At 60.7% G+C, this 56,302-nt stretch carries 55 protein-coding genes (2 of these 55 running past the window's edge); 31 read left to right on the top strand and 24 right to left on the bottom strand.

The window, feature by feature from the left end:
* Together GTP58_RS00260 and GTP58_RS00265 are read right to left on the bottom strand one after the other, a co-directional pair.
* Positions 1 to 536: the 5' portion of a chemotaxis protein CheC gene (locus GTP58_RS00260; RefSeq protein WP_161075812.1), read on the bottom strand. Its footprint begins 91 nt before the window's first position; 536 of the gene's 627 nt are visible here — the first part of the coding sequence; its start codon is at positions 534 to 536; its stop codon lies beyond the left edge, outside the window.
* Positions 537 to 538: 2 nt separating this feature from the next.
* The gene (locus tag GTP58_RS00265) at positions 539 to 910 is read right to left on the bottom strand and encodes a response regulator (protein WP_161075813.1); all 372 of its coding nucleotides are present in this window, start codon (positions 908 to 910) and stop codon (positions 539 to 541) included.
* Between the two features lie 186 nt (positions 911 to 1,096).
* Here GTP58_RS00265 and rpiA point away from each other — a divergent pair, with 186 nt between their 5' ends.
* On the top strand, positions 1,097 to 1,774 hold the full coding sequence (gene rpiA, locus GTP58_RS00270; protein WP_072781291.1) for a ribose-5-phosphate isomerase RpiA: 678 nt from the start codon (positions 1,097 to 1,099) through the stop codon (positions 1,772 to 1,774).
* Positions 1,775 to 1,862: 88 nt separating this feature from the next.
* Here rpiA and GTP58_RS00275 read toward each other — a convergent pair whose 3' ends face one another.
* The gene (locus tag GTP58_RS00275) at positions 1,863 to 2,135 is read right to left on the bottom strand and encodes an oxidative damage protection protein (RefSeq protein WP_072781290.1); all 273 of its coding nucleotides are present in this window, start codon (positions 2,133 to 2,135) and stop codon (positions 1,863 to 1,865) included.
* A gap of 36 nt (positions 2,136 to 2,171) precedes the next feature.
* Positions 2,172 to 3,482, bottom strand: a complete 1,311-nt coding sequence (gene argA, locus GTP58_RS00280) for an amino-acid N-acetyltransferase (RefSeq protein ID WP_072781288.1) — start codon at positions 3,480 to 3,482, stop codon at positions 2,172 to 2,174.
* Between the two features lie 56 nt (positions 3,483 to 3,538).
* Between argA and hrpA the strand changes: the two genes are divergently transcribed.
* Both hrpA and GTP58_RS00290 read left to right on the top strand, forming a co-directional pair.
* On the top strand, positions 3,539 to 7,639 hold the full coding sequence (gene hrpA, locus GTP58_RS00285) for an ATP-dependent RNA helicase HrpA (RefSeq protein ID WP_161075814.1): 4,101 nt from the start codon (positions 3,539 to 3,541) through the stop codon (positions 7,637 to 7,639).
* A 66-nt stretch (positions 7,640 to 7,705) separates the two neighbouring features.
* Positions 7,706 to 8,836, top strand: coding sequence for a PHB depolymerase family esterase (locus tag GTP58_RS00290; protein WP_202413442.1), 1,131 nt, complete (start codon positions 7,706 to 7,708; stop codon positions 8,834 to 8,836).
* On the opposite strand, the gene GTP58_RS00295 is transcribed toward GTP58_RS00290, so the two are convergent.
* Positions 8,766 to 9,695, bottom strand: a complete 930-nt coding sequence (locus GTP58_RS00295) for a DMT family transporter (protein WP_161075815.1) — start codon at positions 9,693 to 9,695, stop codon at positions 8,766 to 8,768. The two genes, GTP58_RS00290 and GTP58_RS00295, sit on opposite strands and share 71 nt — an antisense overlap.
* Positions 9,692 to 10,669, bottom strand: a complete 978-nt coding sequence (locus GTP58_RS00300) for a TlpA disulfide reductase family protein (RefSeq protein WP_161075816.1) — start codon at positions 10,667 to 10,669, stop codon at positions 9,692 to 9,694. The genes GTP58_RS00295 and GTP58_RS00300 overlap by 4 nt, the downstream gene beginning before the upstream one ends.
* A 560-nt stretch (positions 10,670 to 11,229) precedes the next feature.
* On the opposite strand from GTP58_RS00300, the gene GTP58_RS00305 reads away from it, so the two are divergent.
* From GTP58_RS00305 to GTP58_RS00325, 5 genes are read left to right on the top strand one after another with little or no spacing between them, the layout of a single operon-like run.
* Complete coding sequence (locus GTP58_RS00305) at positions 11,230 to 11,565, top strand: hypothetical protein (RefSeq protein WP_161075817.1); 336 nt, start codon at positions 11,230 to 11,232, stop codon at positions 11,563 to 11,565.
* A 42-nt stretch (positions 11,566 to 11,607) separates the two neighbouring features.
* Entirely contained in the window at positions 11,608 to 12,303 is a 696-nt protein-coding gene (locus GTP58_RS00310; protein ID WP_161075818.1) for a hypothetical protein, read from the top strand.
* A gap of 2 nt (positions 12,304 to 12,305) precedes the next feature.
* Positions 12,306 to 12,533 carry a DUF4209 domain-containing protein gene (locus GTP58_RS31850; RefSeq protein WP_373924719.1) on the top strand — a complete coding sequence of 76 codons (228 nt, stop codon included), beginning with the start codon at positions 12,306 to 12,308 and terminating at the stop codon, positions 12,531 to 12,533.
* Between the two features lie 46 nt (positions 12,534 to 12,579).
* A complete protein-coding gene (locus GTP58_RS00320) occupies positions 12,580 to 13,416 on the top strand; it encodes a hypothetical protein (protein WP_161075820.1) in 837 nt (278 codons plus the stop codon).
* 42 nt (positions 13,417 to 13,458) lie between these two features.
* The gene (locus tag GTP58_RS00325; RefSeq protein ID WP_161075821.1) at positions 13,459 to 13,740 is read left to right on the top strand and encodes a hypothetical protein; all 282 of its coding nucleotides are present in this window, start codon (positions 13,459 to 13,461) and stop codon (positions 13,738 to 13,740) included.
* A 342-nt stretch (positions 13,741 to 14,082) separates the two neighbouring features.
* Here GTP58_RS00325 and GTP58_RS00330 read toward each other — a convergent pair whose 3' ends face one another.
* Entirely contained in the window at positions 14,083 to 15,339 is a 1,257-nt protein-coding gene (locus GTP58_RS00330) for a putative Na+/H+ antiporter (protein ID WP_161075822.1), read from the bottom strand.
* A 113-nt stretch (positions 15,340 to 15,452) separates the two neighbouring features.
* On the opposite strand from GTP58_RS00330, the gene imuA reads away from it, so the two are divergent.
* From imuA to GTP58_RS00350, 4 genes are all read left to right on the top strand, one after another.
* On the top strand, positions 15,453 to 16,148 hold the full coding sequence (gene imuA / locus GTP58_RS00335) for a translesion DNA synthesis-associated protein ImuA (RefSeq protein ID WP_072781279.1): 696 nt from the start codon (positions 15,453 to 15,455) through the stop codon (positions 16,146 to 16,148).
* Positions 16,075 to 17,553 (top strand): DNA polymerase Y family protein, encoded by a 1,479-nt coding sequence (locus GTP58_RS00340; protein WP_161075823.1) that lies wholly within the window; start codon positions 16,075 to 16,077, stop codon positions 17,551 to 17,553. The genes imuA and GTP58_RS00340 overlap by 74 nt, the downstream gene beginning before the upstream one ends.
* Before the next feature lie 232 nt (positions 17,554 to 17,785).
* A complete protein-coding gene (locus GTP58_RS00345) occupies positions 17,786 to 18,415 on the top strand; it encodes a hypothetical protein (protein WP_072781275.1) in 630 nt (209 codons plus the stop codon).
* Positions 18,416 to 18,463: 48 nt separating this feature from the next.
* Positions 18,464 to 18,949: an RES family NAD+ phosphorylase gene (locus tag GTP58_RS00350; protein ID WP_161075824.1), complete on the top strand. Its 486-nt coding sequence runs from the start codon at positions 18,464 to 18,466 to the stop codon at positions 18,947 to 18,949.
* Between the two features lie 35 nt (positions 18,950 to 18,984).
* Here GTP58_RS00350 and GTP58_RS00355 read toward each other — a convergent pair whose 3' ends face one another.
* Positions 18,985 to 19,176 carry a DUF1653 domain-containing protein gene (locus GTP58_RS00355; RefSeq protein ID WP_072781270.1) on the bottom strand — a complete coding sequence of 64 codons (192 nt, stop codon included), beginning with the start codon at positions 19,174 to 19,176 and terminating at the stop codon, positions 18,985 to 18,987.
* 13 nt (positions 19,177 to 19,189) lie between these two features.
* Between GTP58_RS00355 and GTP58_RS00360 the strand changes: the two genes are divergently transcribed.
* On the top strand, positions 19,190 to 19,948 hold the full coding sequence (locus tag GTP58_RS00360) for a S9 family peptidase (RefSeq protein WP_161075825.1): 759 nt from the start codon (positions 19,190 to 19,192) through the stop codon (positions 19,946 to 19,948).
* Here GTP58_RS00360 and GTP58_RS00365 read toward each other — a convergent pair.
* From GTP58_RS00365 to GTP58_RS00380, 4 genes are all read right to left on the bottom strand, one after another.
* A complete protein-coding gene (locus tag GTP58_RS00365) occupies positions 19,945 to 20,283 on the bottom strand; it encodes a hypothetical protein (protein ID WP_161075826.1) in 339 nt (112 codons plus the stop codon). The two genes, GTP58_RS00360 and GTP58_RS00365, sit on opposite strands and share 4 nt — an antisense overlap.
* Positions 20,284 to 20,297: 14 nt before the next feature.
* A complete protein-coding gene (locus GTP58_RS00370; protein ID WP_161075827.1) occupies positions 20,298 to 20,930 on the bottom strand; it encodes a glutathione S-transferase family protein in 633 nt (210 codons plus the stop codon).
* Between the two features lie 9 nt (positions 20,931 to 20,939).
* On the bottom strand, positions 20,940 to 21,824 hold the full coding sequence (locus GTP58_RS00375) for a sensor domain-containing diguanylate cyclase (RefSeq protein WP_229215385.1): 885 nt from the start codon (positions 21,822 to 21,824) through the stop codon (positions 20,940 to 20,942).
* Between the two features lie 84 nt (positions 21,825 to 21,908).
* Positions 21,909 to 23,783, bottom strand: a complete 1,875-nt coding sequence (locus GTP58_RS00380; RefSeq protein WP_161075829.1) for a M61 family metallopeptidase — start codon at positions 23,781 to 23,783, stop codon at positions 21,909 to 21,911.
* Between the two features lie 226 nt (positions 23,784 to 24,009).
* On the opposite strand from GTP58_RS00380, the gene GTP58_RS00385 reads away from it, so the two are divergent.
* From GTP58_RS00385 to coaD, 5 genes are all read left to right on the top strand, one after another.
* On the top strand, positions 24,010 to 24,465 hold the full coding sequence (locus GTP58_RS00385; protein ID WP_161075830.1) for an Hsp20 family protein: 456 nt from the start codon (positions 24,010 to 24,012) through the stop codon (positions 24,463 to 24,465).
* Positions 24,466 to 24,607: 142 nt separating this feature from the next.
* The gene (locus tag GTP58_RS00390; protein WP_161075831.1) at positions 24,608 to 26,101 is read left to right on the top strand and encodes a Do family serine endopeptidase; all 1,494 of its coding nucleotides are present in this window, start codon (positions 24,608 to 24,610) and stop codon (positions 26,099 to 26,101) included.
* A gap of 45 nt (positions 26,102 to 26,146) precedes the next feature.
* Positions 26,147 to 26,806: a response regulator transcription factor gene (locus tag GTP58_RS00395; protein WP_072781257.1), complete on the top strand. Its 660-nt coding sequence runs from the start codon at positions 26,147 to 26,149 to the stop codon at positions 26,804 to 26,806.
* Positions 26,807 to 26,814: 8 nt separating this feature from the next.
* Positions 26,815 to 28,191 (top strand): ATP-binding protein, encoded by a 1,377-nt coding sequence (locus GTP58_RS00400; protein ID WP_229215386.1) that lies wholly within the window; start codon positions 26,815 to 26,817, stop codon positions 28,189 to 28,191.
* Between the two features lie 32 nt (positions 28,192 to 28,223).
* A complete protein-coding gene (gene coaD / locus GTP58_RS00405; RefSeq protein WP_161075833.1) occupies positions 28,224 to 29,372 on the top strand; it encodes a pantetheine-phosphate adenylyltransferase in 1,149 nt (382 codons plus the stop codon).
* Positions 29,373 to 29,475: 103 nt separating this feature from the next.
* Here the strand turns inward: coaD and GTP58_RS00410 are convergent, their stop codons facing one another.
* The 5 genes from GTP58_RS00410 to GTP58_RS00430 all read right to left on the bottom strand — a co-directional run bounded on the left by GTP58_RS00410 (position 29,476) and on the right by GTP58_RS00430 (position 33,450).
* Positions 29,476 to 29,982: a hemerythrin domain-containing protein gene (locus tag GTP58_RS00410; RefSeq protein ID WP_072781251.1), complete on the bottom strand. Its 507-nt coding sequence runs from the start codon at positions 29,980 to 29,982 to the stop codon at positions 29,476 to 29,478.
* Between the two features lie 73 nt (positions 29,983 to 30,055).
* Positions 30,056 to 30,340, bottom strand: coding sequence for a type II toxin-antitoxin system RelE/ParE family toxin (locus tag GTP58_RS00415; RefSeq protein ID WP_161075834.1), 285 nt, complete (start codon positions 30,338 to 30,340; stop codon positions 30,056 to 30,058).
* A 2-nt stretch (positions 30,341 to 30,342) separates the two neighbouring features.
* Positions 30,343 to 30,525 (bottom strand): hypothetical protein, encoded by a 183-nt coding sequence (locus tag GTP58_RS00420; RefSeq protein WP_161075835.1) that lies wholly within the window; start codon positions 30,523 to 30,525, stop codon positions 30,343 to 30,345.
* Positions 30,526 to 30,586: 61 nt separating this feature from the next.
* On the bottom strand, positions 30,587 to 31,330 hold the full coding sequence (locus tag GTP58_RS00425) for a tetratricopeptide repeat protein (RefSeq protein WP_161075836.1): 744 nt from the start codon (positions 31,328 to 31,330) through the stop codon (positions 30,587 to 30,589).
* A 5-nt stretch (positions 31,331 to 31,335) separates the two neighbouring features.
* Complete coding sequence (locus tag GTP58_RS00430) at positions 31,336 to 33,450, bottom strand: bifunctional 2',3'-cyclic-nucleotide 2'-phosphodiesterase/3'-nucleotidase (protein ID WP_161075837.1); 2,115 nt, start codon at positions 33,448 to 33,450, stop codon at positions 31,336 to 31,338.
* Positions 33,451 to 33,712: 262 nt separating this feature from the next.
* Between GTP58_RS00430 and GTP58_RS00435 the strand changes: the two genes are divergently transcribed.
* Together GTP58_RS00435 and GTP58_RS00440 are read left to right on the top strand one after the other, a co-directional pair.
* Positions 33,713 to 34,585 carry a hypothetical protein gene (locus GTP58_RS00435; RefSeq protein WP_072781245.1) on the top strand — a complete coding sequence of 291 codons (873 nt, stop codon included), beginning with the start codon at positions 33,713 to 33,715 and terminating at the stop codon, positions 34,583 to 34,585.
* Positions 34,586 to 34,596: 11 nt separating this feature from the next.
* Entirely contained in the window at positions 34,597 to 35,964 is a 1,368-nt protein-coding gene (locus tag GTP58_RS00440; RefSeq protein WP_161075838.1) for a DUF4785 domain-containing protein, read from the top strand.
* Here the strand turns inward: GTP58_RS00440 and GTP58_RS00445 are convergent.
* The 5 genes from GTP58_RS00445 to GTP58_RS00465 form a co-directional block, all read right to left on the bottom strand.
* Positions 35,961 to 37,670, bottom strand: a complete 1,710-nt coding sequence (locus tag GTP58_RS00445) for a DUF3443 family protein (RefSeq protein WP_161075839.1) — start codon at positions 37,668 to 37,670, stop codon at positions 35,961 to 35,963. The genes GTP58_RS00440 and GTP58_RS00445 overlap by 4 nt on opposite strands.
* 10 nt (positions 37,671 to 37,680) lie before the next feature.
* Positions 37,681 to 38,142: a DUF2844 domain-containing protein gene (locus GTP58_RS00450; protein WP_072781240.1), complete on the bottom strand. Its 462-nt coding sequence runs from the start codon at positions 38,140 to 38,142 to the stop codon at positions 37,681 to 37,683.
* Positions 38,143 to 38,226: 84 nt separating this feature from the next.
* Positions 38,227 to 38,757: a GNAT family N-acetyltransferase gene (locus GTP58_RS00455; protein WP_202413444.1), complete on the bottom strand. Its 531-nt coding sequence runs from the start codon at positions 38,755 to 38,757 to the stop codon at positions 38,227 to 38,229.
* 2 nt (positions 38,758 to 38,759) lie between these two features.
* Entirely contained in the window at positions 38,760 to 41,150 is a 2,391-nt protein-coding gene (locus GTP58_RS00460) for a TonB-dependent receptor (protein ID WP_161075840.1), read from the bottom strand.
* Between the two features lie 132 nt (positions 41,151 to 41,282).
* Complete coding sequence (locus GTP58_RS00465) at positions 41,283 to 42,068, bottom strand: PhzF family phenazine biosynthesis protein (protein WP_161075841.1); 786 nt, start codon at positions 42,066 to 42,068, stop codon at positions 41,283 to 41,285.
* A gap of 90 nt (positions 42,069 to 42,158) precedes the next feature.
* Here GTP58_RS00465 and GTP58_RS00470 point away from each other — a divergent pair, with 90 nt between their 5' ends.
* The 6 genes from GTP58_RS00470 (at position 42,159) to GTP58_RS00495 (ending at position 50,439) form a co-directional block, all read left to right on the top strand.
* Positions 42,159 to 42,962 carry an alpha/beta fold hydrolase gene (locus GTP58_RS00470; protein ID WP_229215387.1) on the top strand — a complete coding sequence of 268 codons (804 nt, stop codon included), beginning with the start codon at positions 42,159 to 42,161 and terminating at the stop codon, positions 42,960 to 42,962.
* A gap of 316 nt (positions 42,963 to 43,278) precedes the next feature.
* Complete coding sequence (locus GTP58_RS00475; protein ID WP_161075843.1) at positions 43,279 to 44,295, top strand: NADP-dependent oxidoreductase; 1,017 nt, start codon at positions 43,279 to 43,281, stop codon at positions 44,293 to 44,295.
* 19 nt (positions 44,296 to 44,314) lie between these two features.
* Positions 44,315 to 45,277: an MBL fold metallo-hydrolase gene (locus tag GTP58_RS00480; RefSeq protein WP_202413445.1), complete on the top strand. Its 963-nt coding sequence runs from the start codon at positions 44,315 to 44,317 to the stop codon at positions 45,275 to 45,277.
* A 5-nt stretch (positions 45,278 to 45,282) separates the two neighbouring features.
* Positions 45,283 to 46,560: an NADH:flavin oxidoreductase/NADH oxidase family protein gene (locus GTP58_RS00485; RefSeq protein WP_161075844.1), complete on the top strand. Its 1,278-nt coding sequence runs from the start codon at positions 45,283 to 45,285 to the stop codon at positions 46,558 to 46,560.
* Positions 46,561 to 46,640: 80 nt separating this feature from the next.
* Positions 46,641 to 47,093 (top strand): helix-turn-helix domain-containing protein, encoded by a 453-nt coding sequence (locus GTP58_RS00490; protein ID WP_161075845.1) that lies wholly within the window; start codon positions 46,641 to 46,643, stop codon positions 47,091 to 47,093.
* Positions 47,094 to 47,271: 178 nt separating this feature from the next.
* Positions 47,272 to 50,439, top strand: coding sequence for an error-prone DNA polymerase (locus GTP58_RS00495; RefSeq protein ID WP_161075846.1), 3,168 nt, complete (start codon positions 47,272 to 47,274; stop codon positions 50,437 to 50,439).
* Here the strand turns inward: GTP58_RS00495 and GTP58_RS00500 are convergent.
* Complete coding sequence (locus GTP58_RS00500) at positions 50,436 to 50,612, bottom strand: hypothetical protein (protein ID WP_161075847.1); 177 nt, start codon at positions 50,610 to 50,612, stop codon at positions 50,436 to 50,438. The two genes, GTP58_RS00495 and GTP58_RS00500, sit on opposite strands and share 4 nt — an antisense overlap.
* A complete protein-coding gene (locus GTP58_RS00505; protein ID WP_072781230.1) occupies positions 50,612 to 51,037 on the bottom strand; it encodes a PRC-barrel domain-containing protein in 426 nt (141 codons plus the stop codon). The genes GTP58_RS00500 and GTP58_RS00505 overlap by 1 nt, the downstream gene beginning before the upstream one ends.
* A gap of 144 nt (positions 51,038 to 51,181) precedes the next feature.
* Between GTP58_RS00505 and GTP58_RS00510 the strand changes: the two genes are divergently transcribed.
* The 5 genes from GTP58_RS00510 to GTP58_RS00530 all read left to right on the top strand — a co-directional run.
* The gene (locus GTP58_RS00510; RefSeq protein ID WP_072781228.1) at positions 51,182 to 52,852 is read left to right on the top strand and encodes a CTP synthase; all 1,671 of its coding nucleotides are present in this window, start codon (positions 51,182 to 51,184) and stop codon (positions 52,850 to 52,852) included.
* Complete coding sequence (kdsA, locus tag GTP58_RS00515) at positions 52,849 to 53,703, top strand: 3-deoxy-8-phosphooctulonate synthase (RefSeq protein WP_072781227.1); 855 nt, start codon at positions 52,849 to 52,851, stop codon at positions 53,701 to 53,703. Before GTP58_RS00510 ends, kdsA begins: the two co-directional genes overlap by 4 nt.
* A 125-nt stretch (positions 53,704 to 53,828) precedes the next feature.
* Positions 53,829 to 55,112 carry a phosphopyruvate hydratase gene (gene eno / locus GTP58_RS00520; protein ID WP_161075848.1) on the top strand — a complete coding sequence of 428 codons (1,284 nt, stop codon included), beginning with the start codon at positions 53,829 to 53,831 and terminating at the stop codon, positions 55,110 to 55,112.
* Between the two features lie 52 nt (positions 55,113 to 55,164).
* Complete coding sequence (gene ftsB, locus GTP58_RS00525) at positions 55,165 to 55,494, top strand: cell division protein FtsB (protein ID WP_161075849.1); 330 nt, start codon at positions 55,165 to 55,167, stop codon at positions 55,492 to 55,494.
* A gap of 8 nt (positions 55,495 to 55,502) precedes the next feature.
* On the top strand, positions 55,503 to 56,302 hold the 5' portion of the coding sequence (locus GTP58_RS00530; RefSeq protein WP_161075850.1) for an amino acid ABC transporter substrate-binding protein. The gene runs 4 nt beyond the window's last position; the window shows 800 of its 804 coding nt (coding positions 1-800); the start codon lies at positions 55,503 to 55,505; its stop codon lies beyond the right edge, outside the window.

Raw genomic sequence — 56,302 nt, forward strand, 5'->3', positions numbered from 1 at the left:
CCATGGATCTGGTGCTTCTCCAGCAGGAAGTCGATGTGCAGCATTAGCACCACGGAGTTGAACTGGCTGCCGGTGGCGGTGAGGATTTCGTCGCTGGTGCCGATGTGGTACTGCGGCAGCGAGCCTTGCAGCTCGCGCTGGAAGATATTGGCCAGCGTGCCGACGCAGGAGTTGAGCATGATGTTGCCGATTTCGCACATGGCTTCCTGCTCCATCTCGGTCAGCTCCTTGAGCGGCACCGCTTCGCCCACCATCAGGCGGACGATTTCCAGGCTTTTATCTTCCGGGAACATGAGGATGGCTTCGGTGTCGAAGGCGCCCCGGTAACGCTGGCTGACGCCGCAGATGCGTTCCGCCACGCCGTCCGCCTGGCCCAGCAGCCGCGCCGCCTCGGTGCGCGGAATGAAGGAGATCGACGGCACCGACATCCGCACCGCCTCATTGACGATGGCGCTCATCGAGGATGCCGCCTGGCCGACGCCGATGTTGAAGATCTCGATCAGCGCATCATTTTCGAGTTCGGTCAGGTTGAACATGATTACACCGCTTCCAGCGTGGCCAGCAACTGCGCGATGCGCGCTTCGGTGATGGGCTTTTCGACAAAGCCGATGCCCATGGCGCTGGCGCGCTCGCGCGTGGCGGTTTGCACGTTGGCCGTCAGCAGCGAGATCGGTACGGCGGGGAATTCCTGGCGCAGCTGTTCGGCGGCGGCGATGCCGCCCATGCCGGGCATGTTGACGTCCATGAGGATCAGGTCCGGCGTGGTGTGGCGGGCTTTGACCAGCGACTCTTCACCGGTGCCGGCCTCCTCGACGATCCAGTCGGCGTGCAGGACGGCGATGTACTGCCGCGCCATCATGCGCGATACGCGGCTGTCATCGACAATCAGGACGGTTTTGGTAGTTGTCATGTCTTATCCCCCGCGATCATTTCGGCCTCTGTGTTGGACCATTCTCGCATATCCCATGGCATTACTGACCACAGGTGTTGCTTGCTTTGTACGCTAATTCAAGGGCATTGTCTGCACGCAACTTTTGGCGAAAAAGCGGGGTGGTAAAATAGCGCCATCCGATTTCCCCTCTCTTATGTATTTATCATGACCCAAGACGAACTGAAACAAGCCGTAGCCCGTGCCGCCATTGCCTATGTGGTGGAAAACGAGATTATCGGCGTGGGCACCGGCTCCACCGCCAACTTCTTTATTGACGAACTGGCCAAGATCAAGGACAAGATCAAAGGCACCGTGGCGTCGTCGGAAGCGACTGCGGCGCGCCTGCGCGGTCATGGCATCGACGTGCTGGACCTGAACGATGTGGCGGAAATCGCGGTGTATATCGACGGTGCTGATGAAATCGACAACTCCGGCGCCATGATCAAAGGCGGCGGCGCGGCGCTGACGCGCGAGAAGATTGTGGCCTCGGTGTCGAAGCAGTTTGTCTGCATCGCCGATGGTTCCAAGCTGGTGGACGTGATGGGCAAGTTCCCGCTGCCGGTGGAAGTGATCCCGATGGCGCGCGCGTCGGTGGCGCGTGAACTGGCCAAGCTGGGCGGCACGCCCAAGCTGCGTCTGAAAGCGGGCACGGACGAAGCGTTCGTGACCGACAACGGCGGCAATATCCTGGATGTGGCGGGTCTGTCGATTACCGATCCGAAGGCGCTGGAAGCGCGTATCAATCAGATCGTTGGCGTGATTGCGGTGGGCCTGTTCGCCGTGAGTGGCGCCAATGTGTGCCTGCTGGGCACTGCAGAAGGCGTGAAAACGCTGAAGTTCTAACCCGTACTGCCAGGTGGGGTCGGACCCTGCGGGTCCGACCCCTAAGCGGCAAAGCGTGCTTTGCTGCTAAAGGATGCGGGGTAAAAGCTTACTCGGTGGGTGGCACGTAGCCTTGCGCTGCATCGGCGCCATCGCCAAAGAAGTGTTTTTCCATCTGCGTCGCCAGGTATTTGCGGGCGCGCTGATCGGCCAGGTTCAGACGGTTTTCGTTGACCAGCATGGTCTGGTGCTTGAGCCATGCCGCCCAGGCTTCCTTCGAAACCTGTTCGTAGATCTTCTTACCCAGTTCACCCGGATACGGCGGGAAGTCCAAGCCCTCGGCTTCCTTGTTGAGTTTAATGCATTGAACGGTGCGGGCCATATGGGTTGCTCCTAAAACTGTATCTAAAAAGAGTGATTATAAGGTCTTAATCAAAACCTGGGATTTGCGCTGCCAGTTATACATGCGCTGGCGATCCTTGGGCAGCGCATCGACGGTGACCGGCGCGAAGCCGCGCTTGATGAACCAGTGCGCAGTACGGGTAGTCAGCACGAACAGCTTTTGCACGCCCATGGCGCGCGCGCGGTTCTCCATGTGCTTGAGGATGCGGTCGCCGTCGCCCTGGCCTTGCACTTCCGGGTTGACAGTCAGGCATGCCATTTCGGCCATTTTCTGTTCCGGGAACGGATACAGCGCGGCGCAACCGAAGATCACGCCATCGTGCTCGATGACTGAGAACATCTCGATTTCGCGCTCGATGAGTTCACGGCCGCGCTTGACCAGCGTGCCGTCGGCTTCCAGCGGTTCGATCAGCTTGATAATCCCGCCAACGTCCTCAATTGTGGCGGGACGCAGCGATTCCAGGTTCTCGTGCGAGATCATGGTGCCCACGCCATCGTGGGTGAACAGTTCCAGCAGCGCCGAGCCGTCCATGTCGAACGAGACGATGTGCGAACGCTCCACGCCGTTGTCGCAGGCCTTGATGCAGTGCTTGAGGTAGAACGCGGTGGCGTCGGGCAGGAAGCCGGCCTGCAGCACGGCTTCGGCCTGGTGCGAGGACAGTTCGCGGATTTCGGCGCCGGCGGCGTCGGTCATCAGCGGGGTCTCGGTGATGAAGATGAGCTTATCCGCATGCAGCGCGATGGCGGTGCTGCAGGCCACGTCTTCCATGGTCAGGTTGAACGCCTCGCCGGTGGGCGAGAAGCCCAGCGGCGACAGCAGCACCAGGCCGTCGGAGCCAAGGATGGAATGGATGGTTTCGGCGTCCACTTTACGGGTCACGCCAGTCAGCTCGAGGTCAACGCCATCGATCACGCCGAGCGGACGGGCGGTGATGAAGTTGCCGGAAATGATACGGATGGCCGCATTCGACATCGGCGTGTTCGGCAAGCCCTGGCTGAACGCGGCTTCGATGTCGAGGCGCAGTTCGCCGGCGGCTTCCTTGGCGCATTCCATGGCGGCGATGTCGGTGATGCGCAAGCCGTTATGGAAGCGGCCTTCGACGTTACGCAGAGCCAGTTGTTCCGCCACCTGTGGGCGCGAGCCGTAGATGACGGTGACGTTGATATCGAGCGCGTGCAGCAGCGAGAGGTCGTGCGCGAGCACCGGCAAAGCGCCGGCAGCTACCAGTTCACCTGGGAAGGCAACCACGAAGGTCTTGCCACGGAAGGCGTGGATGTACGGCGCGACGGAGCGCAGCCATTGGACGAATTGGGTAGGGTTTTCCATTAGCCGCATTATAATTCGGTGCGCGACGTCCGCGCCAAATACCTTTGTAAAAAACAATGTCAGAAGCCAGCAACAAGCCAAAAAGCCAGTCATCCAGCCCTAAACGTGCCGCTGCACCCCGAACCGAGGCGGGGTCTGACCCCGTACGGGGTCAGACCCTTGGGCCCGCAGTGCGGGGTGGCGGGCGCGGACCACGCACCTCGCCGGGCACCGAAAACCGCCGCGAGGCCAGGCCACGCCTGACGCCGGAGGAACTGGCGGCGCGCGAGGCCGAGCGCAATTTCCGCAACCCGCTGCCGCCGATCACCTTCCCGGAAGACCTGCCGGTATCGGGCCGACGTCACGAAATCGCCGAGGCGCTGCAAAACAACCAGGTCATCATCGTCTCCGGTGAAACCGGTTCCGGCAAGACCACGCAGCTGCCGAAGATCTGCCTGGAGCTGGGCCGCGGCCAGAAAGGCCTGATCGGCCACACCCAGCCGCGCCGTATCGCGGCGTCGTCGACCGCCAAGCGCATCGCCGTGGAACTGGGTTCGCCGCTGGGCGAACACGTGGGCTTCAAGGTCCGCTTTGCCGATACGTTGCAAAAGGGCGCCTCGGTCAAGCTCATGACCGACGGTATCCTGCTGACCGAAACGCAAAGTGATCCGCTGCTCAAAGGCTACGACACCATCATCATCGACGAAGCCCACGAGCGCAGCCTGAACATCGACTTCCTGCTCGGCTATCTGAAACAGCTGCTGCCGCGCCGCCCGGACCTGAAAATCATCATCACGTCCGCGACCATCGATGCCGACCGCTTCGCGCGCCACTTCGGCACGCCGGAAAAACCGGCACCGGTAATCGAAGTCTCCGGCCGCCTGTACAAAGTCGAAGTGCGCTATCGCCCGATCGATACCGATGTGCCGAATGCGGCGGTCGCCAACGCCGAAGGCAAGGGCGCGCGCAGCGCCGCCGCCCGCGAAAAGCGTGACCTGATGGATGCGGTGGTGGACGGCGTGGACGAAGTGGCCCGCATCGGCTCCGGCGACGTGCTGGTGTTCCTGCCCGGCGAACGCGAAATCCGCGACGCTGCCGAAGCCCTGCGCAAGCACCATCCGCCGCATGTGGAAATCCTGCCGCTGTTCGCCCGCCTGTCGGCCGAGGAGCAGGAGCGCGTCTTCAAACCGACCAACGCACGCCGTATCGTGCTGTCCACCAACGTCGCCGAGACCTCGCTGACCGTGCCCGGCATCCGCTACGTGGTGGACGCCGGCCTGGCGCGTGTGAAGCGCTACAGCTACCGCAACAAGGTCGAACAGCTGCAGATCGAACCGATCGCCCAGTCGGCCGCCAATCAGCGCGCCGGCCGTTGCGGCCGTGTGGCCGATGGCGTGTGTATCCGCCTGTACGACGAGCAGGAATTCCTGCAGCGCCCCAAATTCACCGAGCCTGAAATCCTGCGCTCCTCGCTGGCCTCCGTCATCCTGCGCATGAAAACGCTGCACCTGGCGGACGTCGAGAGCTTCCCGTTCATCGAACCGCCGCTGGCGCGTGCGATTGCGGACGGCTACCAGCTGCTGCAGGAACTGGGCGCGGTGGATGAGTACAACCAGATCACACCACTGGGTAAAAAGCTGGCCAAGCTGCCGCTGGACCCGCGCGTCGGCCGCATGATCCTGGCCGCGCTGGATAACGTCTGTCTCAACGAAGTGCTGATTATCGCTTCGGCCCTGTCGGTGCAAGACCCGCGTGACCGGCCGATGGAGCACCAGCAGGCGGCCGATGAAGCGCACAAGAAGTTCGCTGACGAGAAGTCCGAGTTCCTCAGCTATATCAAGATCTGGAAGTGGTTTGAAAACGCGATTGAGCACAAGAAGACCAACCGCCAGCTGCAAGACAACTGCCGCACCAACTTCCTGTCGCAACTGCGCCTGCGCGAGTGGCGCGACGTGCACTCGCAGCTGCTGACCATCGTCAAAGAGCAGGGCTGGCGCCTGAACGAAATGCCGGCCACCTACGAGAACCTGCACCTGGCGCTGCTGACTGGCCTGCTGGGTAATATCGGCTTCAAGATGGAAGACGATCCCGGCTTCCTTGGCGCGCGCGGCATCAAGTTCAATATCTGGCCGGGTTCCTCGCTGTCCAAGAAACCGGGCAAGTGGATCATGGCGGCGGAGCTGGTGGACACCACGCGCCTGTACGCCCGCTGCATCGCGCAGATCCAGCCAGAGTGGCTGGAAAAGGTCGGCGGCCACCTGCTGAAAAAATCGTGGGGCGAGCCGCGCTGGGAAAAACGTTCGGCGCAAGTCACCGCCTCCGAGCGCGCGACCTTGTACGGCCTGGTGGTCTACAGCCAGCGCCGCATCAACTATGGCCTGTTCAATCCGGCCGAAGCGCGCGAAATCTTCATCCGCGATGCGCTGGTGGGCGGCGACTACGAGACGCGCGCACCGTTCTTTGCGCATAACCACAAGCTGGTCAAGGAAATCGAAAACCTTGAACACAAGTCGCGCCGCCAGGATGTGCTGGTGGATGATGAACTGATTGCCGCGTTCTACGACAAGCTGATTCCGGCGGAAGTGGTCAACGGCGCGGGCTTTGAGAAATGGCACAAGGACGCTACCGCCCAGGAGCCCAAGCTGCTGTACCTGAACCGTGATGAGCTGATGCGCCACGAGGCCGCAGGCGTTACCACGGACCTGTTCCCCAAGAAGATGAATGCAAGCGGCCTGGAACTGGCGCTGACCTATCACTTCGAACCGGGCAGCGTGCGCGATGGCGTGACGCTGGCAGTACCGCTGTATGCGCTCAACCAGTTGTCGCGCGAACGTTGCGAGTGGCTGGTGCCGGGCATGCTGAAGGAGAAGGTGCATCTGCTGCTGAAATCCCTGCCGCAAAAACTGCGCCGCCACTGCGTGCCGCTGCCGGAATATGCTGCCAGGTTCTGCGAACGCATCGAAGAGAAGCATGCCTTCGGCCGTGGTGAGCTGATTGATGCCATCATTGCCGACATTCGCGCGCAGATTACGGTAACGCCGCTGACCTCCGACTTCAAGCCGGAGACGCTGCCTGCGCACCACTTCATGAACTTCAAGGTGATCGACGAGCATGGCCGCCAGCTGGATATGGGCCGCAATCTCGCCACCTTGCAGGCGGAGTACGGCACGCAGGCACGCGAGAGCTTCCAGAAGATGGCAGAGGCTTCCGGCCCGCAGTCCACCGTCGCTGCGCGCGCCGTTGTGCCGTCAAAAAACACTGCCGCACCTGCACCAGCAGGTACCCATGCTGCACCTGCTGCAACCGGCACGTCGACCAACAACATCACGCTGACCAACCTGACTTCCTGGACCTTCGGCGAGCTGCCGGAGCTACTGGAAATCGCCCAGGGCAAGCTGACGCTGATCGGCTTCCCGGCACTGGTGGACAAAGGCACGCACTGCGACCTGGAAGTGTTCGACGATCCAACCGTGGCGGCCCGCACGCACCGTATTGGTCTGCGTCGCCTGTTCGCGTTGCAGATGAAGGACCAGATCAAGTTCATCGAAAAGAGCATCCCCAATTTGCAGCAGATGGGGATGCAGTTCATGAGCATGGGCACGCAGGAAGAACTGCGCGAACAGATCATCAACAAGGCGCTGGACATCGCGTGCCTGCAAGACCCGCTACCGATCGACGCCGCCACCTTCGCCAAGCGCAAGGATGAAGGCAAATCGCGCCTGGTACTGCTGGTGAACGAGATCGCACGTCTGCTGTCGCAGGTGCTGACCGAGTTCCACGGCTTGCCGAAACGCCTGCAAGGCTTGCCGCAGCAGGCGGCGCAGGACATGCAGCAGCAACTGCAAGGACTGGTGCACAAGCGCTTCCTGCTGGAGAACGAATACAGCCAGCTGGCGCACTTCCCACGCTACCTGAAAGCGATGAACGTGCGTATCGAGAAGCTGCGCGGCGATCCATCCCGCGATACGAAATTGATGGCCGAATGGCAGCAGGCATCAGCGCTGTATCTGCGTGCGAGCCGCGACAAATCGGCCGGCAAGAATACCGATCCGAAGATGGTGGAATTCCGCTGGATGCTGGAGGAATTGCGCGTTTCCCTGTTTGCGCAGGAACTGCGTACGCCGATGCCGGTATCGACCAAGCGCCTGCAAAAAGTGTGGGAGTCCATGCAGCGTTAAGCGGCCTGCCGTACGCAGCACGCGGCAGCTTTCGGGTAGACTATTTTGCAACATGAGGAGGTTGTGATGGTCAAATCCGGCAAGCTGCTGCGCAGTCTGATCCGTGCCGGTACACGGACGGCAAAGCTATTTGCCGATGCCACCGCAGCCAATACCAAAGCAGCCAATAAAGCCGCCAGGGCCGCAGCGAAGCCCACGCCCACGCCTAAGCCTAAGCGCACCACAACGCACCAGCCACGCGCGAAGCCGCATCCGGCGCCCCTGCGGATGCCTGGCGTGTTCCCTGCCATGCCATCCGCCACCGAACCGCCCGCCGTCGCTCCGGGCAAATGGCTTACTTCTTATCTCCCCAACGCGGCGGGGCAGCGTATGAGCTACTGGCTTTACCTGCCCAACAATCTGTCTGAACGCGCGGCCAGCAAAGGTTTGCCGCTGCTCGTGATGCTGCACGGCTGTCAACAGACCGCGACGCAATTCGCGCAAGGCACGCGCATGAACCTGTGGGCGGAAAAGCTGGGCTACGCAGTCCTCTATCCCCAGCAGCCAGTGAGCGCCCACCCACACCGCTGCTGGAAATGGTATGACCGCGCCACGCAGGAAGGCGGCGGCGATGTTGCCACCATCCTGGCGATGATCCATAAAGTGTCGACGCTGCATGCGATAGACCGTTCGCGTATTTACGCCGCCGGCATCTCGGCCGGCGCCGGCATGGCCAACATCCTTGCGCTGAACAACCCGCATCTTTTCGCTGCGGTTGGCTTGCACTCAGGTCCCGTTTTCGGCGCAGGCCATAACCCGCTGGGCGCGCTGAGCGTGATGAAGAATGGCGCGCTTGGCATGCGTGCAGATCTCGCAGCACACGAAATCCTGAAACGTCATCCGGAATTTCCGGGCATGCCTGCCATCCTGTTCCAGGGCGATAGCGACAACGTCGTCCGCTCAGTCAATCAGTTGCAACTGGTCAGGCAAAGCATGCTGCTCAACCATTTGTCCGGTCCTGCCAAGACCACGCGTAAACGCCACTACACGCTGCATGACTTCTTCGATGGCCGCAAATTGCTGCTGCGCGTCGCACAGGTCGACAAGCTGGAACATGCGTGGAGCGGTGGCGATCCTGCCTTCGCCTTCAATGACCGCGCCGGTCCGAATGCAAGCAAGATGATGCTGGAGTTTTTCGGCCGCCATCGCCGCGCTTGAGGACACCCGTCGTCAACGCCGTTCCCGCGACAATCAACGCCGCACCCAGCGCCATCTTTGCGCTGAATACCTCCCCCAGAAAGAGCACGCCCCACAACACGCCGAATGCCGGCACCAGGAACGGCACCGCCATGGTCCGTGCCGCCCCCACGCGTGCAATCAGGTGGAAGAACAGCACATAGGCCAGCGCCGTGCTGGCAACCGTCAACGCCAGCAATGCCATCCATGATGACGCGGAAGGCATCACGCTCGGCCGCCAGATCCATGCAGGCGCCGCCAGTACAATCGCAGAACTGAGCTGGCTGCCCGTGGCCACGACAAGCGGATCGATGTGCGCCAGGCGCTGCTTGCTGTAGTGCGCAGAAAACGCATACAGCATGGTCGCCGCCACGCAGGCCAGCACCGCCCATCCTGTGGCGCCATCCTTGAACCCAACCCCATCGCACACCAGCCACGCGACACCGGCAAACCCCAGCGCCAGGCTCGCGGCGCGCGGCGCGTCAATACGCTCCTTGATCCAGAACCAGCCGATGATGGCCGCATACAACGGCGTGGCCGCATTGAAGATCGCGGACAGGCTTGCATTGATGCTCAGCGCCGCGTAGCCGAACAGCAGGAAGGGCAGGGCGCAATTGGTCATGCCCACCAGTGCGATACGTTGCCAGTGGCGGCGAAGCTGGGCCAGGCTGCCATCGCGCCGCGCAGCCAGTATCGGCATCAGCAGCAAGGAAGCCCCAGCCGCCCGCGCACCGGCCATGGAGAGCGCACCGAATTCGCCCGCGCCTACACGCATGAACAGGTATGACGCACCCCATAGCGCGGCAAGCGTCAGCAGGCAGGCGAGGTCGGACTTTTTCATGGCGCGATTATTTTGCTGACGCGTCCCTGCGCATCCAGCATCACGATGGTGGGGATATTCTGCACACCGAAGGCGCGGAAGATTTCACCATCTTCGTCCAGGGCCAGTGGAATGCTGGTGTGATGCTGTTTGGCGTAGTCGGCCAGTTCGGCGCGCGAAGTCCACGACGGCGAGGAAATCGCCAGCCATTCCGTGCTGCGGTCCTTGGCCAGCTTTTCGCTTTCGATGCGTGTACGTTCGCAGGCGGCGGCAACGACAGGGCGGGTATCACGCAGATAGGACTCGCACCACGGCGAGAAGAACACCAGCGCGCGTGGCTTGCCGGCGTTGAACGATACCTTCTTGCCCATCATGGTGGTAACGCTGATGCCGCCCACGCGGTCCCCCACTTTGAACGCTGCGGCTGTAGTGCCTTGCGGCGCCAGCGGAATCGTACTGGCAGCAGGCCTGGTCGTGGCGACGCGCTCCAGTGCATCGCGCAGCTCCTTGTCGTCCAGGTGGCCGACATGCACGATACGGCCGCTGGCATCGATAATCACGTGCTGCGGCGTGACGCGCAGATTCAGCTTGCCGGCCAGGCTGCCGTCATCGATTACCACCGGCATCTGCAGCTTGTACCTGGCGATGAAAGCGCGCACGTCGGCTTCCGTTTCGCTATAGCCGGTGTTGACGGCCACCACGGCAATGCGCTTGCCGTACTTCTCATAGATCTGCTCAAACGCGGGCGCCTGCTCGTTGCATGGCTTGCACCACGTCGCCCAGAATTTCAGATATACCGGCTGCTTGCCGTATAGCGACGCCAGGTCGATGCGCTGGCCATCAATCGACGTTACGGTGGCGGCAGGTCCCGGCTGGCCGATCAGCGTTTTGCCCGCCCGCTGCGCGCGCTGCGCACCGCTACCACCATCGCCATCCGCCGCCACAGCCACGCCAGCCAGTCCGCACAGCAGCAAAAATACCGCACTCCATTTCATAAGACACCTTCAATGAGTTGAATATCAACCCATGCTACCCAGAGCTTGGTGTAATCGAAAGGTGCAAGAACTGTCTAAATGACTAGGCCATGAATCGATCAGAGCAGCAAGAAGGCGATAGCCGAGACGGCAGTGGTGGCGAGGGCGCCGGCCAGCAATCGCGAGTCTGCCACTGTCGCGACTTCGTTCAACCGTTGCTACTGTACGTGACACGGGTTGTCTACCTTGTATTTTTGGTTGCTCAGCCTCATTGACCATTGCTATAGTGATGTAGCTATTGTCACTACGTTTTATTTGATGCGATAAGAGGCAGATGTAGATAAAGAACCTTAAACACCTAAATGACTTTGACTTCAGCTCGGAAGGCCTTGGTAGGCTTCGGATTGGCGCATTGCCGAACGAATCTCGAAAGCAAGTGTAGGACCAGGTTCGTTCGTTTGATGTAAACGCGGCTGATTTGGCGCGCAATGTTTTGACCAGGTGGCGCATCTGATTACTGATGACCCGGCAGTAGATGAAGTCTGTGGCGGGCCACTTGTGGAGCCCGGAGCTGCAATTGTTTGACAGAGGCTGAACTGGGAAAATTTGCAGAGGAGTACGGACGCCGATTTTTCGGGCATTGGAAGCGAGAAGTCTCTACTGAAGGACAACCGATTGGTGTTGGCTTTCTTGTGTTTCAAATTAGGGCGACTAACCACGCTCAGCAGGAGCGGCTCGCTAAATTTCAAGCTGATGTTGACCGGCTGCATAGCAGTCCAACTATGAAAGCCATCCGAGAGGCACAGAAGCTTAAGGACTTGCTTTTCCCACCGCACGTAGTCGCGATGCAAAAGGCTCTAGAGATAACCAACTGCTGGGATGAAATACAGAAATTAATGCTCCATTCGATGATTTGATGAGGCGACTCGAGGGCATCAGTGGCTGGAAGGGGTAACGCTATGCGGCAAGCTGTTGGCGGAAAGGTGCGTGCAGATGAGTTACATGCACGCCTGCTCGAACTGCAAGAGTTATCGCTTCAGGAACTGAAAGCAGTATCTACGACAGTCGATATCCAGGAGCTAATCGATAAGGCTGTAACTAAATCGAGCGGCAAGCCGCTCCGAGAGGCACGGATGGCTGTGTGCTATGTAAGCAATGCACCAGCAATTGAGAAGTTAATGGAACTGGTTCGGAACGAGGCGCGTGTTGCTGTGATGAGCAGCATGTTTTCCAGCGATATTATCAACTCACGAGGCAGGGTTGTGGCGAAAGCCCCTCCGATTGCAAACGAAGAAGAGGACTTGGGGGATGATGGGTTGCGGTTTCGGCTTTTTCGCCATGCTAGAACCAAAATAGACCTGATAATTCAAGCCTTCGTTAATCCGATGCGCTCGACTATTCTGCGGGAACATAATCCCGACCTCCTTGACATACTGACGCACATCCAACATAGCCCTTGGGTACCGCCGGGGCATGTAGAAAGCATTATTCGCGTTCTGGTCGCAGGGTTCCAGGGCGACATGCTAATCGTTGCCCATATGGTGCCGCCACAAATAGAAGCCTTGGTTCGCCACGTGATTGAGCAGAGAGGCGGTGATATGCAATGTTCGACCCGGAAGGGCTGCAACCTGAAAAGTCTCTTGGGGTTTTGCTGAAAATGGAGGAGGCTAAACAGGCGTTTGGGGACGCAGGAATTCTCGAATTCGAGGATATATTTGTGGACCATTTGGGTACTAATCTGCGAAATGAGGTCGCTCACGGCCTGATGTCCGATGAACAAATGTTCGGCGGCGACGTGCTTTATGCCTGTTGGCTTTTGCTAAAACTGTGCGTCTTGAGTTCGAATTGGACGGCAGAACGATTCGTACGTACCATGGCCACTTAGCAGCCTCCGGCTGAGCCATCTAAAAACTGACGATAAATATCGAAAAATGAAAACTCGCCTTCTCCTAATTTTCATCTTCACTGTTCTATCGGTGCTTTCGCTATATGGAGTTTATTATGGGCAATATAACTCGGAGACTTCCGGTGTCCTTGCGAATTTGGGCACCGGATTCGTGGGAACTATCTCGACCGTCCTGATTGTCGATTGGCTCTACGAACGGCGTGAAAACGCTCGTGTCCTTCCCAAGCGGGTGGTGGCACACGAGGACGTACGTCTTCTGGTGGTTAGAACTGTAGGATTCTGGTTCGATGCATACATGGCATCTGTTCCAGGTGATTTGCCTGCAACCATCACCGAATTGGTCAACCGTGATTCGTTCAACAAAATATACGGCCATCTCGATTTAAATTCTGAGCCGAACGTGACACCGAGCCGGACCTGGTGGCAGTTCCTTCCGGAGCAGTTGGGGGAGTTCCAACGGCGTTGTGACATGATTCTTCATCGGCATAGTGAAATATTGGAGCCTGAGGCTTATCTCTTAGTGAACAAGTTTGTCCGGTCCTTACCCGACCCTAACTTTAGTACTACGATACGCAGGTCTGATGCCGAATTCGGATATCCTCGGCCTCATGTACTTGGGGGGCACATCGTGGTATTGAGTTCATATTTTTCGGCACTTTTAGAACTGGTAAGTTGGTGCAACCGCGAAGCTGAGGAGATAAAAAAAGCGGGGATACGTGAAGTGTTGACCATTAATGAAAGCTTGATTGGGAATCGACCTGCCGGAACTCCAAGATGCATGATTGACCCCGTACAATATGCAGTTCAACGCGAGCGGTTAGCTGCATACGAGCGTGCCAAAGAAACCCATGTGGGGCAATAGAAACGTAGCGACGGCGTACACGAAAACTTACCGGAGACCTACATGCTACATCCACACATTCTGCAAAAAAACATGGTGGAAATCACCAACACTACCCGTGAGTTGCTCACAGGTCTTTTCTCCGAAGAAGCGGAAGATGAAGAAGATGTTGAAACGCGGTTCAGGCAAGGGAGGGGCATGCTTATGCTCTGGTCCGAACTATGCTTTGACATGGGCGCTACACAATTAATCAATATCGATGCGCAAACCGAATTGGAAGCCTTACTCAAGCAGTTTACTGACGCTGACCGAGCTCGATTTAATATGCCTCCGCTGGAGACTTGACATCGATATGGTAGACGGAGGCCGTACTTCGCGAAGTGACGGCCTGCTGAACGCTTGGAATTCAGCGTTGCGTAACCTGCTCTTTGATAGGCTACTGCTCAAGCCAGGCATTCTTTCGCACCAGGAAGTGCTCCTGAGACTCCGTTATCTCAGCCAGGGTCGCCAGTGTTTTGGGGTACAGCGTTTTCCGTAGCAGCTGCATCGTCTTGACGCCCGACGTCTGAATAATTTTGTTCTTCGAGGCACGTACTGGTGGCTCCATATAATGGACTTTATCGGCAGCTTCACAGACCAGCTCCATAAACTCCTCGTCTCTAGCTAAATTACTAGGCCATGAATCGACTAGAGCAGCAAGAAGGCGATAGCCGAGACGGCAGTGGGGGCGAGGGCGCCGGCGAGCAGGCCCAAGGCGCTGATCGATTGGTCCTGGAAGCCACGGCGCAGCAGCGAAACGCCGGCCGGATTGGGCGCATTGGCGATGACGGTCAGGCCACCGCCGGTCACGGCGCCTGCCACCAGCATGTATTGCGCGTCTGCGGAAATGCCGTTGATGAGGGAGCCCAGGTAGGTCAGGGCGGCGTTATCGGTAATCGCAGTCAGGCTCATGGAGCCGAAGAACAGGGCCAGCGGCGATAGGCTTTCCACAATCGGCTGCAACCACCATTGCTGCATTCCGCCCAGCATCACCAGTCCGGCCAGGAAGAAACCCACCAGCAGCCCTTCTTTGATAATCAGCGGGCTTTGGTAGCGCTGGTAGGCGGTCGTGAAGCCCAGGAACAGCATGAAGATGCCGAGGAACAGCACCGGATGGTGGCCCAGTATCACCACCGCAGCCAGGAAGGCCAGATGGATGGCGGTGACGGCCAGCGGCACGGCTGGGGCATTGCTGGTGGCAGTCGTGTTATCGGTAGCGGCGTGCAGGTGCTTGCGCAGCACGAAGCAGATGGCAGTGGCGTTGACCAGCACCGCCAGCGTGGCCTTCCAGCCAAACTGCGAGGCCATGTAGGCGCTGTCCCAATTCCAGTTGGCAGCCACCATCAGCACCGGCGGCGCGGCGTAGGCGGTCAGCAGGCCGCCGATGGAAATGTTCACGAACAGTACGCCCAAGGCTGCATATTTGAGGCGTTCCGGCATGCCGTCGCGGAAGATCAGCGGCGCCAGCATCAGCGCGGCCAGTGTCATGGCGGCCGGTTCGGTAATCAGCGAGCCGGTCAGCGGTACCAGCGCCAGACCAAACCAGACCAGCGCCAGTTCGGTTTTTACCGGCATGCTGCGCGCCAGGGCCAGCAGCACGCGCTGCACGATGTCCAGCACAGGCCGCGACGCGGCCACCACCATCACCACAAATACGAACAGCGGTTCGGTGTACTGGAGCGATTCGGCATACGCAATCGCAGCCTCGCCCCCATTCAGGAAGGCCATCGCCAGCATCAGGATGAAGGCCCAGAAACCAAACACCACTTCCACTTCACCCAGCAGGTGGAACAGTCCAGCGTGGCGGGGATGGCGATGCGACAGCACCTCGAAGGATTTGGCGGCGAAAGTATGCAGCAGCGCCAAGCCAAACAGGATGGCGCCGATCAGTTGTATCGTTTGCAAAGTGTGTCCTTTGGTAATTCTTCCAGGCACATGGTACAGCAAGGCAGATAAACCTTGCCAAACAAGCGTGCGAGGAGTACTGTGTATTTATACAGTATTTGCGGTACAATGCCATGACACTCCCTGAAACCGTGCACCCGTCGTTATGGCGGGCGGACCAGCTCGCACAAAGCGCCACGCGCTGCCTGGACACCGGCTTTGCCGCGCTGTCCGCGCAGTTGCCGGGCGGCGGTTGGCCGCTGGGGACGCTGGTGGATTTGCTGGTGCAGCAACACGGCATCGGCGAGTTGCGGCTGTTGCAGCCGGCGCTAGCCGCACTGGGCAAGCGTCCCATCGTGTTGCTGCAGCCGCCGCATGCACCACAGGCGCTGGCGCTGGCCGCGTTGGGCATGGAACCGTCGCAGCTGCTGTGGGTACGCAGTGGCGCCAAGGCCAGCGATGCGCTGTGGGCCGCCGAGCAAATCCTGCGCAGTGGCTGTTGTGGTGCACTGCTGATGTGGCAAAAGCATGCGCGTGGCGAAACCTTGCGGCGCCTGCATCTGGCGGCGCAAAGTAGCGAGACGCTGTTTTGCATGCTGCGGCCGCTGACGGCAGCGCAGGAAGCCTCACCGGCGCCATTGCGGTTATCGCTGAAGCCGGCGGCGGGCGGCATGGACATTGGCTTTGTCAAACGACGAGGACCGTTGCGCGACGCCCCCTTGTTCTTACCACTAACTCCTGCTTTGCTCCAACGTCATGCGTCTCTGGATCGCCCTACATCTGCCGAGGCTCCCGCTCGAAGTATTCTGCCCGCGCTGGTCGGCGGATAACTGCACGATTGTACTGGAGCAGGAACGGGTGGCCGCCATGTCGCCTGCGGCGCAGGATGCGGGCGTGAGCTTGCACATGCGGCGCGGTGGTGCGATGCTGCTGGCGCCGCAAGCGCAGTTTCAGGAGCGTTCGCTGCCGCTGGAGGCCGAGGCATTGCAGGCGGTCGCTTTGGCGCTGCTGCAGTTCACGCCACAACTGGCAGAAGCGGAAGAGTCCACGCTGCTGCTGGATGTCGGGGCCAGCCTGCGTTTGTTTGGCGGCATACACGTGCTGTGCCGTAAGGTGGCAAGCAGCGTGCGTGCGCTCGGCTTCACCGGCAACCTCAGCTGCGCACCGACGGCGCGCGGCGCCTGGCTGCTGGCGCGCTGCCATGCCGGCCGCGCGCTGAAAATGTCCTCGCTCGAACGCCGGCTGGAAGGCTTGCCGGTCAGCGTGCTGCCGCCCGCGCGCCAGTACCTGAGCTGGATGGAAGGCATTGGTTGCCTGACGCTGGGGGATCTGTACCGTTTGCCGCGTCCCGGCTTGCAGCGCCGTTGCGGCCGTGCCTTGCTGGACATGCTCGATGACGCGCATGGCGGGCGTCCCGAGCTGCATGAGTGGCTGGAGGCACCGGCGAGCTTCCACGCCAAAATAGAATTGTTTGACCGCGTGGAGAATGCGGAAGCGCTGCTGTTCGGCGCGCACCGTTTGCTGCTGCAACTGACGGGGTGGCTGAGTGTGCATCAATTGGCGGTCGAACGCATTCGCCTGCTGCTCGAGCACGAGCGCGGCCGCACCGCAGGACCGCCCACCGTGATTGAAGTCGTGCTGGCCGAACCGACGTGGAAGGACACCCATCTGGTGCGCCTGCTCAAGGAGCGCCTGGCCAAGCAGGAACTGGATGCGCCCGTCATCGGTCTGTGCCTGGAAGCGCCGCAGGTGCAGCCGATGGCGCCGCTCAGCGATTCGCTGTTCCCCGAGCCGGGCGGCAGCAAGGAAGACTGGCAGCGCCTGCTGGAATTGCTGTCAGCCCGGCTGGGGCCGGAGAACGTGCTGCAAGCAGCGCCGAAAGCAGACTACCGCCCCGAACATGCCAACGCGTGGGTCAGCATTCAGGAAAAAATCCGTCCCGCCGAAGCCCGCGCGCAACTGCCGATGGACGTCACCAGCCTGCCGCGTCCCACCTGGCTGCTGGCCAAGCCGGTGCCGCTGCTGATACGCGACCACCGTCCCTACTATGGTTCGCCACTACGTATCCGTTCCACAGGCGAACGCATCGAAGCTGGCTGGTGGAGCGATATGCAAACGCGCGACTACTTTATGGCCCAGGGCGAGGACCACGCGCATTACTGGCTTTACAAGGAGCGCGTGATCAAAGGGGCGGAACTGGAAACGCGCTGGTATTTGCACGGATTCTTTGGTTGAGAATGTCGAGAGAATTGATAAACTTGAGAATCTTTGCTATGGTATTGCTAATGAATTCTCACTCCGGAAGCGGTCATGATTGATTTTACAGAATGCGACGCAGGTCAAGAGACGCTCGAGCAGGAAGTGGAGCAATTCCGTCGTGCGCTGATGGAGGAGCTTCATTGTGTACGCAGGATAACCGCAACCCACCCGTCCATAGCCCCACCACAAGTTGCCTGAGGATCGAGAGATGACACCAACTTCTAAATCAGCCTTGACCGAGAGTGATCTGTCTGCTGTCGAGCAGTTTTCCCGGCTGCTTGCTGGACGGCTGGATGCGCTTGCGAAAAAGCCTGAAGATGCTCGTCTGATTAAGCTGGTACGACAGGCAATACTGGAAGTGAAAGATGTGCTGACGACTGGCGCTATCAGCGAAGCTGATCGTCCAAGCCATCTACCGGTGTCGAAACTCAAGGCCTCGGAGGTTCTCGAGCAGGGACGGGTGCAGCTTTCCCAGGCATCGTTGTATCGTGCTGTGGAGCAGAAGCGGTTTTACTGCATCACCCCAACTGGACGAAGTATCGGCAAGGAGTTCCCGGCATGGCAATTTATCCAGCCGGTGCCCGAGCTGATCGCCCCGGTATTGACCGAGCTAGAGGATACGCCGAGCAGAGAAATACATGCTTTCTGGGTGAGCGAATTTGACGAATTGAATGAGCTGTCTCCCGCAGAGGTACTGGCGGGGCTACCATTCGAGACGCGGATTGAAATGCATAACAGCCAACGAGCGATGCTGAAACTACCCGCGAATGAGCGCATGCGTAAGGTGGTTGAGCAGGCGAAGTGGCAACTCAGGAGCATGTCAGAACCCGTGAGCTAACGACATGTTGCAACAAGATATCATGACCGGTTTGGAACGCCAGCCGTCATGCTGGATCGAAAGGGCGATGGGCCTTTCTGGATCTATGGCGCGGAAGACATTTTCACTGCCATCGTGGAGGGGCGCTTTCGCAACAAGATCGCCACTGCACCTGGCTACTTCATGTTCAGTGCTGCTGCGAAAAACGCCGTCATCGCCGAGCTTGATTTCAGCGAACCATTGCGCCTTTTTGATTTGTCTGGAGAAGCTGTCAGTGTGCTGGGCATCTACGATGAACTGCGCGGTCCCGACTATGAGTGGTGCCAATGGCTGGGCTGGGAGATCGGCAAAATCATCAGGGAGCACCAGGGCGCGGTACATGGCTTTGTGTATCCATCTCGTCGCAACCCGGGCAAGGTCGCATATGCGATTTCTTCCTGTGTAAAAGATGTCCTGGAAACCAGGCTAACTGTCCGTGCCCAGCGCCTGGTGGATACCGACGAGTACGCGAGGCTCGTCGCCAGTCCATGTTGCACCGACAGCGATTCGCTGTAAGCCCATGAAACTGGCGCGGTTCAACCGCGCCAGTTTCATTCTTCCATCGGCGTAAAGCGCTGCACCTGTTTGCCATCCACCTCGATCATTTCAAAGAACACCTCGCGCGGGCGGCACCAGATGGAACCATTGGCGGCACGATATACAATCATGGTGCTGAGGTCGGATTCCAGCGTGGCCTCGCAGACCAGCTCGTAGATACCGCCTTTGTAGTGTTGGAAACGCATAGCCTACTCCTTTATGAAATCACAACGACAAGAATTTATTGGTGCCCATGGCCACAAGCTGGCCGCGCGGCTGGACGGACCGGATGGCGAGGTCAAAGCCTATGCCTTGTTCGCGCACTGCTTCACCTGTGGCAAAGACGTGTTTGCCGCCAGCCGTGTCGCGCAGGCGCTGACCGAGCATGGCATCGCCGTGCTGCGCTTTGATTTTACCGGCCTGGGCGCCAGCGAAGGCGAGTTCGCCAATACCAACTTCTCGTCCAATCTGGCCGATCTGGTGGCCGCGGCGGATTTTATGCGAACCAGCTACCAGGCGCCAGGCCTGTTGATCGGCCACAGCCTCGGCGGCGCGGCGGTACTGGCTGCCACAGCGGACATGCCGGAGGTGAAAGCGGTGGTGACCATCGCCGCGCCCAGCCATCCGTCTTATGTGACGGGGATGTTCAGCCAGCATCTGGACGAAATCGCGCGCGAGGGCGAGGCGCAGGTGCAACTGGCGGGGCGGCCTTTCCGCATCAAGCAACAGTTTGTTGAAGATGCGGGCGGGCACAATTTAAAGTTGAAGATTGCAGGCTTGCGGCGCGCGCTGCTGGTGATGCACGCGCCGGGTGACGATACGGTCGGCCTCAGCAATGCGATGGAGATTTTCACTGCGGCCAAGCACCCCAAGAGCTTTATCTCGCTGGACAGTGCCGACCACTTGCTCACGCGGCGTGAAGACGCGGTCTATGTCGCCAATCTGATTGCGACCTGGGCTGAGCGTTATCTGTTTTAGAAGTCTTCCGACAGGTCTTTCCAACCCTTGCTGGCCGCGAAGGTGCTGAATTCGTCGGGCGCTTCCAGCACCAGCAGACGGCCTTCCTGCAGCACCGGATCGCCGGGCGTCAGATCCGGGCCTTTGTAGCCCACGGTGCGCAGTTGCGCGATCACGGCGGCGATCAGCGCCTTGTCCTTGTGCAGGCCGCTGATCGGCGCTTTGAAATCCACATAGACGTCTATCGCACCGTAGCCTTCGTCGAAGATACGGATTGCTGTGGCGTCGTGGGCACGGCCGGAGCCGTCGGTGGCCTTGAAGGGGCCGCTGAGATGGATGTCGGTGTCTTGAGTCATGGACTCAGCATACACTAAATCCGGGGTAAGGCCATACCGCGCTGGACCGCAGGACGCTCGCCGATGCGCTTGAGCCAGCGTTGCAGATGCGGCTTGCTGTCCAGCTTGTCGCCCAGCGCTGGTTTCAGCTTGTCCAGCACGCCTACCGCCCATGGATAGCAGGCGATGTCGGCAATGCTGTACGCGGCGCCGGCGATGTAGTCGTGCTGGGACAGCTGTTTGTCCATCACCGTCAACAAACGGTCGGCTTCATCGACGAAGTGCTTGATGGCCAGCCCGGATTTTTCTTCCGAGCGCGTGAAGAAGCCCACTTGACCCAGCATCGGCCCAAGGCCGCCGATCTGCCAGTGCAGCCACTCCAGCACCTTGTAGCGCTCGGGGCCGGAAATGGGCAGCAGCTTGCCGGTTTTCTCGGCCAGGTAGGTGAGGATGGCGCCGCTTTCGAAGATGCTGAAACGCTTGCCGTTTTCATCGGTGTCTTCAATTGCCGGGATCTTGTTGTTGGGAGAGAGCGCCAGGAAAGCCGGCTGGAATTGTTCGTTCTCTTGGAGATTGACGGTCTTGATGGTGTACGGCAGGCCCAGTTCTTCCAGCATGATGGGTACTTTGCGGCCGTTGGGCGTGGTCCAGGTGTGGAGTGTCAGCATGGGTATCCTTTAGCGCGATACCGTGTTTCGCCCCTTGTGCTTGGCACGATACAGCGCCTGATCGGCCAGGCGGTAGATTTCCTCCTGGCCATCTTGAGAATCTGGCGCGATAAACGCCAGGCCGAGCGACAAGGTTACATGGTTTGCCGGCGGATTGCCCGCATGCGGCAGCAACCGTGCGGCCATGCAGTTGCGCAGTTGTTCCGCCATCGCCATGCTTTCCTCGGGGCCGCTGCTGCTGAACAGGCAGGCGAATTCATCGCCGCCCATGCGGAAGCACAAGTCACCGGGACGATGCAGCGTCTGGCGCATGCACTGGGCCACGGCTTTCAGCACTTCATCGCCTTGCGGATGGCCGTAGGTGTCGTTGTATTCCTTGAAGCGGTCAACGTCCGCCAGCAGCAAGGTCAGCGTGCGCAGGTCGCGGCGCGCGCGTTTTTGTTCTTCGACGAAACGAATGTTGTAGTAGCGACGGTTGTTGAGGCCGGTGAGTTCATCCGTCACGCTATCGATGCGCGCGGTTTTGGCGTCAGTGATGTCGGTGGAGACGGCGCAGGTGGCATAGACTTCGCCATGCTCATCGAGCAGCGGGAACTTCACCGTCATGTAGCTGTGCAGCGTTTTGTCGCGGTGATAGACCTGTTCTTCTTCGTGCACGGCGCGCTTTTCCAGCGCGGCCTTGCGGTCGTTGCGCCATAACCGTTCGGCGATATCGGCTGGGAACAGATCGAAGACATTGCCACCGACAAAGGTCGCGGCATCGTAGCCATCGAGGATTTCAAAATGGCGGTTGGCCATGGTGATCGTGCCGTGCAGATCCTTGGTGGAAATCAGCACGGGCGCATGGTCGAGCAGCGCGCGAAAGATGCGGTCAGACGCGCGCAGTTCATCCAACTCTGTGCGTGCGGGGGCAGGGGCGTCGTTCCGGTCTGGCATAAAACCAGTATAGCGCGAGCCCCCTTCAATCTTGCATGAAAATTATTTCATCGGTTGCAAAATCGCCTCAAGACGATCCGGCGTGCCATCAATGCGTTCCAGGCGTGGATATTTCAGGCCGCCGTGATAGTCCAGCGCGACCGTCTGATACAGGCTGCCTTTTTTAACCAGCAGATTGATTGCCTCCTTCGACGTCTTGGCAGCCGTTACCGCAGCACGCAGCAGCTCCGGCTTGTAGGCGCGGCCATTGACTGCCAGCAGCTGGGTGCCGCCCGCCAGGCCCGCTTTAAAGCCGACGCCTTCCCATTGGAAAGCTTCCAGCTTGCCATCCGCACCAACCGAGAAGCCCAGCGAGTACTGGAAGTTGGCGGACTTGCTCAGGTCTTCCTGCGCTTTCAGGAAATCGGTTGGCTTGTCGGTGTAGGCCAGCTTCCAGCCCGCGCGCGCCAGACCGTCCAGCGGTGCGCCGGGACCATGGCCATCCAGACGGCTGCGCAGGAACGGCACCCAGTCGTAAGGCTGCACGGCGTTGAGCGCTTTCACCACATCGTCAAACGTGTAGTGCTTGGCGACGTTGACGCCGTCATCGACGCCAAAGAAGCTGCGCGCGAAATCGTTGAGCGATTTCTTTTCGCCCGACAGCTCGCGGATCTTGGTATCGGCATCCAGCCAGATCAGTTCGCCTTCCGAATAGTAGTCTTCGGCGCGCTGCCAGTTGTTCCAGCCCTGCGGACGGCGCGCGTTGACGATAGGATCGTTGACGGTGTCCTGCACGGCACGCCATTCGCGGCCTTTGACGTTGTCGTAACGGGCAGCGGTGGCGGCAATCATGTCGCGCGTATGTTCAGGCTTGATCAGGCCCGAGCGTGCTGCCAGCACGGCGCCCCAGTACTGGGTCTGGCCCTCGTACACCCACAGCAGTTCGTTTTGCAGCGGCGTGTTGAAGTCCGGGACATTCTGGCCAGCCGGGCGGCGGAACTTGCCGTTCCACGAGTGCGTAAATTCGTGCGACAGCAGTTCGCGGCGCGCTTCGTATTTATTCCATTCGCTGAAGTAGCCCAGCTTGACACCGTTCTCGCTCGACTGGTGATGTTCGCGGCCGATGCCGCCGAATTCATCGCTGATGGCGAACAGGAAATCGTAGTGCTTGTAGTGCTGCGAGTTGAACAGCTTGTAGGCCTGCTGCACCATCGCGCGGTGCGGGGCGATCTGTTCCGGCGTCGCTTCCAGCTGTTCGGCCGTATCGGCCACTACGTTCAGGTGTACGGGAATTTTTGCGCCCGGGTCGAGGTCGATGCGGCGGAAGTAGCGGCCTGCGAACAGCGGCGAATCGACCAGGGTTTCCAGGTCCAGCGGCTTGAAGGCGACCTCGTCGCCGTCGCGCGTCTGCTGTTCCAGCGCGCTGCCGTATTGCCAGCCGGCCGGCACTTTCAGGTTGGGCTGGACAGTGATCTTGTTGCTGCTATAACCGGCCGGGTACAGCGTCACCGATTGCCATTGCACGCCAAGGATATCGTTGGTCATGGTGGTGCGGCCCTGGTTGGCTTCCACGGGCGACAGGTACTGGAATTCGATGTCCACACTGTTCGCGCCTTTGGGCACGGTGACGTGGAAGGCATACACGTTGACCATGTCGCGCTTCCATTCCAGCGGCTGGCCGTTGGCGCTGACCTTGAGGCCGGCGAACTGGCTCAGCGCACCGCTGGGACCGTGATTACCAGGTATCCACTGGGGATACAGCAGCGTCAGCTTGCCGGGTTTGGCGGGAATGCTTTCGCGCACGCGGAAGATATTTTGCGCGGTGTCGGAAGCGTCGACTTTGAGAACGATGGTGCCAGGATAAGGCAGGTCGGATGCGGCCTGGGCGCTGAAGGCGGTAGCCAGCACGGCAGCAAATACAGCACGGGTCAGTGACATGATCTAAGCGATAAAACGGTTGACAAGAGGACGAGTGTAGCACGCAAGCAACTTGCAAATCTTGTAAACCGATGACGCAGCGCAGCGTAAATTTATTTGAAAAAAGACTCTTGAAAGCGTTGCGAGGCAACTTATATGGGACTCAGCGGTTGCCCAGATGGGGACCGCGAGCAGGGGAAGCTCCCCGACTTTAACCATATCGCTTATTTTGACAAGGATATCTACCATGCGTACTTTTGACCTCGCCCCACTGTATCGTTCCGCGATTGGCTTTGACCGTCTGGCACAAATGCTCAACGACGCCCAGCGCAACGACACCCCTAGCTATCCTCCCTACAATATCGAACTGGTCTCCGATGACCAGTACCGCATCGTGATGGCGCTGGCCGGCTTCAACCGCGCGGAAATCGACATCACCTTCGAACGTGATTCGCTGACCGTGGTAGGCCGCAAACAGAAGGACGCCAGCGAGCGCACCTATCTGCACCGAGGCATCGCAGCACGCGACTTTGAACAGCGCTTCCAGCTGGCCAACCACGTCAAGGTGACCGGCGCCAGCTTCGACAACGGCATGCTCACCATCGAACTGGTGCGTGAGATTCCCGAAGCGCTGAAACCCCGCAAAATCGTCATCGACGGTGGCGACAATGTGACCGCGCTGGAGCAACGCGCAGCTGCTTAATCCCGCTTTAAGCAAGTCCTGACAACTGGCCGGTTTATCCGGCCAGTTTTGCATTCTGGCCCCGTTTTTGGTTAAGTAGGGCCTAAGTTTTTACCCTCATATTGGATACATCTAAAATCCTTACTGATTCAGGAGAACCGTTATGTCCACATCTACTCTCAAACGTGCCGCCGTCGCAGTCGCCGTACTGGGCGTGGTCGGTGTCGGCGGTGCAGTCGCAGTCAAACAGAATGCCGCCGTTGCCGCCGCCACCGTTCCCGCTGCCGCCGCCGCTTCCGCCGCCGCGCCTGCCCCGGTCGGCGCGCCTGCCATCGCGCTGCCGGACTTCAGTGTCATCGCCGCCCACAATGGCCCGGCCGTGGTCAACATCAACGTCACCGGCAGCACCAAGACCGCCTACGATGGCGATGGTCCGCAAGGCCGCAACGATCCGTTTGCCGACGATCCCTTCTATGAATTCTTCCGCCGCTTCCAGGGCCAGCAACGTGGCCAGCAGCGCCAGGCGCCCACCCACGGCCTGGGTTCGGGCTTCATCATCAGCCCGGACGGTATCATCCTGACCAATGCCCACGTGGTGCGCGACGCCAGCGAAGTGGTGGTTAAACTGACCGACCGCCGCGAATTCCGCGCCAAGGTGCTGGGCTCCGATCCGCAAAGCGACGTCGCCGTGCTCAAGATCGACGCCAAGAACCTGCCCGTGGTGCCGCTGGCCAAAGGCAATGACCTGAAAGTAGGCGAATGGGTGCTGGCGATCGGCTCGCCATACGGCCTCGATAACACCGTGACCGCCGGCGTGGTCAGCGCCAAGGGCCGTTCGCTGCCGGATGGTAACGTGCCCTTCATCCAGACCGACGTCGCGGTCAATCCGGGGAACTCCGGCGGCCCGTTGTTCAACACGCGCGGCGAAGTGGTGGGCATCAACTCGCAGATTTACAGCCAGACCGGTGGGTACCAGGGCTTGTCGTTCGCGATTCCGATTGATGTCGCCACCAAGATCAAGAACATGATTGTCGCCACCGGCAAGGTGGTGCACGCCAAGCTGGGCGTGACGGTGCAGGAAGTGAACCAGGGCTTTGCCGATTCCTTCAACCTGGCGACACCGGAAGGGGCGCTGGTGTCCAATGTCGAGCGCGGCGGTCCGGCCGATAAAGCCGGCCTCAAGGCAGGCGACGTGATTCTTGCGCTGAATGGCCAGAAGATCGTCAGCTCGGCCGACTTGCCTTCGACGGTAGGCCTGTCGACGCCCGGCGAGAAAATCACGCTGAACGTCTGGCGCCAGGGCAAGCCGATGCAAGTGACGGCGACGCTGGGTAACGCCAACGACAAGGTGGCGCGCGCAGATGCCGCACCGGCCGACCAGGCCAGCGCCAAACTGCGCCTGGGCCTGTCGCTGCGCCAGCTGGATCCGTCTGAACGCCGCGAGTCGGGCATTGCCAGCGGCCTGCTGATCCAGGATGCGGGCGGCGCGGCTGCCAATGCGGGCGTGCAACCAGGGGACGTGCTGCTGTCGGTAAATGGCCTTCCGGTCAACAATATCGACCAGGTGCGCGATGTGGTGGGCAAGGCCGGCAAGTCGGTGGCATTGCTGATCCAGCGCGGCGACGATAAAATCTTCATACCGGTCCGTCTGGGATAAACTTCGGGCCGGCAGAACGCTGAACAAAAACAGAAAGGGAATAATATGCGACTTCTGCTGGTAGAAGACGACACGATGATAGGCGAAGTAGTGCTGGACCTCTTGCGGGCCGAGCACTACGCGGTCGACTGGGTCAAGGACGGCGACATGGCCGATACCGCGCTGCAGACCCAGACCTACGATCTGGTGCTGCTGGATCTGGGCCTGCCGCGCAAGGATGGCCTCGACGTGCTGCGCTCGATGCGCCTGCGCAAGGAGCTGACGCCGGTGCTGATCGCCACCGCGCGCGACGCCAAGGAACAACGGATTGCCGGCCTCGACGCCGGCGCCGACGATTATGTGCTCAAACCCTACGACCTCGACGAACTGCTGGCCCGTATCCGCGCGCTGCTGCGGCGGTCGGCCGGCCGCGCCGAACCCGTGTTCGAACACGGCAACGTTACGGTCAATCCGCAAACCCGCGAAGTGATCGCGGACGGCAAGCCGGTCAGCCTGTCGGCGCGTGAATGGGCGGTGCTGGAAGCGCTGATTGCGCGCCCGGGCATCGTGCTGTCGCGCCATCAGCTGGAAGAAAAGCTGTACAGCTGGAAGGACGAAGTCAACAGTAACGCGGTGGAAGTCTACATCCACGGCCTGCGCAAAAAACTGGGCGCGGAGCTGATCCAGAACGTGCGTGGCCTGGGCTATATGGTGCCGAAACTATGAAGGTAAGGATGCCGCCGCTGCCGCGCGTGCCGGTTCCGACCCACTCGCTGCGCGGACGCCTGCTGTGGTTCCTGCTGGCGGCGATCACCATGGCCGCGCTGGCGCAGGCGATGATCGCCTACCGCAGCGCACTCAGCGATGCCGACCAGATCTTCGACTACCACATGCAGCAGATGGCGATGTCGCTGCGCTCCAGCGCCACGCTGACCAACAAGGCCGCCGACACGGCAGCCGATCCCGAAAACGACGACCTCGTGGTGCAGGTCTGGACGCCGGACGGCGCGCAGGTGTTCCGTTCGCTGTCACGCGCGGCCCTGCCACAGCGCGCCGTGCTGGGCTTCTCCAACGTCCGCGTCAACAAGACCACCTACCGGGTGTTCTCGGTGCAGACTTCCAACCAGACCGTACAGATTGCGCAAGACATGGCGGTGCGCCAGCGCATGGCCGGCACGCTGGCCTTGCGTACCGTGGGGCCGATTGCCGTCATGGCGCCGGTGCTGATGCTGGTGGTGTGGTGGGTGGTGTCCGGTTCGCTGGCGCCAGTCTCGCGCGTCAAGCGCCAGGTTGCCGCGCGCCAGGCCGAGGATTTGTCGCCTGTGTCGGAAAGCGATCTGCCGGATGAAGTACTGCCGCTGGTGCAGGAGCTGAACCTGCTGTTTGCGCGGGTCCGCACGGCGTTCGAGGCGCAGCAGCATTTTGTGGCCGACGCCGCGCACGAACTGCGTACGCCGCTGGCAGCGCTCAAATTGCAGGTGCTGAGCCTGGAGCGCGCGCAGGATGAGACGGCGCGCAAGGTGGCCGTGTCGCGCGTGACGGCAGGCATCGAACGCGCCACGCGTCTGGTCGAACAGTTGCTGGTGCTGGCGCGCCAGGAGGGCGGCAGCGAGGAAATCAAACTGGAACCGGTCAGCCTGGGCGAACTGGTCAAGCGGGTGCTGGGCGATATGAACGGCCTGGCGCAAGCGCGCCAGATCGACCTGGGCGTCTATCACGCCGACGACGTAATGGTAGCCGGCCAGCAGGACGCCTTGCTGATCCTGCTGCGCAACCTGATCGACAATGCCATCAAATACACGCCAGCGGGCGGCACCGTCGATATTGAAGTGCGGCGTAGCGTCGCCGCCACAAAAAATGCCAAGCCGCGCATCCTGCTGAGCGTGGAAGATTCCGGCCCCGGCATCCCAGCCGACGAGCGTGAACGCGTGTTCAGCCGCTTCTACCGCGTGCCGGGCAGCCCTGCCGGCGGTAGCGGCCTGGGCATGGCGATTGTGCAGTCGATTGCCGAGCGCCACAACGCCGTGCTGTCGCTGGATCAGTCCGAGCGTCTGGGCGGCTTGAAGGTTAAAGTCGATTTTCCTGACACCATCAAGGCCACTCCAGCTTAAAATGCCGTTTTGACACGGTTTTGGAGTGGTGCATGAAGAAGATCGGCTTTTCGGGAACGCTGGACCCGATCACCAATGGACACATGTGGGTGATCAACGAAGCCCGTTCGCTGGCGGACGAGGTGGTGGTGTTCCTGTCCGAGAATCCGGCCAAGAAGCCCAAGTTCTCGGCCGAAGAGCGCAAAAGCATCATCGCGCTCAGCTGTGCCGAACAGGGCTGGGACAATGTCTCGGTGGTGATCGTGCGCGGCGACTACACCGCGCGCGCGGCCAAGAAGCAGGGCGTCGAGTGCCTGATCCGCGGCATCCGCACCACCGCCGACTTTGATTACGAAAACCTGATCCAGCAAACCAATGTCGACGTGCTGCAAGGCGCCAAGACCGTGTTCGTGATGCCGCCGCGCGACCTGGGTTCGGTCAGCTCCTCGTTTGTGAAAGCACTGGAAGGTCCGATCGGCTGGAACTGGATCATGAAGAAATTCGTGCCCGGCCCGGCCTACCACGCCTGGGTGCTGAGCTGGCTGCGCAAGGAATGGGAAACGCTGTGGGACTACGAACACCGCGACGCCATCGCCATCGCCCATGCGGACGACTGGTTCGCCCAGCTGACCGGAGCGACCGCATACGGCGGCGCCGCGCGCTACTACCACAACCTCGACCACCTGGTGCATGGCCTGTGCGAAATCCGCGTATGGGCCGCCAACACGCGGCCGGATCCGGCCGATGTCGACATCATCAAGCAGGCGTTCTGGTTCCACGATGCCGAGTATGGCCACAACCCCGACCCGGCCGCGCTGACCAACGAAGAAGCCAGCGCGCAACTGTGGCTGGGCAGCCATCTGGGGCAGGAAATGGGCGACGCGGCCGAGCTGATACGCGCCACCGACCACTTCCAGGAAGCCGCCATCACCCACCGGCTGAAAGACATCCTGCTGTGCGTGGACCTGGCGATCCTGGGGCAGGATGACGAGGTCTACCAGAACTACGCACGCGCCATCCGGCAAGAATACATCCACCTGCCGGACGCCACCTACCGTGCCCAGCGCGGCGGCGCGCTGGCACACCTGAGCCGCAAAGCACAGGCCGGCGAGCTATTCCGCGACGCCTACTTCGCCGACCAGTACAACCAACGCGCGATCGACAACATGCAGCACGAAATTGAACGCCTCGCGGTCAAATAATCCGTAATCCGGGGTCAGTTCTTGCAATCCAACACGGGCTCTGCCGCAGCAAGCGCTACGGCAGAGCCCGTGTTGGATTGCAAGAACTGACCCCGGATTTTAGTTAGTGTGGTGGCAGTTCGATGGTTTCTTTGCGGGCGGCCATGGCTTCGCCCAGTTCCATCAGGTCCAGCTTGGCTTTGCGGACTTTGGGGAACATGTCGTTTTCCTCTTCGCCGACGTGGTGGTCGATCATTTCCGACAGCACTTTGACTTTGGCGTCGAACAGGTCTTCGGTTGGTTCCATGCTCTGGATTTGCGCGATCAGGTCTTTGGCTGAGGCGTGCTCCACCACCGCTTCATCCATCAGGTCGTCTTCCTTGATGGCTTTGCGCACGGCCGGGTAGAAAATTTCTTCCTCGATCATGGTGTGCCGCGTCAGTTCATCGCAGATTTGCAATGCGAGCTTGTGCTTGCTCACATGAGCGCGATCGCCCAGTTCTTCATACTGCTCGAACAGCGATTTCACATGCTCGTGATCTTCCGTCAGCAACGTGATGGCGTCTTGCGGATCGGTTTCGGTAGGGATGGGCTTGGTAACTTTACCTGGTGTGTGCGAAGTGGTTCTCATGTCGGCTCCTTGCGTGGCGAATGGGACTGCACATTCAGTCTAGGAGTGCGAAGAGCTTCGGTCTGTGCATTGCTTAACGTTGTTGCCGCTGGCTCTGTATGGTCAGCACAAATATGCAATCAATGTCCGCAAGGTAGCTGTACACAGCAACGTATCCATGACGTCTTTGGCCGATGAGTAGCTCTCGCTTGTCATTGCTAATGGCATGGCCAATTCTGGAGCTTGTTTCCAGCACACTGATCGCTTGCTGAATTTCCGCAATCTTCTTTGGGATATTGACGGCTTTGCTTTGAACCAGGTAGTTGACGATGCGGTCCAAGTCATCTAACGCCTCGGGCATCAGTTCGATGCGGGCCATCGTTAAGGGACAAACTGTTGAGGCTGTGGAAGAGAGGGGTTGTTGCCGGCAGCACGCTTGTCCAGATGGGCGCTTGCTTCGGCCCACGGGATGGTTTTTTGGGTGGCAAGGAAGTTCTTGAAACGTTGATCTGCCAAAACATGCAGATCGTTTTTGTCTGCTTCTTCCAAAATATGATCCGCCATGATTTTTCTCCCGCAGTGAGAATCGATTCTAGCACTGCGGGTCCTGCTGGCTTTGTGCTATTTAAAAGCGGTTCCAGTTGTTGCGGCGGTGTTCGCTGGCTTCTTTCATGAGGTGGCTGGCGCGCAGCTCATCTTTGGGACTCAGGGCGTCGCCGAGCTGGACGGTCATGGCCAGTTCCTGGATTGCTGGCGGGTATTCGTGCTCGGCTGCTTCTTCCAGCCAGTGGCGGGCCTGGGCCTGGTCTGGCGCGACGCCGGTGCCTTCCCGGTAGACGTTGGACAGCAGGAACATGGCGTGGGCATTACCCAGTTCCGCCGCTGCGGTGAGCCAGTGCGCTGCCTGGGCCGCGTCTTGCTTAACGCCTTCGCCGTTCTTGTAGAGCAGACCCAGCATCAACGATGCGCGCGCATGCTGGTGCTGGGCTGCTTGCGTGTACCACGGTGCGGCTGCCGCTGGTGCGGCGGCGACGCCCAACACGCCAACCCGCAGCATCTCGCCCAGCTGGAACGCGGCTTCCGTATCGCCGCCGCGTGCCGACTGCTCAAACAGCTTGAGCGCATCGGCGCGCTGCTCGGGACGCGTCTGGTAGAGGATGGCCAGCTCGCGCTGCGCCACCGGCAGATTCTGCTCCGACCATGCCATGAGCTTGCGCTCGGCATGGGCGTCCGCTTCCTGCTTGGCTTTCATGCCGATCACTTCAATCTGCGCCGAGGTCGGTTTCTCCTGCTGCATCTGGCATCCCAGCAGGAACACCGACCCCAGCACTGCGAGCAATGCCGCGCCAGGGTAGTGTTGGAGTCGCATGGTGATTACTTGCTCAGGTCGATGGTGTACTTGGCAAAGCCGCTGGCGTCCAGGCTGCCTTCGGCCGTGACGGCGGTGATGCCGTTGCTCTTCGCCAGCGCCAGGTGGCCAGGCGCCGAACGCAGGATTACCGGACCAGCGGTCGCTACCTTGACGAAGCTCCAGCTGCGCGCGCTGCCATTGCCGGTCAGCGTGACCTTGCCGGTGGCTGTGCCTTGCGCGGCCAGGTAGTTGCTGACCACGGTCTGGTTGGCATCCGGCGATTTGATGATGGTCTTGCTGCCATCAATGCCCGGCACCGCACCGCCGCCGCCCGCGCGGTAGTCGTTGGTGGCGACGATGAAGTCGTCCGTATCCGCAATCGCCTTGCCGTTGTAAGTCAGGTTGACGATGCGGCTGCCGGCTGGCTTGGTGACGTCGATCTGGTAGGTCAGCGCGTTGTTCTCGGCGTAGAACACGTCGTAGTTGTAGATGGTGCCGTACGACGGTACCAGGTCCTGCTCGGCGGTCTTGGCCGGATCGATCTGGCCGAACTGCTTGGCTGCCGTTTCCAGCCAGGCCTTGAGGTCGGAACCTTTGATCTTCACCGCTTGCAGGTTGTTGTTCGAATACAGATACAGGTCGCCCGGGTTGCGCACTTGCAGGCCAACCGGTGCCGCCGTGCTGGCGCCTGGCGCCACGTCGGTAAAGTCGGATGGACCGTTGCGGCCGGCCTTGAACGGCGCGCTGCACGAAATCACCGGGATGTTCTTGTAGCTGGCCAGCGTGGCGTCGGTGCTGGTGGCGATGAAGTTTTTCACATACGCGAGCTGTGCCTGGTTCACGAGCTGGATCGCGGTCACATCGCCGGCCAGCGAGAAGTAGGACGACATCTCGAAGTCGGTGGTCACGCCCAGCGGCTGCTTGGCGAAGGCGATGGTGGCGGCGTGCTCGGTGGCGACCAGCGGTGCGACGCTGCTGTCGGCGGCGATGTTGGTGCTGCCGTCGGTGTATTTGAAGCCGCGCGATTCCACCGTGGTCTTGGTGGGCTGCACCACCCATTTGCCACCGGTGTAGGCCAGCGTCAGCTTGATGATGCCCAGACGGCGGCCCCAGCTTTGCGCCATCACGGTCGGCACACCGTTGACGAAGCCGTTGACGGCGTCGATGTTGGCGCTGGCCGGGAAGGCGGCAAACGATGGGTCCAGCGCTGGCGCGTTGGTTTCTTTGCCTTTCGGGAAGATCAGGTGCGAGTGGCCGATCAGCAGCGCATCAATGCCGGTGGTGGTCAGGTGGTAGGAACCGTTTTCCATTTTCGGGCTGTAGGCGCTTGGGTCGAGGCCGCCGTGCGACAGCGCGACCACCAGGTCGGCGCCCTTGGTGCGCATTTCAGGCACGTACTGCTTGGCGGCTTCCTGCACGCCGGTGACGGCGACCTTGCCGGCCAGGTTTTTCTGGTCCCATTCCAGGATCTGCGGCGGCACGAAGCTCATGATGCCGATGTTGATTTTCACGTCCAGCTTGCTGCCGTCGGGCTTGGTGGCCGAGAAGGTTTTCGGCAGCAGCGAGTAGGGCTGCACGATCGGCTTGCCGCTGGCCACGCCGGTGACGTTGCTCAGCACCAGCGGGAAGGTTGGCGCACCGCAGTTGCCGGTGGGCTTGGTGATGCCGGGAATGCCGAAGTCGGTGTTGGTGATCTGGCTCAGGAACGGCAGGCCGTAATTGAATTCGTGGTTGCCGAAACCGCCGCCGTCGAACTTCATGGCGTTCATGACTTTGTGCACGGCCAGCGTGTCGCTGCAGGCGATCGGCTTGGTCACGGCTTGCAGGTCGCCCAGCAGCGTGCCCTGGATGACGTCGCCGTCGTCGAGCAGCACGTTGTTCGGATTCTCGGTGCGCGCGGCCTTGACCAGCGACGAGGTGCGTTCCAGGCCCAGGCTGGTGTCCTCGGCCAGCGAGTAGTAGTTGTAGCTCATCACGTTGGTGTGGATGTCGGTGGTTTCCAACAGCGCCAGCGTAACGGTGGTGCCTTCCGGGATCGCCGGTACCGGTGGAGTGGTTGCCACCGGGGCGCTGTCGCCGCCGCACGCTACAAGGCCGGCCGCAGTCATTGCCGCCAACATCACCAGATTCAGTTTCATTGCTACCCCAAGAGTGAGAAAAATTAAGGTTGTGACTCTAATCAAACAACATGACATACGCATGACAAAACGCAAATGTTTGCGCCGCGAGCCGCTATTAGCGGGCCGCACGAGCCTTGGCGCGATTTAGCAACTTTGTGGCATATTTAAACAATACCATTTAACCAACTTTTCCCTAGTCTTGTTGAGCGTGCCGGAGCCACAAGCGGCCGGGGCGCATAGAGATGCGTCATCCTTCGATCAACCACCATGGAGACAAGGTATGAAACTACGCAATAGATGGATCACTGGGGCGGCGATAGTGGCGGCGCTGACAGCAGCGCTGCCCGCATCCGCCGGCAATACGGGCGTGGCGTTTGTGCATGGCACGGGTCATCAGACCGATGCTGCCAATAATTATTGGACTTGGGACATGATTAATTCGGTGAAGCAAGGCTTGCCGAATCAGAATCTGTATGTGGTCATCAATTGCGACTTCGACCAGTACATGTGGAGTGCGGCAGCCGTCGGTTGCCTGGCCGATCAGCTGTATCCCTTCATCGTCAATAACAACATCACCGACCTGGTGGTGGAGACTCATTCCAACGGCGGCAATGTGCTGCGCTGGCTGATGTCCAACCCGACCGCCGACAGCCGCTATCCCGCCATCATCAAGGCGATACGCTGGGCCAATGCACTGGCGCCGTCGTCGCTGGGCACGCCACTGGCGGACGCTGCCATCAGCGGCAATGTATTCGAGAGCGCTGTCGGCTGGCTGCTCGGCTACAAGAGCGATGCCGTGCGCATGCAGCAGACCAGCTGGATGGCCAACTACAACGCGTCCTGGCTGTATGGCACGGCGGGACGGCCGGCGCTGCCCAAACCGTTCTACAACATCGTCGGCACCGATGTCGACAGCTCGCCGTTCGACAGCGACAGCTATTGCGGCGGCTACACGCTGAACGTGGGACTGGAAATCACGCAGGGCTGGCTGGACAGCTGCTCGGACGGCTTCCTCAACTGCACCAGCCAGGCCGGCGCCGGTTCGCACTGGTTCAACGACAAGGACAAGACCAACGGCGCCGAGCCGCTGTCGCACAACCAGAGCCGCCGCCAGTGCTTCGGCCTGGACGTCATCTTGCGTAACGACATCTGAAAGGGACCATCATGCAAACACGTCTGAAATTACTGGTGGCCGCCACGCTGTCGTGCGCCAATTCCTTGTACGCGGCCAGCTTGCTGCCGCCACAGAGCGGTGATCTTGCCGCCAAGGCCGTGGTCGTGCCTGCGGCGCCGGCCGCACTGAAGGCGGAGGCTGCCGCACTGCCGGTGGTGGCGCGCGAGCCGGTGTCATTGAGCTGGGCCTCACCGGAAATTGCCGCCGTCGCACCAGTGCCCTTCGTTGCGCGCAGCAAGGAATCCTATACCACGGTGACGGCCGATGAGCTGGCTGCTGGCGTGCCGCTGCACACCACGGCGCCGCGCGCGCTGGTGCGGGTGCAGGCGCTGAGTACGGTCGGTCCGCGCGAGCAGGCTGCCATTCATCCGCAGTCCATGACGGTGATCGATCCGAAAGGCCGCGCGATGAAAGCCGGCGAGGGCATGGAAGCCATGGTCACCGCCGACAAGCTGGCCAAGGCCGACATCCCGTTCGCGGAAGGCACCTCGGCCTTCCGGCTGCAATCCTCGCTGGGTGCGGGCGAATTCAAGCTGAAGGTGGAGGGCGCCAGCGGCAGTGATCGCTACCTGGTCAACGTGGTGGAACCGGACAGCCCGTATGCGCTGACCATGCAGACCGGTGCGCTGCACTATTTGCACGGCAACGAGCTGGTGCTGCAAGCCGCGCTGGAAACTGCGGTGGATGGCGCCAAGGTCAAGCTGAGCCAGCTGACGGGCGACGTGGTGTCGCCAGCGGGGCGCCACTTCCCGGTCAGCTTCAAGGCCGACAGCGGCGGACGCATGCGCGCCACGCTGGCGCTGGATGCGGACGAAACGCCAACGCCGGGCTTGTGGGAAATCTCGGCCGAAGGCACGGCCAGTACAAAGGGCCAGTCAGTCAAGCGCTCGATACGGCTGGCTTTCCCGGTCGCCATGCCCGTGGCGCGCCTGACGCGCAGTGCTGAGCTGACTTCCGGCGCAGGCGTCAATCTGGCGGTGGGCGTGGAAGCGGCGACGGCCGGGCGCTATGAAGTACGCGGCGTTTTATACGGCACGGTGAAGGGGGGGCTGACGCCGCTGGGCGTGGCCGATTCGGCGCAGTGGCTGGAGCAGGGCACGGGCAGCATTGCGCTCAACTTCGCGCCGGAGCTGATCGCCAATGCTACCGGTCCGTTCGAACTGCGCGAGCTGTTCCTGCTCGACCAGGGCCGGCTGGGCGTGCTGCACCATCAGCAGCGCGCCATGCTCATCAGCGAAGCCGAAGTGGTACGTGCAGGCGGCCGCGCTGCGATGCCGGTTGCGCTCGGCGGACTCAAGGCCACGGCCGAGCCAGTGCGCGTGAAGCAGGCGCCGAACGCGCAATCTTCACCGCGCTAGTAAGCCCAGTACGGTCCGGCCTTGCCCGCGACCGTATTGGCTTCCATCACCACAAACACGCGGCGGCCGTAGAAGAAGGGCAGGCCCCAGTCAAAGTAGTTGCCGGACGAGCTGCTACTGCCCACCGTGCCGCCGACCTGCGCCGCGCTGATGGTCGAGGCCAGGCCGACCATGTTCACCACATTGAAATTGACGGTGCCCGAAGCGCTGCCATCCGCAGCCGTGTTGGTGGCGCTCAGCGACAGCGTGGACGATGGGCAGTAGAAGTCGCCGCCCGAACACTGGCGTATCGTGCTGTCGCTGAAGAAATAGCCGTTGGAGCCGCTGTCGATAAAGCTGGCGCTGTAGGTCTTGCCTTTGTAGGTGGTGCTGAAATCGCCGCTGCTATTGGCTTTGTAGATGGTCTCGGTGTTGATGGTGTTGTTGCTCTGCGTGTTGACGCCAAAGATCAGCGTGCCGCTGACCGAGGTCAGGCCCGCCGTACCGACACTAGGCAGCGTGATCAGCAAGCCATTGTTATTGACGGAGAACGAAGCCACCGGATTACTGATCTGCTTGGTCAATGGCATGGCACTGGCCGTGCAGCTGCCGCTGGCGCAAGCGTAGTACACGCCGCTGATAGCCGCGTTGGCGCAATTCGTGCCGCAGTCCTGCTTGAACATGCCCACGCCCAGGATGCCTTTCGCGCCCATGGCCGACAGCGACCCCAGGTTAGTCCCCGCGCTGCTGCAGCTGGAGGGCGTGCTGGCGTAAGCCGCGCCCGTATCGCCGATCACCTGGATCGAAATGCCGGACGCCACTTCATCTGCCATCTTGACGTCAGCCTGGCGCACCGCGCCCCAGGTATAGCCGCTGATGAACTTGCCACATTCGCCCGCCGCCGCGCCCGACGCGGTGGTCACGGCCGGCAGCGATAGCGTCGAACTGAGCTGGCTGGCCAGCAGGCGCAGGCCGTAGGAGCCGGTATCCAGCAGCACATGGTCAATGGTCTCGCAGGTGGTGGTGCCAGGACGGCACACCGTGACGCTCACATACGGGATGTTGATTGCACCGTTGGCGCCGCTTGGCCCATTGTCGACCACGATTGCGGTGCTGTTGCTGAGCGCCGCCGTCACGCTGAGCGCGGCGCTGGCATTGGCCGTGCCGCCGTCGCCGGTGCAAGCCAGGCTGTAAGTGAAATTGCCTGCTGCGGTAGGTGTCACGGAGATGCTGCCCGAGGTGGCCTTGCTGCCGCTCCAGGCACCGCTGGCGGTACAGCTGGTGGCGTTGGCCGACGACCAGCTCATCACTGTGCTTTGCGCGGTGGTGATATTGGCCGGCGCCAGCGTCAGGCTGACCGTCGGCGATGGCGGCGGTGTGCTGACCGTGACAGCGGCCGTGTTGCTGACGCTACCGCAAGTCAAGGTGTAATTGGCGGTACCCGCCGCACCGGCGGTCACGCTTTGCGTGCCGCTGCTGGCGACACTGCCGCTCCAGGCGCCGGACGCCGTACAGCCGCTGGACGGCGGATTGCTGACGTTCCAGGCCAGCGTAATCACCTGGCCGGTGGTGGTGGCCGTCGGCGAAGCGCTGATGCTGACTACCGGCGTGGCTACCGCCATCGCTTCAGTCGTGGCGCCGCTGCTGGTGGTGGACGAACCGCCGCCACCGCCGCACGCAGCCAAAAACAAGCACAGCACCACGCTGGCCAGAGATAAAGATTTCATGGCGGCTTCCTTATTCGATGCTACTGGTGTCGAAGCCGGCCGGCAGTGCGCCGGGGATCCAGGCTTGCCCGGTGTAAGCGCGCATATGGCCGTTGGAAACGATCACCACATCGGACTGGTCCACCGCCAGCTGCGAGTGGCCGGCCTTGGGCCGCTTGGCCGCGTTGCTGGTCATGACGGTGAATTTATCGCCAAGCAGCGTGCGCAGGTCCGGCAGCGTCGGGCCGTTCCAGCTGACGGCAAACACCACACCGTTGCTATCCACGTACTCGCGCACGATGGTGCCGCTGTCCAGTGTGGACTGGCTGACGGTGTAGACCGATTCACTGGCGCTGGCAGCCAGGCTGCGTGCCGCCATCCGGGTCTGGGTCGGCGTGCCGCCGAAATTGGAAGGCGTGCTGCCCAACGCTGCCCAGGCGAGTGCGCCTTGCAGCAGGGACAGGAATAACATCAATGTGAACGCGCGGCGCATGGAACACCTCATTGCCGAAAATTAAGACAATCAGAGTGTAGGGCCGCTGCGAGTTGGATTAAGTTAGCGAGATGTAAGCAAACGTTACGGAATCAGCGAAAAGATGTGGGCCGCGACCGGGCCCTGGCTCAGGCGCACGCGGTTGCGCGCCAGGCATTCATAAGTGGCACCGGATTTGCGCGCCACGCCCATGCTGGCTTCGTTACCCTCAGCGACCACGATTTCCACGCGTGACAGCTGCAGGGTGTCAAATGCATGGCGTGCCAGCGCGGCGACTGCGGCCGTGGCTGCGCCCTGGCGGTAGGCCGAGCTGCGTATCCAGTAACCGAGATTGCAGAAGCCATGAACGGAATTGAAGTGGTTCAGGCCCGCGCCGCCAACAAAGCGCAGGTCATCCTGGCGGAAGATGCCGAACTCGTAGGCACTGCCGCTGGCGTGGCCTGCCGCGCAAAAGGCAAACCAGTCCAGCGCATCCTGCTCGGTGTAGTCGCTGCGCGCCCACGGCATCCAGACGGCGAGTGTCTCGGTGGATTCGCGCACCGCCGCCGCAAAGGCGGCAGCGTCGGTTTCCACGAAGGGCCGCAGCAGGAAACCGTGGGCGCGCAGCTGGATCATGCTTAGAACTTCACGTACAGGCGGCCGAAGTAGGACGCGCCGTTCAAGCCAAACTGCACCGACTCGTATTTGAAACCGTTATCGGTTTCATCCGGGTTCTGCGTGCTTGGGTGGACGTTGAAGATGTTATTGCCACCAAACGTGAACTTCATGTTCTTGTTGATGGTGTAGGTGAACGCCAGGTCCGCCGAGGTTTTGGACTCGTAGTGCTGGTTCGCGACACCAGCTGCGGTGCCGCTGTAGGTACCCAGAGTCTGTGGACCAAAGTGAATAATTTTCAGGTCGCTTTCCCAGGCGCCGTGCGTGTAGTCGAAGCCCAGCGTGGCCTTGGAACGTGGTGCACCCTGTTCGATGTACAGGCGTTCCTTCTCCGACAGCAGCACATCCTCATAACCTTTCAGCGACGCTGGCGCGTGAATGCCGGTCACTTCGGTCTTGCTGATGTTCATGGCCAGGAAGGTGGTCAACTTGTCGGCGCCAAACGTGGTTTTGTGCGACGCGGTCAGGTCCAGGCCCTTGGTCTTGGTGTCGACCGAGTTGACGAAGAACTGCGCCTGGCCGACGCCCAGCGTGGCCAGCTTGGCTGCCAGGTCCGGGTAGTTGCTGTCGTCAAAACGGCCCGACAGCACGATGCGGTCCTTGATCTTGATCTGGTACAGGTCGGCGGTGACGGACACGGCTTGCGTTGGCGTCCAGGTCGAGCCCAGCGTGAAGCTGGTGGACTTTTCTTCCTTCAGCTTGGGAATGCCGGCCAGGTTGGTGACCGGGCTGTTGTTTGGCGCCAGCACCACGTCGGTCGGCACGCCGCCGATGAAGTCGGTGAAGGTCGACGAGAAGTACATCTGCTGCAGCGACGGTGCACGGAAGCCGGTCGAGGCCGAGCCGCGCAGCAGCACGGTCGGGGCCACGCGCCAGCTGCCAGCCAGCTTGCCGGTGGTGGTCGAGCCGAAGTCGCTGTACTTTTCATGGCGGACCGCGCCCTGTGCCTTGACCGTGTCGCTCAGGTCGGCTTCCAGATCGAGGTAGACGGCCAGGCTATGGCGATTGGCGTTGACCTGGTCGCCAGGCTGGAAGCCCGGGAAGCCCTGGCTGCCAGCGGCGCCGCCAATCCCGACGCCATCGGCATCAATGTAGGAACCCGTTTCGCCAGCGTAGATCTTGTAGTTCTCGTGACGGTATTCGCCACCGAATGCCACGTTCAGGCCACCGCTGCCAAACACGCCATCGAAGTAGCGGTTGAAGTCGAGGTTGGTGGTCAGCTGTTCAAACGAGAAGCCGCCCGCGTTGAAGCTGCTCGGGCTGACGCCTTTGCCGCCGGCCAGCAGGTCCTTGTTGGCGATCGACGCATTCAGCGTGTTGCTGATGTCGTAGATCATCTTGTTGTAGCCGTAGGTCTGCGACAGGTCCATATTCCAGTCGCCGATCTGGTTGCGATGGCCGATGGTGCCGTAGCGGTCGTCGATCTTGGCGTTGATGAATGGCACGAAGCCGTTCGGGTACATGGCCGCCGAGTTGCGCGACGGGATATCGTCACTACCGATGCCGCCGCGCGCCCAGGCGCCCGACGAGGCATCGCGGCTTTGCGCGCCGGCCGTGAAGTACAGCTTGCCGGTGCCAGTGGTGGGCAGCTCGCCGTTCAGGTAGATGGTCTGGTTCTTGGTTTTGCTGTCGCCGATGGTGCGCGGGTTGTCGGCGTCGGCGCGGTTGGAGCGGCCACGGTCCAGGTACTCGCCGGTCACGCCGAGCACGCCGCCATTGCCGATCTCAAAACCGCAGTAGGCGGAAGCCATGTAGTTCTTGCCATCGCGCTTGCTGTATTCGCTGAATCCGGTCACGGCTTCGCAGCCTTTGGATTTTTTGAGGCCGATGTCCATGACACCGGCAATCGCGTCCGAACCGTACTGGGCGGCAGCGCCGTCACGCAGGATTTGCACGTCTTTAATCGCCATCATCGGGATGGCGTTCATGTCGGTACCGGTGTTGCCGCGATTACGCGCGCCAAACAGGTTGACCAGCGCGGTGGTGTGGCGGCGTTTGCCGTTGACCAGCACCAGGGTCTGGTCCGAACCCAGGCCGCGCAGCGCGGCCGAGTCCACCAGGTCGGCGCCATCGGAGCCGGTCTGACGCGTGGAGTTGAACGATGGCGAAATATAGGTCAGCGTCTGCGCCAGATCGAACTGGCCGCCGGTTTCGCCGGCTTTGCTGAGTGGAATGATATCCACGGGTACGACGGTGTCGGTGGCCGAGCTGGCGGCGCGGCGCGACCCCACGATGCTGACCGACTGCACGGCGCCGTCGGCGGTTTGGGCGTAGGTCTCTGGCGTCAGCGCCAGCGCACTGGCGCCATACAGACTGAACAAGACGGCTTTACGTAAGGTTGTTGTTTTGAGCACGAGTCGTCTCCCATGAAAAATTTGATTTTATGCAAATTATTCATATGGATAGCTGATTTTCTGGCAATTTTGCGCTCAAACATTATTTTCTGTTGTATGGGCGCGCCAGTACAACGTTTCACTTACGTAGCACTACGCAAGTTCCGTGCGGCCGCCGATTAAAATTGTTTCATTTCGGAATTCCGTGCGCAGTTTGCACGGCGTGCCCAGGTTGGCGCCCTGGTACAAGGTCACGCCCGTTTGCAGGTGCACCGTGAGCGCGCCGGCCGCCACACCGGTGGCGCCGTCTTCGCCCGCCGGGTCCAGATGGTTGATGTTGCGGCCTTCCAGCGCGCCGTCCGGACGACGGCACCAGACATAGCAGCCGCTGACCTGGTGTGCCTTGCCCCATGCCGCAACGCGCGGCAGATCTGGCGTGAGGGCGTGCAGCGTGGCGCTGTCGGCCACTTCCAGCAGCAGCTTGGGGCTGCCGACCGAGGCGATCACGGGGGGCGAGCGCAGGTCGATGCCCGGCACGGCCAGCAGCTGGCCTGGCAGTTCCGGTGCAATCGCTACCTGCGGTACCGCTTGCGGGCTGAGTTCGATGAACACGTCACCGTCCTGCCATAACAAAGTCAGTTCCTGGCCGCGCAGGGCAGTGCGGACGGTGAGGCGAGGCTGCCCAGACGACAGCAGCACCCGTGCCGCCGCCAGCGTGGCGTGCAGGCAGAGCGGGCTGCGCGTATGCGGATAAAAATAATCCAGCACCAGGCCGCCATCCACCTGGTCGATGAACACGCAGGCAGGCTGGTTGCGCTGCGCCGCAAACTGCTGGCGCTGCCCGGTGCTGGAACGGTCGTGTTGCACGACCAGCGCGGCGTTGCCGCTGCCTGGAGCGATGCCAAAGCACAGCAGTTCCTGTACTTGCGAATTTTGCATTCTGGTCCCTTGAATCTGCGTTTCATCGCATCCCTGCGGTTTGCGTGTCAGGCGCAGGCAAGAATGCGGTTTTCGTTAAGGATAGGCATTATGACAAAGCACGCCGCGTTTTGCTTGGCAGGGCTGATACTGGCCGCTCCCGTGCTGGCCGCCACGGCCACCACCCAGTTGATCGATGGCCGCAAGGTCGAGCTGGTGGCCATGAAAAATCCGGCGGCGCAGGCCACGGTCGTGTTTGAAAATGGTTCCCGCGCCACCGTGGATAAATGGGACAAGGTCATCGATGGCATCGCGCCGCAAGCGTCGGTGTTTGCCTACAACCGGCCGGGCTATGGCAAGAGCGCAGACACGGCAACACCACGCGACGGCCTGACCATCGTTGAAGAACTGCGCCGCAATCTCCTGCATGAAGGTCTGGCGCCGCCCTATATCCTGGTGGGGCATTCGCTGGGCGGGCTGTACATGCAGCTGTTCGCCAAGCGCCATCCAGAGGAAGTCGCTGGCATCGTGCTGGTCGATGCCCTGTATCCGCGCGTGATCAAGAAGCAGGAGGATTTTCCATTGCTGACGCGTGCGGGCGAATGGCTGTTCTTTTCCAGCATGGTGCGCAAAGAAATCAGCGGCATCTACGAAACCGGCGAGCAGGTGATGGCCCAGGGCGACATCGACAGCAAGCCGATGGTGCGCCTGGTCAACCAGCCCAAGGGAGCAACCGCGGTGCCCGTCGATTTTGGCGTCGTCAACAGCGACCCGCAAACCATTGCCTTCGTACGCGCCTTGTACCCCCACGCCAAAACCGTGGTGGTCGATTCCGACCACCAAATGCAGAGCGCCTCGCCAGAGGTGGTGGTGCAAGCCATTAAAGACGTAATGGAGGCTGGGCAACATCAATAGGTGGAGACGTGACGATGTTGTAGGGTTTTGTATAAAAACACAGTATTCACTATGAGCACGCCATCGCCCACCGTGGGACTGTCGGTCGACCATCATCCGCGAGTGACGTCGGCTGGAGCAAACATTGGCGATAGCAGGTCATCAGCAAGTTTTCTGCATCAGGTCCTTCACCGCTTTTGAAATATCCAACTAATTTAGTCAGGTTTTAACTAAAAAAGTTCAATAATGAGACTAATGTGCTAAAGTTGGGTCCGCTGATTAGTTTAATAATGGGACTAATTTCAAATCCCAAGCAGTTACTGATGGAGAATCCAATATGAAGGCAGCGTTTTTGACCGGCTACGGCGGTAATGAAGTTGTGACATTGGGCGAGGTGCCCGATCCGGTTGTCAAAGATGGCGAGGTGCTGATTCAGGTGCATGCGGCCGGCGTCAATCCGGTGGAATTGGCAATCCGTGCTGGTCACTATCGTCAACTCATGCCCCTGGCGTTCCCGCACGTGCCGGGCTTCGATGTCTCGGGCGTAGTGTTGCAAGCGCCGGTGGATTCGGATTTTCAAGTGGGTGACGAGGTGTTCGCGCGCCTGTCCAACCAGACCTCTGGCGCTTATGCCGAGCAGGTGGCGGTTGCGCAAAATCTTTTGGCGCGCAAGCCGTCAAACATCTCCCACATCGAGGCAGCCAGTTTGCCCACTGTCGCGCTGACCACCTGGCAAGCGTTTTTTGAGCGCGCGCACCTGAAGGCGCGTGAACGCCTACTGGTTCAAGCGGGTGCTGGTGGCGTGGGCACATTCGCAATTCAGCTTGCCAAACATGTGGGCGCACAGGTGACAGCGACCGCTGGCACTGCCAATCAAGCATTTCTCAAGGAATTGGGTGTGGACCGGGCGCTTGATTACACCCGTGAGCGTTTTGAAGATGTCGGCCCGTTTGATGTCGTCTACGACGGTGTCAGCGGCGATCTGACTGAGCGCTCGATCCTGAGCCTGGCGCCTGGCGGTCGTTATGTGGGCCTGGTCCGGATGTCCGATGCGCGGGCATTCATGTCTCTGGGTTTGCCTGAACCCGTTGCCAGGGCGGCGGCAGCCAATGTGGCCGGGTTCGAGGCGCTTGCTGCTTCCCGTAACGCTGAATTCCATGGGCCGCTGACCCGGCCAGATGGCGCGCAACTCGGCGAAATCGCCGCCTTGATACAAGACGGGATCGTGCAGCCCTTTGTCAGCCAGGTCTTCCCTTTGAGCCAGCTGGCCGCTGCCTATGCGGCGCTAGCGACAGGTCACACACGCGGCAAGATCGTTGTGGATGTGATTGCTCAAGACGTTTCCAAAGCTTAGTCCATTGAAAGGATCAATCATGATGTGGAATTCTTCCAAACTGTCGGCGCTGGCACTGGTGATGTTCATGACATCGCAGGAAGGCTCGGCACAAACTGCGGTTGCCAACGCCGCTCCGGCAAAACTTGGCTATGAGGTGCACGTTACGCAGGGCCTGGTCAGGGCTGGCGGCGCCAGGCTACCCTCCGGCGAACCGATAGTTTCTTCGCCCATCACATCGACGCTGATCTTCGGACGCGATGACGCCATCCTGGTCGATCCGCCGATGAGCATCGGGCAAACGCGGGAAGTGGTGGAATGGATTGCCCGGTCGGGGAAACATCTCAAATACATCTACACCACGCACGGTCACGGTGACCATTGGGCGGGTACCAGGCAGATTCTGGAGCGGTTCCCTGATGCCGTTGCGTATGCGACCCCAGAGACGATAGGGCATATGCATCAACAAAATGCGCCCGAACTGCGTCAGATGTTTGAACGCAATTTTCCGGGGCAAATCGGCGACACGCCGGTACTCGCGCGCCCGATCCCCGCCGGCGGTCTGGATTTGGAAGGCAACCTCGTCCTCGCGGTTGCGGTAGGGCACAGTGATACCGACGACACCACGGTTTTGTATGTGCCATCGCTGGGATTGGTGGCGGCCGGCGATGTGGTCTACAACGGCATCCATCCATTTTTGCTAGAAAGCGGCAACGGCGGCTTGGATGCCTGGCTCCACGCCTTGGATAAAGTGGACTCATTGCATCCGCAGATTGTCATTGCCGGTCACAAGAACCAGTTGCTGAAGGACGATCCCCATGCCATCGCCGATACGCGGAAATACCTGCAGGATGCCCGCCGTCTGCTGGCCGCCCGCCCGAAACCGCTGGACTACTATCAGCAGATGATCAGCCTGTATCCCGACCATCTCAACACCGGGCCGCTCTGGTATAGCGGCCTTGCCTTGTTGAGTGGAACAAATTTGCTGACCAACGGTAAGTAAGCACCATGATCGAACACACTTTAGAACTTGCCTCAGGGCAGAAACTATCTAACCGGCTCATCAAGGCCGCGATGACGGAGGGCCTGGCCGGGCCCAATGGCTGGCCAACCCCCGCGCACGCCCGCCTGTATCGGACCTGGTCTGAAGGCGGCGCTGCCGCGCTCATCACCGGAAATATCATGATTGACCGGCGCTATCTGGAGCGGGCCGGCAATGTGATTGTGGAGGACGACAGCGCCCTCCCTGCGCTGGCCGATTGGGCCGCTGCGGTGCATGCCGGCGGCAGCACGCTGTGGGGCCAGATCAGTCATCCAGGCCGGCAATGTCCGCGGCAAATTTGTGGCACGCCGTTGGCGCCGTCCGCGATTAAGCTGGACCTGGCGCGAAACTTTGGCGAGCCAAGGGCGGCAACTGCAGCTGATATTGCAGAAATCACTGAACGCTTTGTACGCACAGCATCCCTGTTGCAACAAGCAGGCTTCGATGGCGTGCAAATACATGCGGCGCATGGCTATTTGCTCTCACAATTCCTGTCGCAGCGCACCAACCTGCGGGACGACCAATGGGGAGGATCGCTGGCCAATCGCGCGCGCCTTTTGCTGGATGTGGTGAGAGCGGTGAGGGCGCGTGTTGGCGACAGGTTCACCATTTCCGTCAAGCTCAATTCCGCTGACTTTGTCCAGGGCGGATTTACCCTCGAAGAATGCCTGCAAGTGGTTGACTGGTTGAGCCTGGCCAAGGTGGATCTGCTGGAAATTTCGGGCGGAACTTATGAGAGCCTGGTCATGTTCAGCGCCATTCCGGAGGATCAAATCAGAACCAGTACCCGCCGACGGGAAGCCACATTCCTCGAGTATGCCGAAGCGATTAAGCAGGTCGCAATAATGCCGGTGATGGTGACGGGAGGATTTCGCACCAGCTCGGGAATGAAGCGTGCATTGCAGCAAGGCACCACCGACGCAATTGGAATTGCCCGCCCATTCTGCCTGGTTCCGGATCTGCCCAAGCGCCTGATGTCCCAGGCGCTTGAGGTGCTGCCTATTCCGGAAAGCGAACTTGTGCTGGGAAGCGGTTATTGGGGGCCTAATAGCCGTTCGGCTATCATGCGGACCATGAATAATCTGTGTCAGGCCAGCTGGTATTACCATCAAATCGAATGCCTCGCTGCGGGAACGGCTCCTGAGCCAGATTTCAGTCCGCGTCGCGCATTCATCAGGCATGTGGTTCAAGACTTTGCGCGGATACGGCGCCATCGGCGACACGCGATGCAGTTGTCCCGCTAACGTTGCGCGATGGGGAGGACTTCAGTTGGCGATGGTATCTATGTTACTGTTCTCACTTCCAATACAGAAGGATTGAACACATGCAACGCAAGGTGTGGGCAGAAGTTAACTGCCCGATGGCGCGCGCGGTTGACCTCATCGGCGAATGGGGCAGCCTCCTCATTCTCAGGGAGGCCTTTGCCGGCGTGCGCCGCTTTGATGATTTTCAAGAGCGGCTGCAGATGTCGCGCAATTTGCTGACTGCGCGCTTGAAGAAGCTGGTGGATGGCGGCGTATTGGTACGGCAACCGATCGCGGAAAATGCCAAACGCCTTGAGTACGTGCTCACCCCGATGGGAGAAGATCTCGCCACTGCGGTGGTGGCACTTCGCCAATGGGGTGACCGTTGGCTGTTTGCCCCCAATCCGCATCCCGTAGACATGATCGATGTGGCTGACGGGACAGTCATTCCAAAACTGGAAGTCAGATCCGCCTCTGGCCGCCTGATTGGGCCATCGGAAATCCGTCTGGAGCCTAATCGGAGAAAGACTTAACCACATCTACCTTGACTTTAGTTCAAACGGGAGGATCGCGCAGCTATACCCCGCGAGTCAGGCCACGCCGATTCCCGCGGGATCGATAGCCGGTTCGAGCGCAATGTTGGCCGGGCAACATCAATAGGCGGAGACGTGACGGTGGTGTAGAATGCTGTATAAAAACACAGTATTCAATATGAGCACGCCATCGCCCGCCGTGGGACTGCCGGAATATGCCGAGCTGTTCTGCCTTTCTAATTTTTCCTTCCTGCAGGGGGCTTCCCATGCGCAGGAGCTGGTGGCGCGCGCGGTGCAGCTGGATTATGCGGCGCTGGCAATAACGGATGAGTGCTCGCTGGCTGGTGTGGTACGGGCGCATGCGGAGGCGAAGGCGGCCAAGTTCCCGCTCATCATCGGCAGCTATTTCCAGCTGACGCATCCGGATGGCACACCGGCGCTGTCGTTTGTAGCGCTGGCGCAGAACCGTGAAGGCTACGGCAATCTGTGCGAGCTGATTACGATAGGACGCAACCGGGTGGCCAAGGGCAGCTATCTGCTCACGCCGGCCGATCTGGCGTCGCCGCCGGCGGAGTTCGCGCACCTGCAGGGCCTGCCGGATTGCTTGCTGATACTGCTGCCGCAATATCCGTCGCACACGGCCAGGGATGTGGACCGGCTGCACGTCCAGGCGGCATGGATGGAGGCGACGTTTCCGGGCCGGGTGTGGATGGGCTTGAATCTGCTGCAGCGCGCGTTTGATGAGGCGCACCGGCTCAGCATTGCGGAGGTGGCGTCGCAGCATCAGATGGCGGTGGCGGCGGTGGGCCATGTGTGCATGCACGTGCGCTCGCGCAAGCCCTTGCAGGATACGATGACGGCCATCAGTCTCGGCAAGGCAGTCGGCGATTGCGGCTACGCGCTGGCGCAGAGCGCCGAGCAGCACTTGCGCTCGCGGATGCGGCTGGCGAACATCTATCCGCGCGCCGCGCTGGCGGAAACCGTACGCATTGCCGGGCAGTGCAAATTCAATCTGGACGAGCTCAAGTACGAATATCCGAAAGAGTTGATCCCGCCCGGCCATACGCCCGCCAGTTACTTGCGGCAGGAAGTGGAGAAGGGTGTCCTGGTTCGCTGGTCTGCCGGCGCATCGGAGAAAGTGCGCAAGCAAATTGAAACAGAGCTGGCGCTGATTGCCGACCTCGAATATGAAGCCTATTTTTTGACCGTGTATGACATCGTCAAGTTCGCGCGTAGCAAGGATATTCTGTGCCAGGGCCGCGGCTCGGCGGCCAACTCGGTGGTGTGCTATTGCCTCGGTGTCACCGAGGTTGATCCCGAACGCAGCAAGATGCTGACAGGCCGTTTTATCTCCAAGGAACGCAACGAACCGCCGGACATCGACGTTGACTTCGAACACCAGCGGCGCGAGGAGGTGATTCAATACATCTACGAGAAATATGGCCGCGACCGTGCTGCGCTGGCGGCGGTGGTCATCAGCTATCGTCCCAAGAGCGCGCTGCGCGACAGCGGCAAGGCGGTCGGCGTGGATCTGGCGATTGTGGAGAAGGTTTGCAAGTCGCAGCGCTGGTTCGATAGCCGCCATGACCTGCTGGGCCGGATGGCGGAATGCGGGCTTGATCCGGCATCGCAAATCGCCCAGCAGTGGGCGGCGCTGGCGTTTGCGCTGCTGGGCGTGCCACGCCATTTGTCGCAGCATCCAGGCGGCTTTGTGATCTCGCACGGCAAGCTGACGCGGCTGGTGCCGATCGAGGCGGCCACCATGGAAAACCGCTACGTCATCCAGTGGGACAAGGACGATCTCGAAGAGCTCGGCCTGATGAAGGTGGACGTGCTGGCCCTGGGCATGCTGTCTGCACTGCGGCGCGCGCTGGACTTGCTGAGCGAGCAGCGCGGTGCACGTTTCCGCATGCAGGATATTCCCTCCGAGGATGCCGAGACTTACGGCATGATCTGCGAGGCTGACACCATCGGCGTATTCCAGATCGAGTCGCGTGCGCAGATGAGCATGCTGCCGCGCCTGCGGCCCAAGACCTTCTACGATCTGGTGATCGAGGTGGCCATCGTGCGGCCCGGGCCGATCGAGGGCGGCATGGTCCATCCCTACCTGAAGCGCCGCATGGGCAAGGAGCCGGTCAACTTTCCGCCGCGCCTGGAGGAAGCGCTGGGCCGCACGCTGGGCGTGCCCATCTTCCAGGAACAGGTGATGCAGATTGCCCAGATTGCCGCCGGCTTTACGGAAGGCGAATCCGATCAGCTGCGCCGCGCCATGGCTGCGTGGAAGCGCAAGGGCGGCGTCGACAAATACGAGCAGCGCATCAAGGATGGCATGCGCGAACGCGGCTACGACGATGATTTCGCTGACGCGATTTGCCGGCAGATTCAGGGCTTTGGCGAATACGGTTTTCCCGAGTCGCATTCGGCCAGCTTTGCACTGCTGAGCTATGCCAGTTCCTGGATCAAATGCCATGAGCCGGCAGCGTTCCTGTGCGCGCTGCTGAACAGCCAGCCGATGGGCTTTTACAGTCCCTCGCAACTGGTGCAGGATGCCAGGCGGCACGGCGTGGTGGTGCGCGAAATTGATGTCACCATCAGCGGCTGGGATTCGTCATTGGAGGAACCCACCGGCAAACGTGGCCAGCCAGCGGTGCGCCTGGGCTTGTCGCTGTTGAGCGGGATGAACGCCAAGGCTGCAGAGCGGATTGAACAGGCGCGGGCACAGCAGCCGTTTGCCAGCGTGGCCGATCTGGCGCGGCGCGCGGACCTGGACCGCCATGCCTTGCATGCGCTGGCGGGGGGCGATGCGCTGAGCCAGTTGGCCGGCCATCGCCGCACGGCACTGTGGCAAGCGGTGGGCGCGGTGCCGGACAAGGATTTGCTGCGGCCGACCATGCCTGACGAGGAAACGCCCGCCTTGCAAGCGCCGAGCGAAGGCGAGGATATTCTGGGCGACTACCGCTCGCACGGGCTCAGCCTGCGCCGCCATCCGGTCGCGCTGCTGCGCGCCACCTTGCTCAAGCACCGCTTCATGCCGGCGGAAATTCTCAACACCTACACCAACAATATGGTGGCGCGCGCGTGCGGCATGGTGACGGTGCGGCAGCGGCCGGGTACCGCCAAGGGCGTGATTTTCATGACACTGGAAGATGAAACCGGCAACGTCAACGTCATCATCTGGCCGGCGTTGCTGGAGCAGCAGCGGCGCGAGGTGCTGAGTGCGCCGCTGCTCGGGGTGTATGGGGTGTGGCAGCAGGAGGGCATGGTGCGCCACCTGGTTGCCAAGCGGCTGGTCGACATGTCCCATTTGCTGGGACGGCTGCCGACCGTCAGCCGGGATTTCTGTTAGCGCGGTCTGCGGCGCAAATGTACCGCCACCATCGATTCGTGCCCGTCAGTCCAACCGCTGAGCATGACGGGCATGCCTTCCTTTAGACGCTCAGGACGGCGCAGAAAGTTACGGTACAACCAGTGAGTTGCCAGACCGGCGATGCCGACCAGCACGAGGATGGCGGCAAACATTATCGTGCTCCGAGGTCGCTGCGGACGCCGCCGCTGGTGCCGTAGTAGCTATGCACCTGGCTGGCCCAGGTCTGGTTGGCCATGTCCGGCCAGTGGTCCTTGTCGAAGCCCGGGGCGGCCTCGATGCGTTCCTTGTCGAGATTCAGCGTGAAGCGTTTGTTGACGGTGTCCAGCGTCAACGCTTCCCACGGCACGGCAAACAGCTTTTCACCGATGGTCAGCACGCCGCCCGATGCCATCACGGCGTAGGCGATTTTCCCGGTGTGCATGTCCAGCATGATCTCTTTGATCTCGCCCAGGTGCTCGTTTTTGAGGTTGTGGACGTGGTCGCCAATCAGGGTATCGGCGCCCATCAGCTCGGGGCCGGGGCCTTTGTGGCCGTTGTCCACGTACATGCCATATTGATCACGATCTTCGTAGCTCATCACGGATCTCCTTTGATTAATGAGTTGTCATTTTGTTCTTTTATGCAAGCCGAGTCTGTACGCTGATGCACATGGAAGGTGAAGAATTGGCCGTTTTAGGGTATAATTTCAATTTCCCGCATGTGCCGTTCGGCACCTTCCGCAATGACCAAATTTGTCTTCGTCACCGGCGGCGTCGTGTCTTCCCTGGGTAAAGGGATCGCCGCTGCTTCCCTCGCTGCGATCCTTGAATCGCGCGGCCTCAAAGTCACCATGCTCAAGCTGGACCCGTACATCAACGTGGACCCTGGCACGATGTCCCCAATGCAACACGGTGAAGTGTTCGTCACTGACGACGGCGCTGAAACCGACCTGGACCTCGGCCACTACGAGCGCTTCATCAGCACCCGCATGAAGAAGGTGAACAACTTCACCACCGGCCAGATCTACGAATCGGTGATCCGCAAGGAACGCCGTGGCGAATACCTGGGCAAAACCGTGCAGGTGATTCCGCACATCACCAACGAAATCCAGGACTACATCCGCCGTGGCGCGGAAGGTTATGACGTCGCCCTGTGCGAAATCGGCGGTACCGTGGGCGATATCGAATCGCTGCCGTTCCTGGAAGCGGCCCGTCAGCTGAGCCTGCGCGCTGGCCGCAAGAACGCCGCGTTCGTGCACCTGACGCTGGTGCCGTACATTGCTTCCGCTGGCGAACTGAAAACCAAGCCGACCCAGCACTCGGTACAGAAGCTGCGCGAAATCGGCATCTCGCCCAACGCGCTGCTGTGCCGCGCCGACCGTCCGATCCCTGACGACGAGCGCGCCAAGATCTCGCTGTTCTCCAACATCGAAGAGCAGGCCGTGATTTCGGTATGGGACGTCGACACCATCTACAAAGTGCCGCAAATGCTGCACGACCAGGGCCTGGACACCATCATCTGCGAAGCGCTGGACATCAACCCGGCCCCAGCCGACCTGTCGGTCTGGACCAAGCTGATCTACACGCAAGAGCATCCGAAGCAGGAAGTGTCGATCGGCATGGTCGGCAAGTATGTGGAACTGACCGAGTCGTACAAGTCGCTGACCGAAGCGCTGCGCCACGCCGGCATCCATACCGAATCCAAGGTCAACATCGAGTACATCGATTCGGAAGAGATCGAAACCATCGGTTGCGCCTCGCTGGCCAAGTACGATGCCATCCTGGTACCGGGCGGTTTCGGCAAGCGCGGCGTGGAAGGCAAGATCATGGCGGCGCGCTTCGCCCGTGAAAACAAGATCCCTTACCTGGGCATCTGCCTGGGCATGCAAGTAGCGCTGATCGAATACGCGCGCCACAAGGCGGGTCTGAGCGAAGCGAACTCGACCGAGTTCGACCTGGGCACGCCACAGCCAGTGGTCGCCCTGATCGACGAATGGCAAGGCCAGGACGGCAAGGTTGAAAAACGCGACGAGAATTCCGATCTGGGCGGCACCATGCGCCTGGGCGCGCAAACCTGCGCCATCAAGCCAGGCACGCTGGCCTCGGAAATCTACGGCGCGGTGGTGACCGAGCGTCACCGTCACCGCTATGAAGCCAACAACCACTACCTGCCACGCGTGGAAGCGGCCGGCCTGGTGGTGGCAGCCCGTACGCCGACCGAAGACCTGTGCGAAATCATGGAACTGCCACGTAGCGGCGACAACGCACACCCATGGTATATGGGCGTGCAGTACCACCCGGAATTCAAATCCACCCCGCGTGATGGCCACCCGCTGTTCACGTCTTACATCAAGGCAGCGCTGGCCCACAAGGCCGCGAGCGGTGCCCCTGAACTGCAAGGAGAGGCGGCATGAAACTGTGCGGATTCGACGTAGGCCTGGACCAACCGTTCTTTCTGATTTCCGGTAACTGTGTCGTCGAATCGCGCCAGATGGCGTTCGACACCGCCGGCACGCTGAAAGACATCACCACCGAGCTGGGCATTCCGTTCATCTTCAAGGCGTCGTTCGACAAGGCCAACCGTTCCTCGGGTAAGTCCTACCGTGGCCCTGGCCGCGAACAGGGCCTGGAGATCCTGGCCGCCGTCAAGCGCGAGCTGGGCGTGCCGGTGCTGACCGACGTGCACTCGATCGAAGACATCGAAGTCGCATCGAAAGTCGTCGACGTGCTGCAGACCCCGGCCTTCCTGTGCCGCCAGACCGATTTCATCATCGCCTGCGCACAGTCCGGCCTGCCGGTCAACATCAAGAAGGGCCAGTTCCTGGCGCCGCACGACATGAAGAACGTCATCGACAAAGCCCGCGCTGCCGCCAAGGAAGCCGGTCTCATCGAAGACAACTTCATGGCCTGCGAACGTGGCGCCTCGTTCGGCTACAACAACCTGGTGTCCGACATGCGCTCGCTGGCCATCATGCGCGAAACCGGTGCGCCGGTCGTGTTTGATGCCACCCACTCGGTACAGCTGCCAGGCGGTAACGGCACGTCGTCGGGCGGCATGCGCGAAATGGTGCCGGTGCTGTCGCGTGCGGCAGTGGCGGTCGGCGTCGACGGCCTGTTCATGGAAACCCATCCCAACCCTGCAGAAGCACTGTCGGACGGCCCTAACGCCGTTCCGCTGGGCAAAATGAAGGACTTGCTGTCCGTTCTGATCGAGCTGGACCGCATTACCAAAAAAGCTGGCTTCCTGGAGAACAGCTTCAACTAAAGCAGCCTACCCGGTGTAGAGAATTTAGCAATCTTGTCTGCACCGGGTACAATTCCCGTTATCCTTGTTCGCAACGCGCGTAAAGACGCAGCGCGACTCTGTATCGCCTAACTTTGGAGAATGACATGAGTGCTATTGTTGATATTATCGGCCGTGAAGTAATCGATTCGCGCGGCAATCCAACCGTCGAATGCGACGTGCTGCTGGAATCGGGCGTGATGGGCCGCGCTGCGGTACCGTCGGGCGCCTCGACCGGTTCGCGCGAAGCGATCGAACTGCGTGACGGCGATCCGAAGCGTTACTTCGGCAAGGGCGTACTGAAAGCCTGCGAAAACATCAACACCGAAATCTCGGAAGCCATCATGGGCCTGGACGCCAATGAACAAGCGTTCCTGGACCGCACTCTGATCGACCTGGACGGTACCGAAAACAAGGCACGCCTGGGCGCCAACGCCATGCTGGCGGTGTCGATGGCGGTGGCCAAAGCCGCTGCGGAAGAAGCCGGCCTGCCGCTGTACCGCTATTTCGGCGGTTCGGGCGCGATGCAGCTGCCAGTGCCGATGATGAACGTGATCAACGGCGGCGCACACGCCGACAACAACCTGGACATCCAGGAATTCATGATCATTCCCGTGGGCGCACCGTCGTTCAAGGAAGCCGTCCGTTACGGCGCGGAAGTGTTCCACACGCTGAAAAAGATCCTGCACAAGAAGGGCCTGAACACCAACGTCGGCGACGAAGGCGGTTTTGCTCCTTCGCTGGCCAACCACGAAGAAGCGATCAAGCTGATCATTGAAGCGATCGAGCAAGCCGGCTACGAGCCAGGCACCCAGATCGCGATTGGCCTGGACTGCGCCGCGTCGGAATTCTACAAAGACGGCAAATACGAACTGGAAGGCGAAGGCCTGTCGCTGACCGCGACCGAGTTCACCAACCTGCTGGCGACCTGGTGCGACAAGTACCCGATCATCTCGATCGAAGACGCGATGCACGAAGGCGACTGGGACGGCTGGGCGATCCTGACCAAGGAACTGGGCAAGAAAGTGCAGCTGGTCGGCGACGACCTGTACGTCACCAACACCAAGATCCTGAAAGAAGGCATCCAGAAGGGCATCGCCAACTCGATCCTGATCAAGATTAACCAGATCGGCACCCTGACCGAAACCTTCGCCGCCATCGAAATGGCCAAGCGCGCCGGCTACACCGCCGTGATCTCGCACCGTTCGGGCGAAACCGAAGATTCGACCATCGCCGATATCGCGGTTGGCCTGAACGCCCTGCAGATCAAGACCGGCTCGATGTCGCGTTCGGACCGCATGGCCAAGTACAACCAGCTGCTGCGTATCGAAGAAGATCTGGGCGACATCGCTTCCTACCCAGGCCGCGATGCGTTCTATAATCTGAAGTAATACCGCAAATGCGGCCGGAATCATCCGGCCGCTGTTTGATTTTTCTTGAGATATGCGTCTGATTACCCTCGCACTGGCATGCCTGCTGTTGCTGATCCAGTACCCGCTTTGGCTGGGGAAGGGCGGCTGGCTGCGCGTGGCGGATTTTGAAGCCCAGGTCAACGAGGCGCACCGGAAAAATGCGGAGCTGATCGCCCGCAACGCCAAGCTCGACTCCGAAGTGCGCGACCTCAAGGACGGCACCGGCGCGGTCGAGGAACGGGCTCGCTACGAGCTCAGCATGATCAAGCAGAACGAGATTTTCATTCAAATCGTCGGCAAGGGCCAGGCTGCTGCTCTTGCACCGCTGGCGCCCAAGCCAGCTGAACCTCCCGAACACTGAGTTCCTTCATGAAGCGACGCGCTGGCATATTGCTGATGTTGGCCGTGGCCGCCGCCACACCTGCCGCACAGGCTGCCGGTCCGGGCTGCATTCCGCTGCGCGTCGGTTATATGGACCAGAACCGTCCACCTTACTGGCTGGGCGAAGGCGAGAAGGTGCCCGATCCGCCGGGCGCCGCCGTTGATCTCATCAGCGATGCCGTCAAGGGCGCCGGTTTTGGCTGTACGCCCGTGTGGGTACGCTTGCCCATCGCCCGCTTGAAAGTGGCGCTGACCAATGGCGACATCGACCTGGCGCCGCTGGCGGAGCTGAGTTTCTATCCTGCCGAGATTGCGCTGCCGCGCGATAAGGCCGGCAATATCGATCTTGAACGCGCCTTGCACAACAAGGTGCTGGTGCTGGTACGCACGCGCGACAAGCTGCCCGCGAGCACCAATCCCATGCAATACTTCCGCGGCAAGATGCTGGGCATCCCGCAAGGAAACAGCTACGTCGCGCGCCTGCGCGAAGCCGGGCTGACGCTGGATGACGGCGGCCGCGACCTCGACCGCAATATCGAAAAGCTCAAGCTGGGCCGGGTGGATGGCGTGGTGGTGGCAGCGGTGGCGCCAGCCCATCTCAAGGAAACACTGGCCAGGTATAAAGGCGAAATCGAACAGCTGCCGCAGCCGCTGCTCAACGTCCGTGTCTGGCTGGCGTTCAACGACAATTTTTACCGCGCCCACCCCAAACAGAGCGAAGCCCTGTGGACCTGGCTGGACAAAAACCGTGGCCGCCTCGGCTACGTGATGCAACGCTACCGCAAGGA

It is taken from the genome of Duganella sp. CY15W (genome assembly GCF_009857555.1).
Lineage (GTDB): Bacteria > Pseudomonadota > Gammaproteobacteria > Burkholderiales > Burkholderiaceae_D > Rugamonas > Rugamonas sacchari.

Coding starts and splice junctions, on each gene's coding strand:
- GTP58_RS00510 (WP_072781228.1), top strand. CDS start 51,182: ATGACCAAATTTGTCTTCGTCACCGGCGGCGTCGTGTCTTCCCTGGGT.
- GTP58_RS00505 (WP_072781230.1), bottom strand. CDS start 51,037: ATGAGCTACGAAGATCGTGATCAATATGGCATGTACGTGGACAACGGC.
- GTP58_RS00495 (WP_161075846.1), top strand. CDS start 47,272: ATGAGCACGCCATCGCCCGCCGTGGGACTGCCGGAATATGCCGAGCTG.
- GTP58_RS00425 (WP_161075836.1), bottom strand. CDS start 31,330: ATGCGACTCCAACACTACCCTGGCGCGGCATTGCTCGCAGTGCTGGGG.
- GTP58_RS00360 (WP_161075825.1), top strand. CDS start 19,190: ATGAAATCACAACGACAAGAATTTATTGGTGCCCATGGCCACAAGCTG.
- GTP58_RS00415 (WP_161075834.1), bottom strand. CDS start 30,340: ATGGCCCGCATCGAACTGATGCCCGAGGCGTTAGATGACTTGGACCGC.
- GTP58_RS00325 (WP_161075821.1), top strand. CDS start 13,459: ATGCTACATCCACACATTCTGCAAAAAAACATGGTGGAAATCACCAAC.
- GTP58_RS00355 (WP_072781270.1), bottom strand. CDS start 19,176: ATGCGTTTCCAACACTACAAAGGCGGTATCTACGAGCTGGTCTGCGAG.
- GTP58_RS00430 (WP_161075837.1), bottom strand. CDS start 33,450: ATGAAACTGAATCTGGTGATGTTGGCGGCAATGACTGCGGCCGGCCTT.
- GTP58_RS00400 (WP_229215386.1), top strand. CDS start 26,815: ATGCCGCCGCTGCCGCGCGTGCCGGTTCCGACCCACTCGCTGCGCGGA.
- GTP58_RS00455 (WP_202413444.1), bottom strand. CDS start 38,757: ATGATCCAGCTGCGCGCCCACGGTTTCCTGCTGCGGCCCTTCGTGGAA.
- GTP58_RS00340 (WP_161075823.1), top strand. CDS start 16,075: ATGCGTCTCTGGATCGCCCTACATCTGCCGAGGCTCCCGCTCGAAGTA.
- GTP58_RS00290 (WP_202413442.1), top strand. CDS start 7,706: ATGGTCAAATCCGGCAAGCTGCTGCGCAGTCTGATCCGTGCCGGTACA.
- GTP58_RS00385 (WP_161075830.1), top strand. CDS start 24,010: ATGCGTACTTTTGACCTCGCCCCACTGTATCGTTCCGCGATTGGCTTT.
- eno (WP_161075848.1), top strand. CDS start 53,829: ATGAGTGCTATTGTTGATATTATCGGCCGTGAAGTAATCGATTCGCGC.
- GTP58_RS00345 (WP_072781275.1), top strand. CDS start 17,786: ATGACACCAACTTCTAAATCAGCCTTGACCGAGAGTGATCTGTCTGCT.
- GTP58_RS00475 (WP_161075843.1), top strand. CDS start 43,279: ATGAAGGCAGCGTTTTTGACCGGCTACGGCGGTAATGAAGTTGTGACA.
- GTP58_RS00470 (WP_229215387.1), top strand. CDS start 42,159: ATGACAAAGCACGCCGCGTTTTGCTTGGCAGGGCTGATACTGGCCGCT.
- GTP58_RS00275 (WP_072781290.1), bottom strand. CDS start 2,135: ATGGCCCGCACCGTTCAATGCATTAAACTCAACAAGGAAGCCGAGGGC.
- hrpA (WP_161075814.1), top strand. CDS start 3,539: ATGTCAGAAGCCAGCAACAAGCCAAAAAGCCAGTCATCCAGCCCTAAA.
- imuA (WP_072781279.1), top strand. CDS start 15,453: ATGACACTCCCTGAAACCGTGCACCCGTCGTTATGGCGGGCGGACCAG.
- GTP58_RS00435 (WP_072781245.1), top strand. CDS start 33,713: ATGAAACTACGCAATAGATGGATCACTGGGGCGGCGATAGTGGCGGCG.
- GTP58_RS00395 (WP_072781257.1), top strand. CDS start 26,147: ATGCGACTTCTGCTGGTAGAAGACGACACGATGATAGGCGAAGTAGTG.
- kdsA (WP_072781227.1), top strand. CDS start 52,849: ATGAAACTGTGCGGATTCGACGTAGGCCTGGACCAACCGTTCTTTCTG.
- argA (WP_072781288.1), bottom strand. CDS start 3,482: ATGGAAAACCCTACCCAATTCGTCCAATGGCTGCGCTCCGTCGCGCCG.
- GTP58_RS31850 (WP_373924719.1), top strand. CDS start 12,306: ATGGAGGAGGCTAAACAGGCGTTTGGGGACGCAGGAATTCTCGAATTC.
- GTP58_RS00390 (WP_161075831.1), top strand. CDS start 24,608: ATGTCCACATCTACTCTCAAACGTGCCGCCGTCGCAGTCGCCGTACTG.
- GTP58_RS00440 (WP_161075838.1), top strand. CDS start 34,597: ATGCAAACACGTCTGAAATTACTGGTGGCCGCCACGCTGTCGTGCGCC.
- GTP58_RS00380 (WP_161075829.1), bottom strand. CDS start 23,783: ATGTCACTGACCCGTGCTGTATTTGCTGCCGTGCTGGCTACCGCCTTC.
- GTP58_RS00480 (WP_202413445.1), top strand. CDS start 44,315: ATGATGTGGAATTCTTCCAAACTGTCGGCGCTGGCACTGGTGATGTTC.
- GTP58_RS00490 (WP_161075845.1), top strand. CDS start 46,641: ATGCAACGCAAGGTGTGGGCAGAAGTTAACTGCCCGATGGCGCGCGCG.
- GTP58_RS00500 (WP_161075847.1), bottom strand. CDS start 50,612: ATGTTTGCCGCCATCCTCGTGCTGGTCGGCATCGCCGGTCTGGCAACT.
- GTP58_RS00450 (WP_072781240.1), bottom strand. CDS start 38,142: ATGCGCCGCGCGTTCACATTGATGTTATTCCTGTCCCTGCTGCAAGGC.
- GTP58_RS00310 (WP_161075818.1), top strand. CDS start 11,608: ATGCGGCAAGCTGTTGGCGGAAAGGTGCGTGCAGATGAGTTACATGCA.
- GTP58_RS00265 (WP_161075813.1), bottom strand. CDS start 910: ATGACAACTACCAAAACCGTCCTGATTGTCGATGACAGCCGCGTATCG.
- GTP58_RS00300 (WP_161075816.1), bottom strand. CDS start 10,669: ATGAAATGGAGTGCGGTATTTTTGCTGCTGTGCGGACTGGCTGGCGTG.
- rpiA (WP_072781291.1), top strand. CDS start 1,097: ATGACCCAAGACGAACTGAAACAAGCCGTAGCCCGTGCCGCCATTGCC.
- GTP58_RS00295 (WP_161075815.1), bottom strand. CDS start 9,695: ATGAAAAAGTCCGACCTCGCCTGCCTGCTGACGCTTGCCGCGCTATGG.
- GTP58_RS00410 (WP_072781251.1), bottom strand. CDS start 29,982: ATGAGAACCACTTCGCACACACCAGGTAAAGTTACCAAGCCCATCCCT.
- ftsB (WP_161075849.1), top strand. CDS start 55,165: ATGCGTCTGATTACCCTCGCACTGGCATGCCTGCTGTTGCTGATCCAG.
- GTP58_RS00365 (WP_161075826.1), bottom strand. CDS start 20,283: ATGACTCAAGACACCGACATCCATCTCAGCGGCCCCTTCAAGGCCACC.
- GTP58_RS00445 (WP_161075839.1), bottom strand. CDS start 37,670: ATGAAATCTTTATCTCTGGCCAGCGTGGTGCTGTGCTTGTTTTTGGCT.
- GTP58_RS00350 (WP_161075824.1), top strand. CDS start 18,464: ATGCTGGATCGAAAGGGCGATGGGCCTTTCTGGATCTATGGCGCGGAA.
- GTP58_RS00370 (WP_161075827.1), bottom strand. CDS start 20,930: ATGCTGACACTCCACACCTGGACCACGCCCAACGGCCGCAAAGTACCC.
- GTP58_RS00485 (WP_161075844.1), top strand. CDS start 45,283: ATGATCGAACACACTTTAGAACTTGCCTCAGGGCAGAAACTATCTAAC.
- GTP58_RS00465 (WP_161075841.1), bottom strand. CDS start 42,068: ATGCAAAATTCGCAAGTACAGGAACTGCTGTGCTTTGGCATCGCTCCA.
- coaD (WP_161075833.1), top strand. CDS start 28,224: ATGAAGAAGATCGGCTTTTCGGGAACGCTGGACCCGATCACCAATGGA.
- GTP58_RS00320 (WP_161075820.1), top strand. CDS start 12,580: ATGAAAACTCGCCTTCTCCTAATTTTCATCTTCACTGTTCTATCGGTG.
- GTP58_RS00420 (WP_161075835.1), bottom strand. CDS start 30,525: ATGGCGGATCATATTTTGGAAGAAGCAGACAAAAACGATCTGCATGTT.